We start from the raw sequence: 57,671 nt of genomic DNA on the forward strand, positions 1-57,671 counted from the left end.
CCATTAGAGGCGAATTTATCAACTTTGCCAGGCATCAAATCAATTCAATCAAATAGCCAGGAAGGATCTAATTTTATCCTGTTGGAATTTGATTGGTCCACCAATATCGATGATGTCCAAACAGATATCATGCAGCGAATCGATCAAACGCCGATTCCAGACGATTCAAACGATCCGCGTTTTTTGAAGTTCGACCCTTCTCAATTCCCGATCCTTCAATTGTCTTTGCGTTCGAGCGATCCGGATGCTGATGTGCGAGTAGTTGCGGAAGAGCTGGAAACAGAGCTTCGCCAGACGGACGGCGTAGCCAGCGTCAACATTTCAGGTTCTTTAATAGAAGAAATTCAAATCGAATTGGATCAGGCAGAGCTTGAAGAACGAGGTCTGCAGCAATCGGATGTTGTCCAGCTGATTCAGGCAAACAATATTTCGTTGCCAGGAGAACCGATTGAAACTGAAGACGGCCGTAATTTGACTACACGCATCATCAGTACGTTGACCAGTGTTGAGGAAATACGTGACCTGATTTTAACTATTGATCCAATTGACGGCAACAATGTCACCATTGCGGATGTTGCTGAAGTGAATGTCAGCGAACGTGAGAGCAATAGTGAAACGCGCGCGAATGAAGAGCCGGCTGTCCTATTGTCTGCTTTGCAGGAATCGCAGGCGAATACGGCGGAGGTATCAGATGCCTTCCAGGAAAGATTGGACGAATTGCTGAGTGAAGAGCGTTTTGAAGGCGTTCAGGCAGATGTACTGTTTGATCAGGGCGACTATGTCAAATTGGCCATTGGAAATATTGGCCAGACACTGATTCTGGGCGGAATATTTGCCATGCTGGTACTGTTCTTTTTCCTTCGTGGCATCAAGAGTCCAATTATTATTGGTGTCGCAATCCCGTACTCAGTTATCGTAACTTTTGTTTTAATGTTTTTTGCGGATTTTGCTTTGAACATTTTGACTCTGGGTGCGTTGGCTCTCGGAATTGGGATGTTAGTGGATAATGCCATTGTTGTGATCGAAAATATTGAACGGCATTTAGCGATGGGCAAGAACTCCAAAAAGGCTGCTTCTGAAGGCGCCAGAGAAGTTTCAGGTGCGATCATTGCTTCTACTCTGACGACAGTGGCAGTATTTATTCCAGTCATATTCATTTCAGGTTTGATTGGGGAAATTTTCTTTGAATTTGCTTTAACGATTTCTTTCAGTCTTTTTGCTTCTTTAGCTGTTGCGTTAACAGTCATTCCGATGATGGCTTCAAGAATGCTTGGGAAACCAGGCGATAAGCCGAAAGTACAAAAAGACACATCCAAAAGCGTCAAAGCATTCGAAGGTTCGGTTATTTGGGCTCTTCGCCATAGAATCATCGTACTGCTTACAGCGCTGGTCTTGTTGGTAGTTGGTGCTTTCGGAATTATGCAAGTTGGCACCGAATTTATTCCAGCAACGGATGAAGGTTTTGTCAGTGTCTCTGTTGAGCTGGAGAATGGTTCTTCCAGAACGGCGACCGACGAAGTCGTCAATCTGATAGAAGAAGAATTGAAAGATGAAGAGGATGTCGAAGTATACGTCAGTTTGATCGGCTCGACACAGCAAGGACAGGCCCAAGGTTCAGCAGAATCGAATACAGCTGAAATTTATGTGAAGCTGGTGGACTTGGCGGATCGTGACCGTTCTGTCTTTGAATTTGTGGATGAAGTGCAGCCGCGGGTTCTCGAGGCTGTAGGAGAACGGGCACTGGTCAACTTTAATCTGCAGACAGCTGCAGGTTCTTCACCGAATACATTGTCGTTTACAGTGACGGATACAGAACGGCCTCGCTTGGATGATGCAGTGGCTGATATTGAAGCTGCTTTACTGGATTTGCCGGAAATTACGGAGTTGACAAATGACCGTCAGGAAACCATCGATGAAATCCAGATGACCATCGACCGTGATGCCGCGACTGAATATGGATTGCCGCCGGCTCAAATCGCTCAATCCGTCAATAACATCACGCGTGGCGTTTTAGCTACACAAGTACTGACGGAAAATGATGAAGTGCTGAGTGTATATGTCGCTTTTGATGAAGAGGAAAGAAACAGCCTTGAAAAGCTGCGGACTTTATCCCTACGGACACCTTCAGGCGAATTTGTCGAGCTGCAGGAATTGGCTGATATTGAAGTTGCTCAAGGTCCGGTCAGCATTCAACGGGTGGATCAAGCAGACAGCGTAACTTTTACATTGCAACATCAATCGAGCATTACTTTAGGGGATATGTCCGATAAAGTGGATGCCGCCATTGAAGAATTGAATCTGGAAGAAAATACGATGATTTCGTTTGGTGGAGACCGGGAGCTGCTGGACAACTCCATCAATGACATGATGCTTGCTGTCGTGCTTGCCATTGTGCTGGTCTACATTGTGATGGCTGCGCAATTTGAGTCCTTTAAGTACCCGCTGGTCATCATGTTCACTGTTCCACTCATGGCAATTGGTGTGGCAATTGCGCTCTTTGTCACACAAACGCCGATCAGTATAACAGCTGTTATCGGGATACTGGTTCTGGTAGGGATCGTGGTCAACAACGGGATTGTCCTGGTTGACTACATCAATCAACGCAAAGCGGCAGGCATGCAGTCTTACGAGGCTATCGTAACTTCTGTCCATGATCGCCGCCGTCCGATTCTAATGACTGCTTTGACCACCATTCTAGGGTTATTGCCTTTAGCTATCGGAATTGGTGAAGGAACTGAAATCAATCAGCCGATGGGAATTACGGTTATCGGGGGGCTTATCAGTTCAACTTTGCTGTCGCTCTACATCGTGCCAATCGTTTATAGCTTGTTTGACAGACAAACAAGAAGAATGAATAAAAAGTAAGCCTTCGGGTTTACTTTTTCTTTTTAATGAAAATTATTGGAAAATTTAGTATGATTATTAAAAAAGGGGTATGAAGCTATGAATGAAGTGGTCTTTACAGGATTTCCAGGATTTATTGCCAGCCAGTTGATACAAAAGCATGCACAGCAAAACGAGGCGATTTCTGCCATTATTCTTCCATCCGAACGCAACAAAGCTGAAAAAGAAGCCAGCCGAATTGAAAAAGAAACACAGTGCCGGCCGATCAAACTGATTGAAGGAGATATCACCCAACCCGATTTGGGAATTGCTGACGAGGATCAGGCATATCTCAAGGCGAAAGAAGTCACTTTCTGGCATCTTGCTGCTATTTACGATTTGGCGGTGCCGAGAGACCTGGCATGGAAAGTCAATGTGGAAGGAACACGCCAAGTCAACGAGTTCGTTGCTGAATTGCCACATCTGAAGCGATATGTCTACTTTAGTACGGCCTATGTGGCAGGAAATCGGGAAGGGACAATTTATGAAAATGAATTGCTCCGTCCGGAAGCTTTCAAAAACTTCTATGAAGAAACAAAATTTGAAGCGGAACTGCTGGTCGAAAAAATGAAGGCTTTAATGCCGATTACCATTATCCGGCCAGGAATTGTGCGTGGCCATTCAGTTACAGGAGAAACCATTAAATTTGATGGCCCTTATTTTTTCCTGAATTTGATTGATCGGGTTAAGTTCCTTCCTGCTATTCCATTCGTTGGTCGTTCTAAATCCTATATTAATGTAGTACCGGTTGATTACATATTGGATGCCTCAATTTATTTAAGCAAGCTAGATGCGGCTTCGGGCCAAACTGTCCACCTGACAGATCCAAATCCACATCCGGTGGAAGAAGTTTACCGCGGAATGGTCCATTTGATGACAGGGAAAAATCCGAAAGGGCGTTTGCCGCATAAGCTTGCAGAAATATCTTTATCCATAGCACCCGTAAGAAAAGGGCTGGGCGTCGAAATTGAAACCTTGGATTACTTGACATGGACCGCTGACTTCGACACCCAAAATGCAGAACTTCTGTTAAAAGGGAGCAGCATCAGATGTGCCGATTTTTTGGAAACAATGCCGGCAATGGTGGAGTTTTACAATATGCATAAAAATGACAAAAAGTTTCAGATCCCTATTCATTAAACTTTCCCTTGGTTTGAAAAGATGCTATACTGACATTACAACTTCATACACTTTGACTTTCAGTCAAGGGGGAGTAGCTATAGGGTAACCTATTTCACAGTCGTCAATACATGGTTAGTAGCCATCGGTTGTGATAGCAGATAATTTTGCTTAGCGAGACCTTTGCCTTTATTTAGGCAAGGGTCTTTTTTGTGGGCAAAAATAGGAGGAGAAAGCAGAATGGAAGCAATTTTATTGGAGTATGCCTGGGTCCTATTGGTACTAGTTGGACTTGAAGGGCTACTAGCTGCAGATAATGCAGTGGTAATGGCGGTAATGGTAAAACATTTACCGAAAGCGCAACAGAAAAAAGCGTTATTTTACGGATTGGTAGGAGCTTTTGTTTTCCGTTTTGCAGCGTTGTTCATGATTACGCTATTGGTTAATATCTGGCAGATTCAAGCACTTGGAGCGGCTTATCTATTGTTCATTTCGATTAAGAGCATATACGATCAGCGCAAGGGAGATACAGATGAAATCCTTGAAGGTGTTGATGGAAAACCTGAGAAAAAAGGTTCTGGTTTCTGGATGACGGTATTAAAAGTCGAATTAGCAGATATTGCCTTCGCAATCGATTCGATGTTGGCAGCGGTCGCTTTAGCTGTAACCTTGCCGCATTTGAATGTTTTGGGAATGGATGACATTGGCGGCATCAACTCAGGGCAATTTATGGTCATGCTTGCTGGTGGATTGATCGGCGTTATCATCATGCGATTTGCCGCACATAAATTCGTGCAATTGCTTGAAAAATATCCACAGCTTGAAACAGCCGCATTCGTTATTGTTGGATGGGTTGGAGTAAAGTTACTGGTTATGACACTCGCTCACGAAAATGTCGGTATTCTGCCGCATGATTTCCCGCACTCCACACCTTGGACACTGATCTTCTGGACGGTATTGATTGGTATTGTAGTGGTAGGTGGAATTCTCGGAGTCAGACAAGCTAAAGAACAAGAAGTTAAATAAATTTCAAGTTTATCAGAATAGAATACAAAAAAAAGGTGTATTGAATCCAATTCAATACACCTTTTTCTATGATTTGGAAATCAGTAGACGAAAAAATGATTCACTACCGACAAAAGAAACGATTAAAAAGCGAATAATGGTAGGAACAGAAGAAACTGCCTCTTTCAAATTAGTTCCTTCAAAGCTACAATCGAGTAAGCAGTGACTTTGAAAAGAGGTGAATGAAGTGCTTTTGTCTACATTAAGCGGGATTTTTGGGCGCGACGAAAAAACTAATCTTGAAGCAATGGTGTTTCAAGCGCAGAACGGAAACGAACAGGCATTGCACGATTTACTTTTTTCTTATTCACCTTTTATGAAAAAAACGGCTTCTCAAGTGTGCAAACGGTTCATCGATGATCACGACGATGAGTACAGTGTCGCACTTTCCGCATTTAATGAAGCTGTACAAAAGTTTGATCAAACCAATAACGCTTCATTTCTGACATTCGCCCATATGGTCATCCGCAGGCGCATCATCGATTTTATACGCAAGGAGAGCCGGCGAGACGAATTCAGTCATGACTTCATGCCGGCAGCTGAACCGGAAACGCATAATAAGATAGCCGACCATGCGGCATCTCTTGCCTATGATACCAAACAGGAAAATCAGAAAAGACGTGAGGAAATTGCTTTATATGAAAACATACTCCAGCAATATGGCCTATCTTTCCAAGTTTTGGTGAAAGTGTCGCCATCTCATCAGGATGCACGCCTCACGGCTATCCAAATCGCGCAGTTGGTTGCTGAAACAGATGAATACAAACATTATTTATTGGAAAAGAAAAAATTGCCGATTAAGGAAATTGAAAAACTGGTTAAAGTGTCACGGAAAACGATTGAACGCAATCGGAAATACATAATGGCAATTGCGCTCTTACAGATGAGCGATTTATATTTCTTAAAAGATTATTTGAGGGGAAGGTTAATTTGATGCAGAGACAATCGGGAATATGTATTGAACTGAATCAAGACCGCTCAATTTTTCTGATGAAAGATGGACAGTTTGTAACCGGAACTCCTGTAGGCAAGACTTCTATCGGAGAAGAAGCCAAATTTTATCCTTTTGAAAAAAAATCGCTGATTCGTCGGCAGCCCATTATCGCCCCTGTGGCAGCGGCGATAGCTGCTTTGGCATTGTTTATGTCTGTGCTCGTGTCTCCGGCTGAGGAGGCCTTTGGTTACGTTCAAATACAAATCAATCCAGGCATCGAGCTGGGAGTCAACGAGCAGCATGAAGTCGTATCTATCCGTGAATTGAACAGCGATGGAGAAAAGCTGATTCATCAACTTGGCGACTGGAAAGACAGTTCCCTTCCTGAAATTTTAAACCGAGTGATCGGTTTGGCTGTAACAGAAAAAACCGAAGACATCACTATCACGGCAGTAGAAGAGGAAGGCAAAGAGATTGGGGATTCCATCAAGAAAGTAGCAGCGGAAGTTTCGTCCGGCACAGACAACGAAAATATGGCCATTCATTTGAAGGCAGCCACTAAGAAACAATGGCGGCAGTCGAAAGAAAAGCATGTGCCCGTTGGAAAACTGATAGAAGAGTCGGAAACCCTGAAAAAAGAAAAACAGCCAGACGTCAAAAAGAAGGAACATGAGTCTGACAAGAAACCCATTCATAAAGAGGATACAAACGGCAATAAACAAGGGAAATCGGATCAAAACAAGAAAACCGATAACAGGGAAATAGATGAAAGCAGCACTTCAAAAGATAAGAAACAGCCAAATGCAAAAAAGGCAACTCCCCCTGCAGTAGAGAAGAAAAGAGAAGTAAAGGAACATCAAAAAAATTCGAAGCAAAATAATGAGTCTGAAAAATCTTCCGCTCAACCTAAGAACATTCTTCCCGAAAAGAAACAGGAAAGAGTAAATCCACAGCCTAAAGCTGAGCCAAAACCAGAACCACAACCAGAACCAAAAGTTATGCCGAAAGAAAAACCGGAACCTAAGCCGAAAGAAAAACACGAGCCTAAGCAAAAACCGAAAGAAAAAATTGAAAAACGCGGTCCGGAAAATAAAGGGCAAGGAAATAGCAAAGCTCCAGGCCAACAAAAGAAGAATCATTCTCCTGGCAACAGCGATAAACGACAAAACAATAAAGATACTCATGCTCCGCCTGGACAAAGCGAAAAGAATAATAAGAATCCCGATAAAAAACAAAAAAACACCCATGAGGCAAATGGCAAAGAAAACTCGGCAAAAGGAAAAGGCAAAGAAAATCAAGAAAAAGAGTAGAAGATTGACTTCTGCTCTTTTCATTTTTTCGGAACCCGGAATGCTGACTCGCTAGCTGTGTATTGAGACTAAAAACCTGGACTAAGTGCTTTTTGTCGATACTTTGCCCAATCACCACTTAGTACCTAAAAGCGGGACTTTCAATTCGCAATCATTAGATTTTCGATTTCTCTTTCCTTTTGCCTATTCTTTTCATAGAATGGGGAGAGAGAAAAACGCTGAAGGGAATCAATGTCCTATGAATAAATCATTTCAAAAAGTACGGAATCTTACACCTGCACAGGCGATTGTTTCGTATTACTTTGTGGCAATTGCCATTTCCTTCTTATTATTGAGGTTACCGAATGTCCACAGACCAGGCATGACCATCCCAATGATTGATAGTCTTTTCACGGCAGTAAGTGCGGTGAGCGTAACAGGTTTAACGGCAATCAATGTAGTGGAGACCTATACAGTCTTTGGCATCATCGTATTAATGGTTATTTTGCAGTTAGGCGGTATTGGCATCATGTCCATCGGTACGTTTTTCTGGCTGCTGGTCGGTAAACGAATCGGCTTGCGGGAGCGCCAATTGATCATGGTTGACCATAACCAGTCGAGTATGGCTGGCGTAGTTAAATTGATTCGTGAAATAGTTAAAATCCTCCTTCTGATAGAAGCGGTGGGAGCACTCATTTTGACTATTTATTTTACGCAGTATTTCCCGACGTTCCAGGAAGCTTTGCTTCATGGTGTGTTTGGTGCTGTAACCGCAACGACGAACGGCGGTTTTGATATTACAGGAGAGTCATTGGTCCCTTACTTCAATGATTATTTTGTGCAGATCATCAATATGATCCTGATTATTTTGGGGGCCATCGGTTTTCCTGTACTGATTGAAATAAAAGAATTTTTGTCGAATAAAGAAAAACATTTCCGTTTCTCTCTTTTTACTAAAATTACCACAAGCATTTTTGCGATTTTACTGGCGGTTGGAGCAGCCGGCATCTTACTGCTCGAATCATTCCGGGCATTTAAAGGAATGAGTTGGCATGAAGCGGCATTTGCGGCGATGTTCCATTCGGTCTCCTCACGCTCTGGTGGAATGGTTACCGTCGACATCACCCAATTTAATGAAGCCACAAATGTCTTTATGAGTGCGCTGATGTTCATCGGAGCTTCACCGAGTTCGGCAGGAGGCGGAATACGGACTACCACTTTCGCCATCGCGTTTTTGTTCCTGATCAATTTTGCGAGAGGGAAAAACACCATCCAGATATTCAAGCGTGAAATTGAATTGATTGATGTTTTTCGTTCGTTCGCTGTTATTTTTCTGGCGGTTTTCATGGTGCTTGCTGCAACCATCACATTGCTCATCACGGAACCCCAGGCAACGCTCGTGGAAATCGTCTTTGAGATCACTTCGGCATTTGGAACCTGCGGCATGTCACTTGGCCTAACGGATGACCTGTCGGTGATCGGCAAAATCATCATCATGGCTTTGATGTTTGTGGGACGTGTCGGTTTGATATCCTTCCTCTTCACTATTGGCGGAAAAACCGATCCAACGAAATTTCATTATCCAAAAGAGCGTGTTATCATTGGCTAACTCCCAAAGGTGTTATTTTAGCGGAAAAAGACTATAATTAGTGTAATGCAGCTTAAACAGTAGAAAGAGTGAACCTAATGAATGAAGATATTAAACAATCGTTAAAATTATTTATTGTGCTGTCACGTGCGCACAAAGCCATATCGGAACAAACTAACCAGTTTTTCCAGGCGAGTGGGGTAAACCCGACAGAATTTGCTGTACTTGAACTTTTATACCATAAAGGCAAGCAGCCGCTCCAGAAAATAGGCGGGAAAATTCTATTGGCGAGCGGTTCGATTACATACGTAATCGATAAGCTTGAAAAAAGAGGTTATATTAACCGTGTCAATTGTCCGAGTGACCGGCGCGTGACATATGCGGAGATATCTGAGCAAGGAAAAGAATTTATGGCTCAGGTCTTTCCGGAACACGAAAAGAAATTGCATGAATTGACGAACGTGCTGTCAAACGAAGAAAAAGAACAAGCCATCGAATTGATGAAAAAATTAGGCTTGTCGATCAAAGACCTGTCATATTGAGCACGTTAAAAGGCCATCCGGAATTTTCCGGATGGCCTTTTTGTGGACTTGCAGAACAATGGTTTATTGCGCTTTTGCTTTAATGGTTTTTCCCATAGCGAGAAATTCTTCAGTGGCGTTGACAGTGCTATCGTCAAAAATAGTTAAACGGACCAGCAAATCATCTTTTTCATAGACAAGTCCTGTCACGCTGCCTTCTGAACTTGGAACTTTCCATGCAGTCGACTGAGTATAGCCGGATCCGTCAAAATCCGTAACTTCAACAGCTTCCTCATCTGGGCTTACAGCCTGAAGAGTTTGGATCATGGTTTCTTCTGCAGTAGCGAAATCGGTTTCTTCGGGTGTGAATGTTTCAATTCGCATAAAGACAGCTGGATGATCCTTTACATAAAGAGAATCTTTTTTCGGCTCTTCTGCTGTCAGTTCATACCCTTCAAGGACGTGCATTTCAAAATTCTGTCCGTCACTCTGAGTCAGTGTTCCTTCAGGTTCGGCCGCATCAGTTGCCGGGGTACTGTCGTCCGTTTCTTCCTGAACGACTTCTTCTGCTGCATCCTCCGGTGTCGGTTCCGTTTCTTGATCTGTTGTATTCGTCGATCCACAAGCAGCTAACAATAATCCGGTGGTGAGAATGGATGACAGGATGAATAAATTCTTCTTCATAAAAAAACCTCCCTATCGGTTCGTCTAAGTAGACGTTCGACAAGAAGGAATGTTTCGTTTAAACAGGCAATGGCAACACCAGGAATAATAGGACAATCATGACCAGGTGAGCGATAATGATGACTGGCAGGCTCTTTTTCCATTCATAGAGCAGACCGAGAACCAAGCCGGCAGCAATTCCAGCCCAAACCCCAGGCCAAAAATTACCTAAGGCAAGTGCAGAACCGAACAGAATCGAACTGACGAGAATTGACCAGGAGGTGGAGAGGTATTGTTTCAGCTTTTGCTGAACGAGGCCTCTCCAAAAAATCTCTTCTCCGGGGACGATGATGAACATCAGCAGCAAGTAATGCCAAATTGAGAAGGGGGAGAAGTCGGACAGGAAAGATTTAACTGGTCCCGCAACATCGATGGGTGTCAGGAGAAGCAATTGGAAACCAATAGCAATAAGCCCATACAGAAGTGTCCCGTACCCCAATCCGTAAATTAACGATTTCCACGTAACAAGCTCATCATGGATTTTAACGAATATGATAGCGGCGGACATTAAAGTCAACATCGCAAATGTGTACATATACCAGAAAATAGAAGTGTTTTCGAAAGCTAAGTTGTATAAAAAGAAAGCCAATGGCAGCATGAAAATCAAGGTATGCTGCTTGAAAAAATTAATCATGTAAATCCTCCTAAAAATCAAAGCCATGCTTAATTACACAAATGGTGGAATGGACAAAGATGTCCGGTTTGTATTGTTGCTGTATACTGTTTACTGGAACAGAGTTTTATAATCTGTCTGGAGATAACCCGAAAAATGCCGGATATATACGATTTATATCATCCGTCTAGTATTATAACAGAAGGGGTTACTAAAACTATGGCAAAAGGAGAACAATTCATGACTGACTATAACCAGCTGCTTGAAGACTTGAAGAACGGTGAAATTGAATCGATCACTATTCAAAAGGAAGATTTTCTTGATTTCCGGACTGTGCTGATCGCACGTGAAGATTTTAAGCATTTCAGAGGCACAGCTTACCATCTTGGACTGACTGTCTATACTTATACAGAAGAACCCTCTAAGTGAGTTTTTTCCGCAGCAATCAAGTATTTTAAAGGAACAAAGCAGCCTAGCTATTCTTGAAAGCCATAAGGTTGATTAAATAAAAATAAAAAAAGGTAAATATTTTAAATGAATATGTTTAAAGTGTTTGTGGGAAGGGGATAGTATACTTGAACACAGCAACATTCTCATTTCCCCCTTTTGTGGTCGGTCCGTTATGCGGATCGGCTTCTTTTTTTTTGCAAAAAAACAGCTGTATCCGCTTTTCTATTGTCCAGCTGCAGCGGCCAACTCCTCGGGCTGCAAGCCACTCTGGCAATGCGGCTGAAAAAACGCCGCTTCGCCAGATCGTCTTACCCCTGTCGGAGGTCCACAGGATGTGGATCAGGTAACCGTTGCGACAGGAAGTCGCGTACTTAGGTTTCCTTCCTTAAACGGCCGCTTCCACTTTTCTATTGTCCAGCTACAGCGATCAGCTCCTCGGGGTCATAAGTCCCTCCGGCTATGCGGCTGAAGAGATGCCGCACAGCCGAAGTGCCTTATGCCTGTCGGACCTACCCGATCGCTTCCACTTTTCTTTAGTTTACGGAAGATTTTTGCTAAACTGAGAACATCAACAAAAGGAGGAACTACATATGAAGCTCGGATTTATTGGAACTGGTGTTATGGGCAATAGCCTGGTCAAACATTTATTGGATCACAAACATGAGGTCTCCATTTACACTCGAACAGCTAAAAAAGCCGAGAATCTAGTAGAAGCTGGAGCTGTTTTGCTGGCATCACCGCAGGAAGTAGCTGAAAAAAGCGAAGTTATTTTCACAATGGTCGGCTATCCCTCCGATGTGGAACAAGTTTATTTTGGGGAACAAGGATTGTTGAAAAACGCGAAAGCAGGAACCGTGCTTGTAGATATGACCACTTCCCAGCCTTTGTTGGCACAACGCATTTTCGAAGCCGCTGCTGCGAATGGGCTCCACGCATTGGATGCTCCGGTATCCGGCGGGGATATCGGTGCTAAAAATGGAGTATTGTCCATTATGGTCGGTGGTGAGAAAGAGATTTTCAAACAAATATCCCCGATACTGGATCTATTTGGTGAAAATATCGTCTTCCAAGGACCGGCGGGTTCTGGCCAGCATACCAAAATGTGCAACCAAATTACAATTGCCAGCAACATGATCGGCGTCTGCGAATCGCTTATCTATGCCAAAAAAGCAGGGCTTGATCCAGAACGTGTCTTGAGATCTATTTCTACAGGTGCAGCTGGCTCCTGGTCGTTGGCAAACTTGGCACCGAAAATGATCAATGAAGATTTTCGTCCCGGGTTCTACATCAAGCATTTCATCAAAGACATGAAAATCGCTGCAGAAGAAGCGGAGAATCTGGGATTGCAACTTCCTGGCCTCCGTTTGTCATTGAGTATGTATGAAGAATTGGCGGCTCAGGGCTATCAGGATAAAGGCACCCAAGCACTCATCAAGCATTATGAAGCATAAAAAAGCCGGAAACCTTTGGAGGTTTCCGGCTGATAACCGTCATCAATCAAAATAAGATTTTTTTGGTGAATAAAATCGATCAACTTGCCGAGGCTGATAGGATTTGGTGAAATTGGAAACGGTTGTTTCTTTTTTCTGTGGTTCCAATCCTGTCAAGACGCGCAAGGTTTCCTTCGCCACTTTTAAATTCATCCGGCTTGGAGGATTGCGGTACGTATCGTCTAAATGGCCTAAATGCTCGAGTGAGGCGAAATCTTCCTTTTTCGGGAGCATATGAAAATAATAATTGCCACATTTTACGAGGACTGAAGATTGTTGTTGGCTTTTCTGGGGGTTTTTGCTGAAGTGCAAACCGATTTTTTGTGCGCGCTGCTGTTCAATCATCAAATTTAAAGCTTCTTTTTTCAAGGCATACAAGTATTGATTGTCAGGAGCAGTTTTTGCGTGCCGGTTTACAGTGAAAATGGCTTGTGCGATATCTGAATCTGATTTAGAAGAGGTCATGGACTCATTCCTTTCATCCGAAATTACGTGTGGTTCGACTTTATCATATCAAAATTTCCAAGCACTGTATACCGAAGGGCATGGTCAATAAAAGGGAAAAGCACGTCTTGCATCGAACTCTATTAATCAAGTCGAATTAAATAAATCCCGATTGAGTTTCAAAGGGCTTGTGACTATCATAAGAGGGACTCGTCAATTCGGCATATAAAGCATAATCAAAAGGGGGATGTTTGAATGTTCACGGACAAAACAATGATTGTTACAGGTGGGTCAAGCGGTATGGGATTGCACATGGCAAAAAAGTTCGCTTCGGAAGGGGCCAATGTCGTCATTACTGGACGGGATATGGAAAAACTGAACGAAGCTGTGAAAGCGATTACAGGAGAGCGGGGATCAGTCGAAGTTTTTCAAATGGATGTCCGTGAACCTGAGCACGCCAAAGCAATGGTCAAATTTGCACACGATAAGTTTGGGAGAGTGGATGGACTTGTAAACAATGCCGCCGGCAATTTTATTGTCCACGCAGAAAAGTTGTCGCCTAATGGGTGGAAATCGGTGATCGACATTGTCTTGAACGGAACTTTCTTTTGTTCCCATGCAGTCGGCAATTACTGGATTGAGAACGGCACAAAAGGAAATATCCTGAATATGCTTGCCACCTACGCCTGGAACGCTGGGGCGGGCGTAGCACATTCAGCTGCTGCAAAAGCAGGTGTCATGTCATTGACCCGCACATTGGCTGTAGAATGGGGCACGCAGTTTGGCATACGCGTCAATGGCATTGCGCCTGGACCGATCGAACGCACCGGCGGAGCCGATAAACTTTGGGAATCCGAAAAGGCGGCGAAACGGACAATAGAATCTATTCCTCTTGGCAGGCTCGGAAAACCGGAGGAAGTTGCAGAACTTGCAGCCTTTATCATGTCGGAAAAAGCGTCTTATATGAATGGAGAAATTGTTACTTTGGACGGGGGACAATGGCTGAATAAGTTTCCTTTTTAAGGGATTCTGCGCAGCAATTCAATAGTGTCCATAAACACGATGTGTTATGATAAAACCTGAATGGTCGGTATCCAATACAGGCGCAGCAAAAGGAGTAGAGCACATGATTTCATTACCAAGCAGAGATTTTCTAGATACACCAATCGAAGACTATATCATTTCTTCCGAGAAAGTTGCTCATGTACAGATGGGAAACAGTGCTGAACATGCATTGCTCGTACTCACCAAGACGGGCTATTCCGCAATTCCGGTTTTGGATTCAAAATACCGCTTTCGGGGTTTGATCAATGTACAACGGATTACTGATGCGATTCTTGGATTGGATCATATAGAATACGAACGGCTTCCAGACATCCGTGTGGAAGATATCATGGAAACAGATCTGCCCTTGATCCACGTCAATGAACGTTTTCAAAAAGCGCTTGATATGGTCATCAACCAGAACTTTCTTTGCGTAGTTGATAATGAAGGAATGTTCATGGGGATTTTGACGCGGCGTGTTGTATTGAAACAATTGAAAAAACAAATTTATCAGCTGAAGAATTGAATAAGGCAATAATGGAGAAGGTCTCGTTTTGAGGCCTTTTTTATGCTTAAAAAAGGATGGGATATTTCCCATACGAGAGATATTATGAGCGCAGGCCACCACTCAAACGTGTAGGGAACTGCACTAGATCAACCCCGGTTGGTGCTGCTAATTGGAGATAGTCGAAAAGAGGTCTGTTCAATGGAAAATTCAAAAAGGCCGCTGATTTTGGCTTCTGTCATGCTGGCCATGTTCGTCAGTGCGGTTGAAGCCACAATCGTCTCGACCGCAATGCCCAGCATTGCTTCTGAGCTGGGCGGCTTTTCAAAATACAGTTGGGTGTTCTCAGCTTATTTACTGATGAGTACCGTAACGGTTTTAATCTACGGGAAATTATCCGATATTTTTGGGCGAAAGCGGGTATTCGCTTTTGGCATGCTGCTCTTTTTAGTCGGTTCGCTTTTATGCGGATTAGCCAATTCTATCGAAGAATTGATATTTTATCGCTTTATTCAAGGCATGGGGGCAGGGGCAGTCATGCCGATTGCCACGACTATTGTCGGTGATATTTACTCCAGGGAAGAACGCGCAAAAATACAAGGGTATTTATCGAGTGTCTGGGGAATTTCAGCAGTCACTGGACCGGCAATCGGCGGGATTCTTGTGGCGACCATCGGGTGGGAATATGTCTTCTGGCTGAATCTTCCTCTTGGCATCGTCTCTCTTCTTGGTGTAGTGCTGTTTTTAAAGGAACCCGCAAATACGAAGAAACCGGCAATTGACTATAAAGGGGCATTCTTATTAACGGCCGCTTTATCAAGCTTGCTGTATTTATTGGTTGAAGGCGGCGTATCGTTTGATTGGTTGTCCAGGCAATCGCTCATTTTAGCGGCAGCTAGCTTAGTGCTTATCGCATTGTTTGTCTGGGCAGAACAGAAAGCAGCCGATCCAATGATGCCTTTTGAAATCTGGAAGAATAAGACCATTCTGTATGCCAATCTCGTATCTTTGGCGACCGGTGTCATTTTAATCAGCATATCCAGTTATTTGCCGACCTATGTGACCGGGGTGATGGAACAGCCTGCAGCTATTGCAGGCTTCACTCTGACCGCGATGTCGATTGGCTGGCCACTGGCAGCTTTCTTCTCGGGAAGGTTGCTGCTGAAGATCGGCTATTTCAAAACATCTTTAGCTGGCGGAATATTCCTGGTAGCGGGAACATTGTTGTTTGTCTTGATGCAGCCAGGGTTCGGTCCTTTATGGGCAGCCATGTCGAGTTTTTGCATCGGAATTGGAATGGGGCTGACCAGCACGGCCTTTATTGTTTCGATACAGGCTGCCGTTTCCTACGAACAGCGTGGATCGGCGACGGCCTCGAATATGTTCATGCGAAATTTAGGCAGCACGATAGGCGTGGCATTGCTCGGCAGCATACTTAATAGTTCTCTGCTGCGTTATTTTGCTGACAATGGCGAGAATTATTCGTTAAGCTCAATCAATGATTTATTGAGCGTGGACAGCCGTGCCGGAATTTCAACCCAGACACTGGATTTTCTCCAGCAGGCATTGGCTGGTGCGCTCCAGAATGTGTACGTGGTTACTGCATTTTTTGCGCTGCTCAGTTTCATCCTGATCTTTGGGCTTCGCGGACAGAAAGGAGTGAAGAGCAGTGTCAAATGAAGAATTGATCATTAAAGTGCTTGCGGAAGAAGGGAATATGAGAAAAGCGGCAGAGCGGCTGTTTTTATCCCAGCCGGCTTTATCCCAACGCCTTCAAACAATCGAGAAGGATTGGGGACAGCAATTGTTCATCCGTTCTCAAAAAGGGTTATCTCCTACACCAGCGGGAGAATTGGTGATTCAATACGCCAATGAAACCATCCAGCGCAAAGAAGAAGTTTTCGAAGTGCTGCACACGTTGACATCCAAAGTTCACGGCACTTTGAAAATTGCATGCGCGACAATCATCGGCCAGAACTGGCTGCCCAAAGTGCTGAAGGATTTCGTCACGCTTTACCCGGAAGCCAAAATTCAATTGATTACCGGCTGGAGCTCTGAAATCGTCCGTTCGCTGTACGAAGGAGAAGCACATATCGGAATTGTACGGGGCCATACAGATTGGAAAGGGCCGAAACTCCATTTATTCAAAGATACGTTGTATCTTGTAGATAAGGAAATTCGATCATTGGAAGAGTTGCTTCAGACGGACCGGCCTTTTATTCAGTTTAAAAGCGACTCGACTTATTACGAAGAGATCCAGCAATGGTGGCAAAAGCATTTTGCCTCCAATCCGAAACGGCAGATTACAGTAGACCAGATTGAGACCTGTAAGCAGATGGCCGTCAATGGCATCGGCTATGCCATCCTGCCTTCCATTACATTGACCGGCACTGAAGATGTCCATATGATGCCTTTGACAAACAATAAAGAAGAACTTGAATTGACGCGGGATACATGGCTGATTGGCTATGAATCAGCATTCCAGCTTCGCCAAGTAGAGGCATTTGTCAATATAGTCAAAAAACATGCCGCTTTATTAAGGTGAAGCGGATGAATTATTATGCAATATCAGATATAATAACAGCATCACATAATAGAAAGAGGTTATATTGATGAAACAGATGGATGCAAATGAAATTATCTCGTACATACAGAATGCCAAAAAATCTACACCCGTTAAAGTATACATAAAAGGACAGGGCGTCGCTGATTTGGATTATGGAACAGATTCCAAAGTATTCGGAGAAGGCAGTTCAGTTACTGTATTTGGTGAATGGGCAGATATTCAAAAGGCATTGGAAGCGAATGCTTCTGTCATCGAAGATTCGGTTGTAGAGAACGACCGCAGAAATTCAGCCATTCCATTATTGGATATGAAAAACATCAACAGCCGCATTGAACCGGGTGCGTTTATCCGTGAAAACGTGGAAATCGGCAATAATTGTGTCATCATGATGGGCGCTGTCATCAATATCGGCTCTGTTATCGGAGATGGAACAATGATCGATATGGGCGTTATATTAGGCGGCCGTGCAACTGTCGGCAAAAACTGCCATATCGGAGCCGGCGCTGTACTGGCCGGCGTGATCGAGCCGGCATCAGCTACCCCTGTCATCGTCGAAGATAATGTAATGATCGGAGCCAATGCAGTAGTTCTTGAAGGGGTTCGCATCGGCAAAGGCGCCGTAGTTGCTGCAGGGGCTATCGTGATTGAAGACGTTCCTGAAAACTCGGTAGTAGGTGGAACTCCAGCTCGCGTATTGAAATTGATGGATGAGAAAACACGTTCGAAAACTGAAATCAAACAAGAACTAAGACAGCTGTAATCGGTGAATCCAATGGAATTAGTGAAAATCAGAAGAGATCTGCATCAAATTCCGGAAATTGGTTTTCAGGAAGTTAAAACACAGGCTTATCTATTGGAAGCCATTTCGCGATTGCCTCAAGAGCGGCTGGAAGTGGTGGAATGGCGTACCGGCATCGCGGTTAAAGTGCGGGGCAGCCATCCCAAGAAGCGGATTGGCTGGCGTACGGACATCGATGCTCTGCCGATTACAGAAGAGACCGGATTCGATTTCAAATCGACTCATCCCGGATATATGCATGCCTGTGGACATGATGTCCATATGGCGGTAGCACTCGGGTTGCTTGAAAAGCTGATTGACAAACCCATCAAGGATGATGCCGTGATTTTGTTTCAGCCTGCAGAAGAAGGTCCAGGAGGAGCATTGCCATTTCGTGAATGGCTGAAAAATGACAAACCGGATTTTCTTCCGGACGTGATTTGTGCGCTGCATATTGCGCCTGAGCTGCCGGTCGGTACAGTCGGCACCCGGCCAGGTTTGCTGTTTGCCAATACGTCCGAGCTGTTTATCGACCTCCGGGGCAAAGGCGGCCATGCAGCCTATCCACATTTGACGGAAGATATGGCCGTTGCTGCTGCTTCGTTATTGATTCAGCTGCAGACCATCGTCAGCCGAACTGTTAATCCGATGGACTCTGCCGTTCTGACGGTCGGCAAAATGACTGCCGGAACGGTGCAAAATATTATTGCTGAGCATGCACGTTTGGAAGGGACAATCCGTACGCTGAACAGTGAATCCATGGTTCATATGAAGCGACGGATTGAAGCTATCTGCCGGGCTGTCGAAGAAGCCAATCATTGCAAGGTCACCATCGATTACGGTTCAGGGTATTTGGAAGTCAATAATAACGAGGCACTGGCGGAGAAGTTTCTCCGTTATGCCAGCGAATCTGAAGGCATTCAAGCCATTCGCAGCGAAGCGGCTATGACAGGCGAAGATTTTGGTTACTTTACCGAACAGCTGCCAGGACTGATGTTTTGGGCAGGAGTTTCTTCACCTTATGGATTGCATCACGCGAAACTGGATCCGGATGAAAAAATTCTGGACTTAATGCCAGGGTTTATCCATGGATTCATGTCAGAATTGTAGGGCGGACAGCTTAGGCTGCCGTTCTTTTTTTATGGAGAAAAATAGGAAGGGAGAGAGGATGGACGTTTAACCGCCAGCCCAGGAAAAAAGGCGTTACAACGAGATGCCTGTCTTCCTATTTTACGGGTACTGCAACAAGCACTTCTTCGTTAAAAATAACTGAAAAATTGTTATGAGAAAATGGAACTATTTAACTTAGCCAGCGTACTAATAAAGAGACAAGAAAAAGGGGGATCAACATGCACAAACGCTTGCTGGCATTTTTGGTTTTTGCATTATTTATCAGTTTGTTTATTGTGCCGCAGGTAACATTGGCAGCACCGCAAATCACGGTGGATTCCAGCGCCGGTTTTCAAAATAAGGTCAAGTACGAAAAAGGGCTGCCGCTGCAATTTACAGTGACCAATCAAGGCTCTGCATTTTCCGGAGACCTCGTGCTGAGCTATTCTGAAACCTACAATCTTGGGGCCGGTCTGGCGATGCCGATCGAGCTGGCTGAAGGCGAAAGCAAGACCTTGCAGATTGCCTCATCCGGATTGTCGGATATGTATTACACAGGAGGTCCAGGAGACCAGAACATCTTTGTATTTGAAGGTGGCTGGGAAGACGGAAAATCCATTGCCTTCAAAGGTGCAAAGATGGTCCAGCCTTCCTATTATTCGCCCATGACGTTATTTGTAGCCACCTTGACGGATAATCCGGACCGTCTGTTGCCGTTGAAGCAACTGGCGGTTCCGGCAAGCGAAGGAGTGGAAGTGTTTCATCTGAATCAATTAAAAAACTTCTCATTGCCGACCGAAGCACAGGCTTGGGACATGATCGATTACTTGGTCATTGATGAGTTTGCCTTTAGTGATTTGCCGGATCCGGCACAACAGGCAATTCTGCAATGGATGCAGCAAGGCGGCAACATGATCGTCGGTTCATCCAGCAGCGCAGAAGCTGAACTTGGCAGTTTAAGTGAATACTTGCCATTGGAACTGGGGAATTCGATTGAAGCAGCCGTTCCAGGGTTGGAGAAGCCAGTACCTGCATACGAAGCGGTTGCTAGAGAAGGAGCCGCTGTCAAGCTGCAGAAAGATGGGCAGGTTTTTGCTGCGACCCAGCCAGTGGGTACCGGAAGTTTGACGCAGCTGAGCTTTTCTCTTGGAGATGAAACGGTTTCTGCCCAAAAGGGCTATAGCAAGATGATGTCGAACTTCTTTCCGACGTCGTTGAATGCATACAATTCTATGGGCGGCCAATCGATCCTTGATTACATGAGCTATGAGGTGGGGGATGTCAACGAGCTATTCGACAGCTTTGCTGTGTCACGTCCGTTTATCCTTGCTGTCATTTTGCTTTATATCCTCTTGATTGTGCCTGTTCTTTACATTGTCTTGAAGAAAAAAGACAAACGGGAATATGCCTGGTTCATCATTCCGGGAGTCGCTTTACTGACCTCGATCGGTCTCTTCGCATATGGTGCCAAAGATCGGATCGGCAATCCGCAGATTCAGCAGACCGGTTTTTTTGAAGTGGACGTGGACAGCGGATTGAACGGTTATTATGTCAATTCCTTGTTATCAAACCGTGGCGGGAATTATCAATTCACCGCACCTTCATCGACTACCATGACTTATCGCATGGCCAGTGAATTTTCAGGCACACAGCCTTACCTTTCTGCAATGATGGAGAAAGGGGCTGCCAGCAACCAAATGACTTTGCGTGATATGCGCTATTGGTCTGTAGAGTCCATCATGGGCCAGTCGTATATTGAAAACAGTGGGGATTTCACCATCGACTTGGAAGTGGCTGAAGAAAAAATTTCAGGAACAATCCGTAATAATTTTCCATTCGCTGTCGAAGACGTCTCAATTTGGACAGGGACACGCCTTTTGGATCTGGGCGATTTGAACCCAGAACAGGAACTAGCAGTGGACGAGAAAATCCAGTCGGCTATTTTGTCGCCTGCCGCTGCTATCGGCCAATCCTATGGCTATATGCCGATAGCGGATCTGAAAGAACTGGAAAAAGCCCGACGCCAGACTTTGCTCTCGACGTCCTATGAACAGATGTCACAGAACGGCAAAACGCCTTATGTGATTGCTTATACAAAAGATGCCATCGTTCCAATTACTCTTGAAAACCAGCGTGCTTCAGTGGATTCCATTCATTTGATTGCGCAAAGCTTTAAACCGAAATTGTCCTTAAGTGGAGAAATCACGCTAAATGCTGATGCTTTTGGGATGGGAATCACCGGGACCACTACCAATGCCTATTCTGAAAACGTCTCAACCGACCCCTACCTGTATTATTTGGAAGAAGGCGAGTATGACATGATCTACACGCTGCCTGAGGATATCGAGAAGGACAAATCTGCCTGGGATGAGCTGTCCGTCATTACTTCAGGGCAAAGCTTGAGCGTTTCCATTTTGAATGCCGATACCGGGAATTATGAAGAAATTACGGATTCCAATAAAAAATTCACCGATACGGCTAAAAATTATGTGGGGCCGGAAGGGACGATTAAATTGAAGCTGAAAATGTCCATGAATTCGGGGAATCCTGAAGTAGTCGTACCGAAAGTTAAATTGAAAGGAGTGATTACCCCGTGATTGAAACCATCGGATTAACTAAAAAATATGGTTCTTTTTATGCGCTGCAGGACTTGAATCTGATAGTTGAAGACAGTACCGTATTTGGATTCGTCGGTGCGAACGGCGCTGGGAAATCAACCACCTTTTCGATTTTGGCGACTCTTTTGCAGCCGACATCGGGTGACGCATTCATCAATGGAATAAGCGTCACGAAAAATCCTCAGGAAGTCAGAAAACAGATCGGCTATATGCCGGATTTCTTCGGTGTCTACGATCAGCTGAAAACTGAAGAGTACTTGGATTTTTATGGGGCGAGCTATGGCATCAAGCCGAAAGAAAGGGCTGCATTGATTCCGAAGCTTTTGGAATTGGTAAATTTGGAGCACAAGCGGTATGACTATGTCGATTTGTTGTCGAGAGGAATGAAGCAACGGCTATGTTTGGCCCGTGCCTTGATCCATGATCCAAAAATCCTGATTCTTGATGAACCGGCTTCCGGTCTTGACCCGCGTGCCCGTGTAGAAATGCGGGATATTTTAAGAGAGCTGAAAGCGATGGGCAAAACTATCCTGATTTCTTCCCACATCCTTCCCGAGCTTGCAGAAATGTGCGACAGCATCGGCGTTATCGATAATGGCAGATTGATTGCACAAGGCTCTGTCCATGATATTCAAGCGCAACTGCAAAGCGAAAAAGTGCTGCGCGTTAAAGTAATGGGAGATACACAGCCGGTTGTTCCATTTTTTGAAATGGATCCCTTCGTTTCTCAGATTGAAGAACAGCGTGACAAAAACACGATTCAGTTTTTCTACCGGGGAGCAGAAGAAGACCAAATGCGGATGCTGCAACGGGCAATTGAACAAAAAATTCCGATCCTGTCATTTTCAGAAGAAGAAACCGATCTGGAAGATGTCTTTATGGCGATCACAAAAGGAGTGGAAATTGGATGAAAACTCTTTCTGCCAATCCAGTATTAATTAAGGAACTTAAATTGCGTTTCCGTAATTTGAAAAGTTTTACGGGCATCCTGTTCTATTTGATAGCCATGAGCGTTTTTGTTTTCGGTTTCATCTTTTTGGCCACCTCGCTGACGGGAAGCGGATTCTTCCGTCCTGATGAAAGCTTTATGCTGTTCAGCAGCATGACCTATATCCAGCTAGGGCTGATTTTATTCATCACTCCGGCACTGACGGCAGGAACCATCAGTTCGGAACGTGAAAAACAGACCTTGAATATTCTGCTGACAACATCTCAAACATCTTTCCAAATCATTTTTGGAAAGATGACATCATCCATCGCTTTTCTGCTGCTGATGATTGTATCTGGGCTGCCTATATACAGTCTGGTATTCTTGTACGGAGGGGTTTCTCCCAGCCAATTGCTTTTCATTTTCCTGTTTTATCTGCTGACACTGTTGGCATTAGCCAGCATCGGCGTCATGTTTTCCACATTAATCCGTAAAACGATTGTCGCGATCATTGCGACCTATGGGGCAATGATCTTCTTTGCCGGCGTCACTGCATTTTTCCTGCTGATTTCGGTCCAAGTATCTCAAATGGGCACTGCGGCACCGTCTATGTCGCCGATGGCTCATTTCTGGGCCACCATCAACCCGCCGGCGGTGCTGCTGACTTTGCTGCAGCCGACGATGGAAGGGCAGTTGCAGAGCTTGACGATGATTCCGGTTCCACTATGGATCGGCTATACGATTTTTTATATTCTGCTGACTGTTTTCTGCATTTTCATGGCGGTCAAAAAGCTTCGCGTTAATATGAATAAATACAAATAAGGAGGGATTCCCATGAACAATCGCGACATCCATAAGTATGTCAAAAAGACAGACAAGCTATTGAAAATGCTCCATTTTAGCCGCACTCTGCAGTCCGCTTTAGTTGCAGGCCTTGTTTTGGCAGTGGCTCTGCTGTTGGTGTCGCGCTTGTTTGTGCTTCCTTATTATGAATTTTATGCATATGCTGCGGGATTTTTTGCTGTAGGAAGTTGGCTATTACTGTCGTTCAAAAACTTGCCGAACCTTCAGCAGGCAGTTCAGGAGTTGGACCGGTTCACACCACATAATCAGCTGCTGACGGTGTGGAGGCTGACCGAAAAAAATCCTTTAGCGGAAGAGTTGACTAAAAAGACTGCACAAACCGTTCCTTTCAGCTATCAGTTGTTCCGTAAAGAACGCAAAGCCTGGCTGCGGCCCAAGTGGTTGATTGGGGCTGTCGTCAGTGCGACTTTAATGGTGCTGCTCCTGATCTTTCCGAGCAATTTGCAAAACCAGGCGAATGACGTAGAAAAAGAGCTCGAATTGGTGGAAGACATAAAAAAAGAAGTCGATGAAATGAATAAACAGACAGAAACAGAAATTGTGAAAAAAGAATTGGATACATTAAAAACAACGATTGAAGATGAAAAAGACCCTGAAGCGGTATTGAGAGAAGTGGTGAAAAAGCAAAAAGAACTGGACTTGAAGGAACGGCAACTGGCTGAAAAAAAGGATGCAAGAGCCGAAGCAATATCCAAAGACATTGGGAAAGCTGCTGATCAATTAGCTGGACAAGCCGGAAAAACCCAAACAGCTTTGAGCAATATGGGGAAACCGGTAGCATTTCCTCTGCAGCAGACCATCGCTAACCGTGAACAATCAACACAAGAAAATCCAAGTGAATCTGAAACCGGCAAATCATCTGAGGGAACAGGTGACGCCGGCAGTTCCGATGCAAACGGCCAATCATCCAATAATGAAGAAGGAAAAGAAGGCGAAGGTGAGAGTAAGGGCCAAAGCCAGGCACAAGGCCAAGGCCAAGGGCAAGGTCAGGGTCAAGGACAAGGACAAGGACAAGGTCAAGGACAAGGACAAGGACAAGGACAAGGACAAGGACAAGGACAAGGACAAGGACAAGGACAAGGACAAGGACAAGGACAAGGTCAGGGACAAGGCCAGGGTCAGGGGCAAGGTCAAGGACAAGGCCAGGGGGCCGGGAAGGGCAAAGGCAGTCGGGATTTATTGACCGTCCCATCCAGAATTGGCGGTCAAGGAGAAACGGCAGTGGACAGTGGCGAAATTGGCGAAGGCAAGGCAGCGGGAGAGCAGCAAGGAGCCGTTCCTGCCACCAAAGGCACAATCCAGCCATATGAAGAGGTCGTGGGCGATTATTCGGATGCCTATTTTTCAAGCGCGGACCGTCTACAATTGCCGCCTGATCTGCAGACCATTGTAGAGCAATACTTTACGGATATTGAAACCGACAAATAGAAAAGAGGGTTCTCATGACATACACAACGGATCAATTTACAGAAATGAGCCAATTGCTTCAGGAAGTCAAAGAAGAGATTGGACGCTTTATCGTCGGCCAGGAACGGGCTGTCGAGTTTTCTTTATACGCGATTCTAGCGGATGGCCATGCATTGCTAGAAGGGCTTCCCGGGCTTGGCAAGACGATGCTGATCCGGACCATTTCAGACGTGCTCGATTTGTCGTTTTCAAGAATTCAGTTTACTCCTGATTTGATGCCCTCGGATATTACAGGGACCAGCCTGATCGAGCGGGATGCAGAAGGGCGGCAACAATTTACGTTCCGGGAAGGGCCGATATTTCACCAAATGGTATTGGCTGATGAAATTAACCGGGCTACTCCTAAAACACAAAGTGCATTGCTTGAGGCGATGGGAGAAAAAACAGTGACGATTCTTGGCGATACGAAAAAGATGGCACGCCCATTTTTTGTATTGGCAACACAGAATCCGATTGAAATGGAAGGAACCTATCCGTTGCCGGAAGCACAAATGGACCGCTTCCTATGCAAAATACTGGTTTCTTATCCGACACGCAACGAATTGGCTGAAATCAGCCGCCGAACGACAGGAGCCCAAACGATCAGCCTCAGCAAAAAGATGAATACAGAAGGGTTGGTCGAGGCGCAACAGATGGTAAAAGAAGTGCTGATGGCAGATGATATTTTAATGGTGGCTGTGGATATTATACAAAATACCCATCCTGAGCATTCAGAGCACGAAGCAATCCAGCAATATGTCCAGTATGGAAGTGGACCACGCGGCTTGCAGAGCCTGATTCGATTGGCTAAGGCGCGTGCCTTGATGGAAGGACGCTATCATGTATCGATCGGTGATTTGAAGTATGTGGCCAAACCGGTACTTCGGCATCGCATGCTGTTGAATTACGAAGCTGAAGCGATGGGCAAAGAAGCGGACGAGTTGATTGACTTGGTGCTCAGCAATGCTGGAAAAGGCGTTGTCAAATGATGTTGTTGAATCTGCCTGCCGATTGGGGTTCACGTGTGAGCCGTTATGCCATTGGAACAAAGGCAAAAATCAGGGGCCACCATAAAGGGTCACATCGTTCTATGCGGTTTGGCAGTTCGCTGGATTTCTCCGATTTTCGGGAATACCATCCAGGAGATGATGTCCGCCACATTGACTGGAATGTATACGCACGGACTGAAAAGGTCTATATCAAACGGTTTTTGGATGAACAGGAAATGCGTATCCACATCTTGTTAGACAGCTCCAAGTCAATGGACAGCAAATGGCTGTTTGCCAAACAGCTGGCCTTTTCTTTGGGTCTGATGGCGTTGTCGAACGATGACCGCCTGACGGTTTCGGCTGGACAAAAAGAGACGATTCCTTTTCGGAAAAAAGGGAAGTCGGCCAGAAAGTTATTCGAGCATTTTATGGCTTCTATGCCGGATCCCGAAAATCTGTCATTCGCAAAACAGGCAAGTTTTCATGCAACAAAAGACTCGACGGTATTGTTCATCCTATCGGATGGATTGGAACCGCTGAAAGACTGGCAGGTATTCTTCAAACAGGCTCCTGCTTATGCGCATGATATCCGCTTTATTCATATTACGACGGAAGACGAACGGTCACCTTCGTATAAAGGAGATCTTCGTTTTATCGATGATGAAACTCAGCAGGTATTGAACGTCACGGTTACAGAAGAAGCGCTTCGTGCATACCGGAAGCAAAGTGAGCTTCACACCAAAGGGCTGGAATCGCTTTGCCGAACATATGGAATCGCTTATTTGCCGGTGCAGACAGAAGAAGGAATCGAGCAAGTGCTGTTTCAGCAGATGGTTCGGAAAAATTGGATTAAATGAGGTGAAACGGCATGGGGGCATCGAATTGGGGAATGATCTGGACAGCAGTTATGCCGTTGGCCGTGATCCTCTATTATTTCTTCAGGAAAAAATACAAGGACCAGCGCGTGTCATCAACAATGTTCTGGCAGGAGCGGATGAAAGAGCTGAAAGCTTCACCGTACCTGAAAAAATTGCAGCATCATTTATTGTTTTATTTGCAGCTGGCGGCTCTCCTGTTTTGTGTACTGGGATTATTGGGGCCGTTCAGCGAGTCGGAAACGCTGGCAGGCAATGACTTTATCTTTGTCGTCGACACATCGGCGACGATGCTTGCGGGTTCCCCCCCACATTTTGAAAAGCAGCAGGAGGAAATGAAAAAGTTGGCAGCCCAAGCTGGAGGGAAACCCGTCACTATCGTCACGACAGGAGCCAGTCCAGAAGTAGTGGTCCGCAATGAACAGGACCAAAGAGTTTTGGAGCGGGCGATTGACCAACTGGAAGTAAGGTATGAAAAGGCTGAAATGGAACAGACAATTTTGTTTGCTGATACGCTTGCAGCTAACGAATCAACGGTCATTCATATTTTTACGGATTCATTGGACCGTGCTGTACTGGCCAACAAAACCGGCCAACGTTATCAAGTCCACGGAATTGATGAATCGCTGCGCAATGTTTCCATTGAGCAGTTCGGTCTATCAGAGACTGAGACGGGTGCAAGGGGCATCGTCCAGCTGGTAAATAACAGTGAAAATCCCCTTCAGGCAACAGTCCGTCTATCGGCAGGCAACATAGAGAAGACAGCGGAAGTAGAGCTGGAGCCTTCAATGGAATTGCTTGTTCCTTTCGAAGAGCTGCCCAATGAAAAGTTGTGGCAGGCGACTGTAGAAGCGGAAGATGATTATGCGGCTGATAACACAATGGCGACTTATCTGGCGCCGCCAGGAAATGCGGTCGTGGTTGACTCATCATTGCATGAACTGATCGCCAGTGGGTTCCGTTCTACGGATTTGGAAGTTCACCTGGCAGAGCCGGTCCAGTTAGAACCGGATTCAGCATTGCCGCTGGTTACCAGTCAAAGCGAGTTATTGGATGGAACAGCGCCGGTTCTATTGATTGGCCGTAATGATGAAAAAGCTTTCGAAGTAGCCGGAGAAATTGAAGCACAAGCGCATCCGCTCTTTACTTATGCTTCTCTGGAAGATGTCTATGTATCCCAGCTGTATCCACCTTTTGAAGGGTTTGAAACAATTGCGTCGATTGATGGAAATCCTTTCATTCAAGTCTCTCCTGAAGGCGATATTGCCGTGCTGACGGATATTCAGTTGACCGACTGGCCGCTGTATCCGTCATTTCCGTTATTTCTTTGGAGCGCTATGGATAGCTTATCTGGAGATACGGCGTTTCTCGGATTTTTTCAACCCAATGAACATCGCTCGGTTTCTCTCGCTTCCGATACAGGAGAATGGGAAATCTTTAAAGATGGCACTTACCTCTATTCTTATATAGAAGGCAGCGGCCCGTTTATTTCACCGTCTGAACCAGGGGTTTATGAAGTGATTGGTGAACAAGAGACGAAGAAGATGATTGTTCAATTGGCAAATGAAGAAAAGGCGCTGGAAGCCGGTTCTTCCTATGCCATGGGGCTGGCGACAACCGCCCAGGACACAGTCCGTTTTTCTTTCGTGCCGTATATTATTGTGTTGATTTTGCTGCTGGTTGCTGTGGAATGGGAGGTGTACCGCCGTGGAATTGCAACTCGATGAACCGCTTTGGCTGATTTTGCTCCTTCCTGCCGCCCTCTACTTTGGCTGGTTTGGTTTAAAGAATTTTCCTGCCAGTTCCAAAATGGCGAAAACAGTTTTTATTCTTCGTGTATTCGTGGTGGCTTTATTGATCTTCGCCTTGGCGGGGCCATCGCTGTTCAGTCCGGTAAAAGAAGAACAAGTGATTTTCCTGTTGGACCGATCGGCGTCTCTTGAAGGAATGGAGACCGAAATGGCGGCAGCAGTGGAAAAAGCTTTAAACGCTCAAAAAGATCATCAGTCGGTTGCCGTCTATACATTCGCCGAGGATTTCCTGAGCCTTCTGCCGATGACAGCAGAACCTCAGACTTTGCCTGCGGAACTGGCGATCGGCCAGAACGGCCATACCAATATCGCCCGGGCACTGGAGCTGGCTTCAAATAGTGGAGACACAGACCTTGCGACACGGTTGGTGGTTTTGACTGATGGCAATGAAACACAATCTTCTGCCATCGAAAGCTTGAATCGCCTAGAATCGGACCGTTTGCAAGTGGATGTTTGGCCCATCGAACAATCTGCAGTGAACGATATGGCCGTCAGCCGCTTTGAAACGCCTTCACGGGCATTTTTGGGAGAGGCACAGGCATTTTCTGTCTCCATTGATTCAGATGCAGAAGCTCAGGCAAAATTGATCTTTTCGGTTAACGACCGCGATTTGGATGCAAAAGAGATCTCCTTGGCAGAAGGCCAAAATGTCTTCAATTATACCTATCCGGCCAGTTCGGAAGGCTTGCTGAAGTATGAAGTGCGTTTGGAGGCTGCTGAAGATGCTTTTCTCGAGAACAATTCATTGGCGAGCATTACGGAAGTTTCCGGCAATCCGGAAGTACTGGTGGTCAATGGCGGAGAGCCGAGTCCGATTGCCGCTTTATTGGACACAAATAATTTGCGTGTAACCGAACTCTCTGGCGCTGAACTGCCGAGCAGCTTATCCGCTATTCTTCGTTATGACTCCATTATTTTCGACAACGTATCAGGAACTTCTGTCGGTGAACAGCAGATGGCCATTATTGAACAAGCTGTCCAGCAATTCGGTGTCGGTTTTATGATGGTCGGCGGCGATCAAAGTTTTGGGTTGGGAGGTTATTTCAAGACGCCGATTGAACGCCTGTTGCCGGTGGAAATGGAAGTCCAAGGCAAACATGAATTGCCTTCACTAGGCCTCATGATTGTGATGGACCGTTCAGGAAGCATGATGGGAATGAAGTTGGAGCTCGCCAAAGAAGCGGCAGCCCGCTCTATCGAATTGCTGCGTCCGGATGATACCTTGGGCGTCATCGCATTTGATGACCAGCCATGGGAAATTTTGCCGACTGCCAAAATGGCCGATCCGCAGGCCGCGGTGGATAAGGTCTTGGGAATTACGCCAGGAGGCGGGACTGAAATCTATCGTTCTTTGCAAAAGGCTTATATGGAATTGGAAGATTTGAAACTGCAGCGGAAACACATCATTCTATTGACGGATGGCCAATCTGCTACATCAAATGACTATGACGCGTTGATTGAAAATGGCAAAGACAATAACATCACCTTGTCGACAGTGTCGATCGGACAAGATGCGGACCGCAATCTGCTGGAACAGTTGGCGGACACAGGAAGTGGGCGTTTCTATGATGTGACGGATGCTACTACGATTCCTGCCATCCTGTCGCGTGAAACGATCATGATGTCGCGGACTTACATTGTCGATCAACCGTTTTACCCGATCGTTTACAGCAGCAAATGGGATGATTTATTTGCAGAAGGTGTTCCGCAACTCAATGCCTATATTGCAACTACAGCCAAGAGTACCGCAACCGTTGCACTGGAGAGTGAAGAAGGCGATCCTGTGCTGGCGAGCTGGAATTACGGCCTTGGAAAAACGGTTGCTTTCACTTCCGGCAGTGGTGCATGGAGTGGGGACTTCCAAAGCTGGGCTCAGTGGCCGGATTTCTGGAACCGCAGCGTGGCTGAATTGCAGCCTACATTTGAAGAGATTCCTTATTCGGTCATTCGGAAAGAACAAGGAGTCTACACGGTAGAAGATCCTACACAGAGTTCTGCGATCTTGACGGTGGCGGCAGTTGACGAAGAAGGCAATGACATTCCACTGCAGACAGAGCCGGTGGCACCTGGAAAAGTTGAAGTCAAGTTGGATGCCGATCCGGGACTGGTCTTTTTCAGCGTCAGCAATGAAAACGGAGCGGCCTTTAAAACAGGGCTGACTATTCCATACGGCGATGAATACCGAACGGCATCAGCCAATATGCCTCTTTTGACAGCCTTGGCTGAACGGACAGGAGGGCAAGTATTGGGTACACTGGATGAAGCGTTCCGTGACATGCCTTATACCAGCGGTACGGTCCGCCCGATTCAATTGTGGCTGCTGTTGGCGGGGATGGTTCTGTTCTTTACAGACATCACACTCCGACGCTTTGGTCTGCCGAAACTCATACAAAAAAGAAAAACCGCTAAAGAAGAGGACTCTTCTCCTGCGGCAATTGATCAATTAATAAAAGCGAAAAAGAGGAATTGACTCTTTTTCGCTTTTTGATTTAAGGAAGTAAAATATTTTGCTCTTAATTTAATGTTTCAGCTCCGGCTGGTAGCCAAGAGTTGCTGTTTCCGCATCGACCATGTATTGGCAATGAAAAAACAAGTGATCAAGATGGCGGTCCCTAATATATACGGATAGCTCATGTTGATGTCGAAAAGGATGCCGGCGAGTGCCGGACCGATCATATTGCCGAGGCTCATGTAGGCATTGTTCATACCGGCTGCAAATCCTTGTTCATCGCCAGCCAGTTTGGAGATGAGCGTATTGATGGCCGGCCGCAACAGGGAGGCGGCAGTGAAAAAGACCGCAGCCACAAGAAGGATGGCCCAGAACGAGCTGACAAACAAAATGCCGATCATGGCTCCTGCAGAAACCAGCAAGTTGACAAGGATAACTTTCATTTCGCCAAAACGTTTGAAGAGCTTATCAATGACAAAAGTTTGGACCACTACACCGACAAATCCGCCGATTGTAATCAGAATAGCAATTTCTTTCGGTGTGAAACCAAACTTCTTATCTGCATATAATGCGATGGTCGATTGGAAATTAGCCAAACCGAAAGCGAAAATGAACATGACCAGCAGCATGACGAAGTAAGGGGTGTAAGTAGAACGCTTGAGCTGCTGGAGCAGGTTTTCGGATTTTTGATCTGCAGCCTGTACAGTAGGTGCGACATTCGGCAACACGACAAAAGAAATAAATGCAGCAATGAGTGCCACTGCCGTTGCAACGTAGAAAGGAAACTGGATGCTGACTTCGGCGAGAAACCCACCGATTCCCGGCCCGATCATAAAGCCGAGCGACATGGAAGCTCCGAGCAGCCCCATTCCTTTTCCACGTTCTTCAAACGTTGTGATATCAGCAACAAAGGCCATCATCGGGGGGATCAGGAATGCAGCACCGAGTCCGCTGAAGAAACGGGCAAGGTACAAAATCCACAGATGGGAAGCGAGCCCGAATGCCAGTTGGGATAGACCGAAAACGATCAATCCAAAGATGATCAACTTTTTTCGCCCGTATTTATCGGAAAGTTGACCGGACAAAGGCGAAAACAGGAACTGGGCTAAAGCGAATGTAGCGATTAGGGTGCCGAGAGCTTGGCCAGCCACGCCGAAAGTGTCCAGATAAGCTGGCATAATCGGAATGATCAAACCGATGCCGCTCATGGCAATGAACATATTGAACATCAGCACATAAAGTGCGAATTTATTTGATTTTACGGCCATAAAGAGACCTTCTTTCATTGTTATTTCGTATTACTAAACTTTAGTCTATAGAATCTACATACTATACCCCAATTCCCACAAAAAAAACAGGCAAAAGTTCTGCCTGTCAGTTTTCCATATCCATTTTAAATTCCAGGAATAGTTCGTTGTAGATTCCCAGCATTTCAAGTCCCAGATTTTCGTAGACTTCAAGGCGCTCCCGAAGTTCTTCCGGTGGATAGAATCGTTCATCTCCGGTAACTTCCGGGTCCATCAACGCAATCGCTTCTTCATTCGGAGTGGAGTATCCGACATAATCCGCATTTTGCGCTGCCACTTCCGCATCCAGCATAAAGTTGATGAATGCGTGGGCGCCTTCCACATTTCCGGCTGTCTTTGGAATGACCATATTGTCAAACCATAAGTTCGAGCCTTCCTCAGGGACCACGTAATCGATGTCTTCATTGATCCACATCATATCGGCAGCCTGTCCGGACCAAGTAACCGCTACTGCAGCTTCTTCCCGGCGCATCATTTCAACAATTTCATCACCGATGATGGCTTTGACGTTCGGGCCCATCGTTTTCAATTTATCCGTGGCTTCACGCAATTCACCCATGTCGGTCGAATTCAGTGAATAGCCTAAACTGTTCAGCCCCATGCCGATGACTTCACGCGCACTGTCGACAAGGATCACTTCCTGTTCGAGTGTAGGATTCCATAAATCATCCCAACTTTCGAACGTCTGTCCTTCCAACAAGGTCGGATTGAATGCAATCCCGACTGTTCCCCAGAAATAAGGAATCGAGTATTCGTTGCCTGGATCAAAAGGCAAGTCGAGGAAATACGGATCGATGTTCTCAAGATTCGGCAATAGCTCATGGTCCATTGGGTGCAGCAGGTCGTTTTCCTTCATTTTTTCGATGGCGTATTCAGAAGGCATCGCAACATCGTAAGTTGTGCCGCCCTGTTCAATTTTGGTCATCATCGATTCATTTGAATCAAATGTTTCATAAACCACCGAAATATTGGTTTCTTCTTCAAATTGGTCGATCAGTTCGGGATCGATGTATTCACCCCAGTTGTAGACGGAAATGGAGCCTCCGCCAATAGTTGCCGAACTTTTTTCCATGGCGTTGACCACATATAAGAGAATGGCCGATACCAGCAGGATGGCTATAGCGGCTCTGACGATTTCTTTCATAGTTTGGCGCCTCCTGTTCCAGGGGTTTGTCCGGCCCGTTGATTAAAGAAGTAGTAGCCGAGGACCAGTCCAAGCGTTACTACAAAAATCAACGCGGAAAGTGCATTGATGGTCAAAGTGATCCCTGCACGGGCCATTGAATAGATCTCAATGGATAAGGTCGAGAAACCGTTTCCTGTAACGAAAAACGTAACTGCAAAATCATCAAGCGAATAAGTCAAGGCGAGGAAAAATCCAGCGAAAATACCCGGCTTGATATAAGGAATGATAACGCGTGTCAAAATATCCCGTTTCGATGCGCCAAGGTCGGTCGCAGCGTCTATCAGCGACCCGCTCATTTCCTGCAGCTTCGGCAATACCATGATCACCACAATCGGAATACTGAAGGCGATGTGTGAAATCAAGACAGAAGCAAAGCCGAGTTTGACGCCGATCATCGTGAACAAAATCAGGAACGATGCCCCGATGATGACGTCCGGACTGACGATCAAAATGGTGTTCAAAGACAGAACGGCGTTGCGCGTTTTGCGGTTTCGCAAAAAGACGATGCCAATTGCGCCAAGAACGCCGATTGCTGTTGAGATAAGTGAAGACAACAAAGCGATAATGATAGTATTCATTAAAATGATCAGCAGCCGCGTATCGTTGAATACAGCGCCGTAATGCTCCAAAGTGAATCCTTCAAAGCTCGACATGGTGCCTCCGCTGTTGAAGGAGTAAAAGATCAGATAAAAGATCGGCGCATAGAGAATGGCAAAAACGACTACCAAATACAGTTTTGCGGACTTACTTAGTTTTGCCATTATATGCACCTCCTTTTTCTTTGTGGCCAGTCAGCATCATGATGATGATCATGAACAAGATCAGGAACACGGCAATGGTCGAACCCATTCCCCAGTTCTGTGTCACAAGAAATTGCTGTTCGATTGCTGTACCCAGTGTAATGACTTTGTTTCCAGCAATCAGGCGAGTGATGACAAAAAGCGACAAGGCAGGGATAAACACAGCCTGTACACCTGATTTCACTCCATTGATGGCCATGGGGAAAATAACGCGTCTGAAAGTCGTGAAAGAGGAAGCTCCCAGATCGCGTGAAGCATCGATCAATGCCGGATTGATTTTATCCAGCGAATTGAAAATCGGCAAGACCATAAACGGAATGAAAATATAAACCGATACAAAGATAAAGCTGAAATCTGTAAACAATATCTGCCACGGGCCTGCTCCGAGTGTCTGAAGCAGTTTGTTGGCAGGGCCGTACAATCCGAAAATCCCGATAAAGGCATAAGCCTTCAACAATAAGTTGATCCATGAAGGAATGATGATCAACAACAGCCACAGCTGCTTATGCTTGGTCTTAGTCAACCAATAAGCTGTTGGATAGGCAATCAGGATTGTGATAACGGTAATCAGGAAAGCGTACCAGAACGAGCTTAATGTCATCCGCAGGTAAACGGAAGAAAAGAAGTTCTGGTAGTTTTCCAATGTAAAGGCACCAGTCAAATCCAAGAACGAGAAATAGAAGATCAAGGCAATCGGTGCAATAACGAATAAGGCAATCCATATATAATAAGGGACAAGGTATAACGGGCGCGATGGGTTATCTTTCATTGACAGCCGCTCCGTAGGATTCCAACCGTGCATCGAATGCTTCTTCCGATTCGTTCAAACGCATAACGTGAATCGCTTCTGGTGAGAAATCCAGGCCGATCTGTGAACCGACCTCAACTTTTTTCGTAGAATGGACGAGCCATTCGTTGCCTACTTCGTCAATTGTGGAAATTTCGAAATGCACCCCTCTGAACAATTGGGTATCAACAGTGACGGCCATTTTGCCGGTACCTGCCGTAGTGATTTCGAGATCTTCAGGACGGATGACGATTTCCACCTGTTCATTCGGATTCAATCCCGCATCCACACATTCAAAGTCTTTATTGGCAAAACGAACTTGATAATCGGCAATCATGACGCCGCTGACGATATTCGATTCACCGATAAAGTCGGCGACAAAACGGTTGATAGGCTCATCATAGATATCCATCGGGGTTCCGCTTTGCTGGATTTGGCCAGCGTTCATGACGAAAATTTCATCAGACATGGCAAGTGCTTCTTCCTGGTCATGGGTAACAAAGACGAAGGTTTTCCCAAGGCGCTGCTGAAGTTCCCGCAATTCATACTGCATTTCTGTCCGCAGTTTCAAATCCAGGGCAGAAAGGGGCTCATCGAGCAAGATGACTTCAGGATCGTTGACAATTGCACGTGCGATGGCAACGCGCTGGCGCTGACCGCCGGACATCTCTGCGATTTCACGTTGTTCATAGCCCTGCAGATTGACGAAAGCCAAAGCCTCTCTTACGCGGCGCTCCACTTCCGGGCCTTTCACTTTCTTGATGCGCAATCCGAATGCGATGTTTTCAAATACGTTCAAATGAGGAAACAAAGCATAGTCCTGGAACACCGTATTGACTTGGCGCTGGTTTGCAGGAATCGTGTTCATTTTTTTGCCTTCTATATAGATATCGCCGCTGGTCGGTGTTGCAAAACCGGCTATCAGGCGCAAAATGGTTGTTTTCCCGCAGCCTGATGGACCAAGCAGCGTATAGAATTTTCCTTTTTCCAGTTCAAAGCTGACATTGTTCAATACATTGCCGGCACCTTCATAGGTCTGCGTGACATTTTCAAAACGTATAATTGATTTTTCGGACATAAGATCCCTCCTGAATTATAAATAAGATTGTGTGGTAACGATGATCATTTCAGAGATGCCATCAAAATCATTGATCAATTGATGGTGATTGGAAGCTTCAAAATAGATGGAATCGCCGGCAGCTGCCGAATATTGGTGATCACCGATTCTGAGCAGAACCCGTCCTTCGAGAACGTAGATGAATGTTTCTGCAGAAGAGGGTTCAAATTCTTTAAAATGCCCATTTGTCTGGAAAGTTAAATAGACAGGCTCCATTTCCTTTTCATTGGATGTGGGAATAAGCCATTCCACTTCATATCCGGCTTCTTCGTCAACGTGTGCAGTGTGGTCGGCGGTGGAGTATACAACTTTGACGTCCCGTTCATCGGAAAAAAATTCTTTGGGAGTGGTCCCCAGCACTTCAAGCAACGTGAAAAAGGTTTCTATAGAAGGGGAATTCATGTCACGTTCCAACTGAGAAATAAAGCCTTTGCTCAAGTCGGTCCGTTTTCCCAATTCTTCCTGTGTCAATCCGTTCTTTAATCGAAGACGTTTGATTTTTGTTCCGATTTCCAACAGAATTCTCCTCGATTCCTATTAAGTGAAAATTTCATAAAGTTTAGTTAAAATATACTTTTAGTTTACTAATAGCATATATTCATTATACGAGAAGAGCGATATTTTTCAAGTCAGAAATTATTTTCAATAAAGGATTGTTATCTATTGCAATTTGGCATGGGTTTTTACTATCATAGAGAAAGTGTGAAATTAAAAATAGTACATTTAACTTATAACAGGCTAATGGAAGCTTTCCGATGAATGAAACTAACATATAAAAATGATGGCTGGACGGAACAATAAGCCTCTGCGCGATTTCAGCCGATGTCCCGTTGTCACCGGCATTGGGAGTAGAGCAGCTGTCCGGATACAGCTGATGAATCCAAGTACTATAGCACGACCAAACTCTAGGAGTGATCAATGTGAACGGCAAAATGAATTTTTTTCTTGATCCTAAAAACCGGGTCATTCAAAAACCTTCGATTATGAATTACAAGCAGGACCAGCAAGGATTGTACCTTGTAGCAGACAAGCGTTTTATCAATTGGATGGATGTCCATACCTATTGCCACACTTGTTTGTCGGCACTGACGTTTGACGATGAATTTGATGCAAGCTACTGCGCCGACTGCAATGAATGGCGGGAAGAACCTTGCACAGACATCAGTTGTGAGTATTGTGAAAATCGTCCAAAACGACCTTTGGATCCCCGCCGATAAGCGGGGTTTTTTTATTTTACCGAAAGTTGTTCGGCATATTGAGATTTTTAGTTTGCTTTATGTATGCTAGAATAGAAGCAATTGAAAATGTGGAGGATGGATATGAAAAAGGAATTTGTAGTCATTGGGCTTGGCCGGTTTGGCGGAAGCATTGTGCGTGAGTTGATCGAACAGGATGCGGACGTTATGGCAATCGATAAGGATTCGGAACGGGTAGATGAATTTTCGTCCATCGCGACACAAGCGGTTGTAGCGGATACGACCGATGAAGCGGTTCTGAAATCATTGGGAATCCGAAATTTTGAACACGTCATCGTGGCAATTGGGGAAAATATCCAAGCCAGTATATTGACGACGCTGATGTTGAAGGAAATAGGCGTAAAAAAAATTACGGTAAAAGCGCAAAATGATTACCATGCTAAAGTGCTGGATAAAATTGGCGCCGATAAAGTGGTTCACCCGGAACGGGATATGGGAATCCGGATTGCCCATAACATCCTGTCCAATAACGTGCTGGATTATCTCGAACTGTCCGACGAACATTCCATTATGGAAATCAAAGCCAATCACAAATTGGCAGGCTATACATTAATTGGGCTTGATATCCGGGCAAGGTACGGCATCAACATCGTAGCCATTAAACGGAAAGACGACATTATCGTTTCTCCGCAGGCCGATATGGAGATTGAACAGGAAGATGTCCTGATCATCATTGGATCAGACGCGGACATCAATCGTTTCGAGAAAAAAATGATGAATTGATTGCTGCAAAACAAGAAAAAGACCGGAAAAGGGAGTGCATCCTTTTCCGGTCTTTGTTTCCCTGTATTATATGAAAATAAAGAAAGGTGCATCGGAATGATTATCCGGTGCACCTTTTTTTATTTGCTTAATTAAACTTCCATAATTACCGGCAAAATCATTGGACGGCGTTTTGTTTTTTCATACAAATACGGTCCGAGAACGTCAGAAATATCATTTTTCAATTCTGCCCATTCTGTGTTTTTGCTGTGTATTTTTTTATTGAGATGGCGATTCAGCATTTGCTGAGCCTCATAGATCATTGTGCCAGACTCACGCATGTAAACGAATCCGCGTGAGATGATGTCGGGACCTGAAACCATCTTGTTCTTTTTCATGTCAACGCTGACGACAACAATGACCAATCCTTCTTCGGAAAGGACACGGCGGTCACGCAAAACGATATTGCCGATATCTCCGATGCCGCTGCCGTCGATATAGACATCACCAGAAGGGATGCGTCCTGCAACAGAAGCTTCGTCTTGCCCTAAAGCAAGAACTTCGCCATTTTCCATGATGAATGTGTTTTCCAAAGGAACATCACATTCAACGGCCAATCCTGCATGCGTTTTTAACATCCGGAATTCACCATGAATCGGCATGAAGTATTTTGGTTTGATTAAACGAAGCATCAATTTGTTTTCGGGCTCTGAGCCGTGGCCTGATGTATGGATATTGTTAAGTGATCCATGAATCACGTCTGCTCCAGCGCGGAACAACAAGTTGATTGTACGGTTGACGCTGCTCGTATTGCCCGGAATCGGAGAAGACGAGAAGACAACTGTGTCGTTTGGCTGAATCTGGATTTGGCGATGTGTTCCGTTGGCGATTCTTGAAAGGGCAGCCATCGGTTCGCCCTGTGAACCGGTGCAAAGAATCAGAACTTCGTTTGCAGGTAAACGGTTTAAGGTTTGTGTATCTACAAAGGCATCCTCAGGTGCATTGATATAGCCTAGCTCACGGCCGATTGTCATGGCGTTGTCCATGCTGCGTCCGAAGACGGCAATCTTACGGCCTTGTGCGACCGCTTCATCCGTTACTTGCTGAAGACGGTAGATGTTTGACGCAAAAGTCGCAAAGATCAGGCGTCCATCAATTTTTCTCATGATGTCTTTGATGGAATCGCCGACTTTTCGTTCTGACATGGTAAAGTCAGGAACTTCAGCATTGGTACTGTCGGACAATAAGCATAAAACGCCTTCACTGCCGATTTGGGCCATTTTCAATAAGTTGGCAGGTTCGCCTACCGGTGTGAAATCGAATTTGAAATCTCCTGTGTGGACAATATTGCCGGGTGGCGTTTTTACCACGACACCAAAAGCATCAGGGATACTGTGAGTAGTACGGAAAAAGCTAACAGCCGTTTTACGGAACTTGATGACGTCATCTTCTTCGATTTCCATCATCTTCGTTTGGCGCAACAAGCCATGTTCTTCCAGCTTTTTGCGCAATAGGCCTAGAGCCAGTTTTCCGCCGTATACAGGAATGTTGATTTTCTTAAGAAGGTAAGGGATACCGCCGATGTGATCTTCATGGCCATGCGTAATGAAAAGGCCTTTAATTTTGTCGACATTCTTTACTAAGTATGTGTAATCCGGAATAACGTAATCGATTCCGAGCAAATCGTCTTCCGGGAATTTAATGCCTGCATCAATCAGAATGATTTCATCCTGGAATTGGACACCATACGTATTTTTACCGATTTCGCCTAGTCCGCCAAGTGCGAAAACAGCTGTCTGATCGTTTTTAACGAATTTCATCGTTATTCTACGCTCTCGACTTCGTAATTTTGGCTGGCTTGTTCATACTCGAGATGATTGCCTTCAAGTAATTGAACAAGTTCAATATTGTAGTTACGGTCTTTTAAGTGGTTTCGGACTTCGCGCTCGGATGCTGCTTCCACATAAAGGCTTTGGGTATTTTCACGAACTGGTACTTCAAAACGGTTTTCTTGGTAGTATACTTTAAAAATCATTGTTTGCTCTCCTTTTTCCACGCTCAAATAAATGCACTTCCTTTATATTATCATGTCGTTGTACTAAAATAAAGAATAGCCCTCCTTATTTATAAAGAAGGGCTAAATCGTTTATGCAATTTTCTTTTTGTTCATGATGCCATTGAGCTGTCTGAGAAGTTTTCGTTTCAAACGTTTCAACATGGCTTACCACTCCTTAAGGCGAGTATACTGCGTTTTCTGACAATTGTAAAGAATGCGGGCTTTATTTTAAGGGCCCAATCACATGGAATGGAGACGAGAAAATGTCTAAATTATTATTGCTCGATATTGATGGGACTTTATTGGATTCCCATAAAAAATTACCGGCTTCTGCTAAAGAAGCCTTGCAGCAAGCGCGTTTGAACGGCCATGATTTAGCCATTGCAACAGGGCGCGGCCCATTTATGATCACTAATGTCCTAAAAGAGCTGGATATCGACACTTATATTACGTTTAACGGCCAGTACATAGCCCATAAAGGCGAGGCTATCCATAAGCAGGCAATTGATGCAGATGTTCTGAACGATATCTTTGAATTTGCGGATCAGCGTGACCATCCTCTGGTATTTATGAATGAAAATAAAATGGTGTCTTCGATCGACTTCCATCCGGACATTGACGAAAGCATCAAAACCTTGAAAATGGCACATCCTGAAGTGGATAAAGAATTTTACCTGAATAATGATGTCTATCAAGCTTTGGTATTTTGTGAAGAAGAAGAAGAGCAGCAATACCATGACACATTCAAACAAGTGGATTTTGTCCGCTGGCACCGGGTATCATGCGATATTACGCCAAAAGGAGGAACCAAGGCCAGTGGTATCAAACATTTGATTAAAGCTACTGGACACTCTATAGAAGAAACCATCGCATTCGGCGATGGGTTGAATGATCTGCAGATGATGGATATTGCAGGATACAGTGTAGCAATGGAAAATGGCCATGAAGAAACAAAGAAACGTGCTTCTTATGTAACGGATCATGTAGACAATGACGGATTGGCAAAAGCGTTCAAGCATTTGAAGTTGATTTGATAAAGAAAAGCGCAAGCGCCCGTTTGAGGAACGTAAGCTAAAGGCGCGACTTCCTGTCGCAACGCTTACGTGATCCGCCTCCTGCGGACCTCTGCCGGGCATAAGACAGACCAGCAGAGTGGCGATTTTGCCGCGGCGCTGGGTTGGCTTATGACCCAAGGAGCTGGGCGCTGGAGTCTGGACAATAAGAAAAGCGCAAGCGCCCAAAGCTAAAAAGAGAATCAGACAAAAAAGAGACTCGGCTTACTCAGCCGAGTCTCTTTCAATTGCGATGGCGTTTTCAATTTCAGCGAACGGGTTTTTTGAGTCGATATGGTCAAAGAACATGACGCCGTTCAAGTGATCAAGTTCATGTTGGAATGCGATGGCAGGAAGTCCTTTTAAGCGCATTTTGAACTCTTCCCCATCCAAATTGAAGGCTTTGATGGTGACGCGGGCGTATCTTGGCACATAGCCGGGGATTGCACGATCAACAGACAGGCAACCTTCTCCAGCTGCTAAGTAAGCTTTTTCTACAGAATGGCTGACGATTTTGGGGTTAACAGCAATCATGCTGAGGTTTTCGCCAGAGCTTTCGTCAAAATGCAGGGCAAAAATTCGTTTCGCTTCATTTACTTGCGGTGCTGCGATTCCAACGCCTGGGCGCAGGTCGTATTTTTCAGCCAGCTCATCGTCTTGGCTGTTTACTACATATTCCAGAAGGTCTTCACCCAGTTTCCGGTCTTCTTCAGAAAGTGGGAATTTCACTTCTTCTGAGCGTTTTCTGAGTGTAGGATGACCTTCACGTATAATGTCTTTCATTCGTATCAAGTGATTTCATCCTTTCAATTGGCTTGCTATACATATCAGTATAACGTAAAGCGGCTGTTTTGAAAAAAGAAAAAGCTGCTGGCCGGTGTTGTATTTTACTTAATGGCATACTATAGTTAATTCATGGAAATAAGGGGTGAAAAGGATGAGGAAATTAGGGGTACTGTGTGCTTTCATCATTCTTCTTTTAGTGGCTGGCTGTTCAGGTTCGGGAACTCGTGAAGAATTGGATCAAGTCCTGAATGATACTTTCGATGCCGAAGAAGAATATCGGGATGTCCAGGATGACCTGGAAAAACGCGAGAAAAAAGAGCAGCAATTGTTTGAAGAAATTATGGCGTTAACACAGGAGCAGCAAGAAGATGTTGAAAAACAGGCTCAATCAGCAATTGATTCTGCAGATGAACGCCTTGATTTCCTTCAAACTGAAAAGGAATCGATGCAGGCAGCCAAAGAAAATTTCACAGAGATTGATGGAGTGATTGAAGATGCCGAAGAAGCAGCTGTTAAAACTGACCTCGAAGCATTGAAAGCAAAAATGCACGAGCGCTTTGCTGCTCATGATGAATTTACGCAAGCGTATGAGGGGCTGATCGGACTTCAAAAAGAATTATATGAAATGTTGAAGGATGAAGAAAATAATCTGCAGATGCTTCAAGAAAAAGCTGGAGAAGTTAATGAACAAAATGAGCAAGTGCAAAATGCTGTGACAGCGTTTAATGATTTAACCCAACAGGTAAATGAGTTGAAAGATGCCACAATGGAAAAATTAAATGAAAACGAAGAGTAAGCGGCCCCTACGGCCGCTTTTTCTGTGCTATAAAAGATAGTGAATTTGTTCTCTGTATTATAATACAGGAGAAAAAAACAACTGATACAGTTTTAAATATCTAAATTATTTCATTATTACTATTATGCAAAAATGTTAGGTTCTATATGATTGACCGAGCTATTCGAGTAACGTATACTGAAGTGGAATGTGAAATTGTATCATAAATTGTATGTAATTATTTTAATACAGATAAAAAGGAGAGTTGCTTTTATGGCTGCGAAAAAATCACAGCAGTTCGATCCAGTGGAAACGCTTAACACAATCGAAGAAAAGTTTGAAATGGTCCAGATTTTAAATGAAGAAGGCGAAATCATCAACGAAGAGGCAGACCCGAAATTATCGGATGAAGACCTTCAGGAATTGATGAGCCGGATGGTTTATACACGTATTCTCGATCAGCGTTCAATTTCGTTGAACCGCCAAGGCCGTCTAGGATTCTACGCTCCGACAGCAGGGCAGGAAGCTTCTCAATTGGCTTCGCATTTTGCTTTGTCAAAAGAAGATTTCATTTTGCCGGGCTATCGTGATGTTCCGCAATTGATCTGGCACGGTTGGCCGTTGCACCAGGCATTCCTTTTCTCTCGTGGACATTTCATGGGGAACCAAATGGCTGAAGGTTTGAATATTTTGCCTCCGCAAATCATTATCGGTGCGCAAATCATCCAGGCAGCCGGAGTGGCACTTGGCATGCAAAAACGCAAGAAAGAAGCAGTGGCGGTTACTTATACAGGAGACGGCGGTTCTTCACAAGGTGACTTCTATGAAGGAATCAACTTTGCAGGCGCATTCCGCGCACCGGCTATTTTCATTGTTCAAAATAACCAGTATGCGATTTCTACGCCTCGCGAACTTCAGACTTCAGCGAAAACCATTGCACAAAAAGCGGTTGCAGCCGGAATTCCAGGCGTCCTTGTAGACGGTATGGATCCGTTAGCGGTGTACGCGGTAACACGTGACGCTCGTGAACGTGCAGTTAAAGGCGACGGACCTACATTGATTGAGACACTTTGCTACCGTTACGGACCGCACACAATGGCTGGTGACGATCCGACCCGATACCGTACTTCAGATATCGACAGCGAATGGGAAAAGAAAGATCCACTTGTCCGTTTCCGTAAATACCTGGAAGCAAAAGGCATCTGGAATGAAGCAAAAGAAAACGAAGTAATTGAAAAAGCTAAAGAAGAAATCAAAGCAGCAATCAAAAAAGCTGACGGCGCTCCGAAACAAAAAGTATCCGATCTATTAGAGATCATGTACGAAGACGTGCCGTTTAATGTTCAGGAACAGTTGGATATTTATAAAGCAAAGGAGTCGAAGTAAGCCATGGCACAATTAACGATGATCCAAGCGATTACCGACGCTCTGAAAACAGAGATGAAGAACGATGAAAACGTTCTTGTTTTCGGTGAAGACGTAGGAAATAACGGCGGTGTTTTCCGCGCAACAGAAGGTTTGCAAAAAGAATTTGGCGAAGATCGCGTGTTCGACACGCCTTTAGCTGAGTCAGGGATTGGTGGTCTAGCAATCGGTTTAGCATTGCAAGGATACCGTCCAGTACCGGAAATCCAGTTTTTCGGATTTGTTTTTGAAGTAATGGATTCCATCAGTGGACAAATGGCGCGTATGCGTTTCCGCAGCGGCGGCAGCTTGAATTCTCCTGTAACCATCCGTTCTCCATTCGGCGGCGGTGTTCACACACCTGAAATGCACGCTGATTCGTTGGAAGGGTTAATGGCGGCTCAGCCTGGTTTGAAAGTGGTCATCCCTTCTACACCTTACGATGCAAAAGGTTTGTTGATCTCAGCAATCCGCGATAACGATCCTGTCATTTTCCTTGAGCATATGAAGCTATACCGTTCATTCCGCCAGGAAGTGCCGGAAGAAGAATACACGATTCCACTTGGCAAAGCTGAAGTGAAACGTGAAGGCAAAGATTTGACGATCATCGCTTATGGCGCAATGGTGCAGGAAAGCATCAAAGCGGCAGAAGAGCTTGAAAAAGAAAATTATTCGGTTGAAGTGGTCGATCTTCGTACCATCCAGCCGCTTGATATTGAAACAATCATTGCTTCAGTAGAAAAAACTGGACGAGCTATGGTCGTCCAAGAAGCGCAAAAACAAGCTGGAATCGCAGCGAGTGTCGTGGCTGAAATCACGGACCGCGCTATTTTAAGCCTGGAAGCACCAGTTCTTCGTGTTACTGCGCCGGACTCTGTATTCCCATTCTCACAAGCAGAACAAGTTTGGCTTCCGAACTCGAAGGATATAGTAGAGACAGCGAAGAAAGTACTTACTTTCTAATTAGACAGAACCGAAAGGGTGATATAGATGGCTTTTGAATTTCGTTTGCCGGATATCGGTGAAGGTATCCATGAAGGTGAAATCGTAAAATGGTTTGTAAAAGCAGGAGATACAATTGAAGAAGACGATATTCTTGTTGAAGTGCAAAATGACAAGGCCGTTGTCGAGATTCCCTCACCGGTTTCAGGAACAGTTGAAGAAGTATTGGTTGAAGAGGGAACGGTTGCAGTAGTTGGCGATATCTTGGTCCGTATTGACGCGCCTGACGCTGAAGAAATGAACTTTAAAGGAGACCACGGCGATAAAGAAGAAGCTGCTCCTGAAGTGAAAGAAGAAACAGAAGAACAAGTCCAGTCCGGCACTGCTGAATCAGGCCAGGAAGTCGATAAGGCTCCTGCCAAAGAAGAAGAGCCGAAAGAACAGACTGGCGCAGGAGCTCAGCCGCAAGCTGACTCTACAGAAGAAGCAGATCCGAATGCGCGTGTCATTTCCATGCCGTCTGTCCGCAAATTTGCACGCGACAACGATGTTGACATTAAACAAGTCACCGGATCCGGCAATAACGGCCGCATTCTAAGAGAAGATGTAGAAGCCTTCATGAATGGTGACCAGAAAGCAGCTGCGCCAGCAGCTTCTGAAGCGCCACAAGAAACAACGCAGGAAGCGGCAGCAGAAAGCACTGACAAAGCGGCAGCAGCACCTAAAGCAGCAGCAGCTCCTGAAGGGGAGTTCCCGGAAACGCGTGAGAAGATGTCTGGTATACGTAAGGCGATCGCCAAAGCGATGGTCCACTCGAAACATACTGCTCCTCATGTAACGTTGATGGATGAAGTGGATGTCACTGAATTGGTAGCACACCGCAAAAAATTCAAGGACATTGCAGCAGAAAAAGAAATCAAACTGACTTACTTGCCTTACGTGGTAAAAGCGTTGGTCAGCACATTGCGTGAATTCCCAGCATTGAACACATCGTTTGATGATGAAACAAGCGAAGTCATCCAAAAGCATTATTTCAATATCGGCATTGCTGCTGATACGGAAAAAGGCTTGATGGTTCCAGTCATCAAAAACGCAGACCGCAAATCCATATTTGCGATTTCTGATGAAATCAACGGGTTGGCGACAAAAGCGCGTGATGGTAAATTAACTGCTGCTGAAATGAAAGGCGCTTCATGCTCGATCACCAATATTGGCTCTGCTGGTGGGCAATGGTTCACTCCAGTCATTAACCATCCTGAAGTGGCAATTCTCGGAATTGGCCGCATTGCAGAAAAACCTGTAATTAAAAATGGTGAAATTGTAGCAGCACCTGTGTTAGCATTGTCATTGAGCTTCGATCACCGAATGATCGATGGTGCAACAGCGCAACACGCATTAAATCATATTAAACGTTTATTAAGTCAACCTGAATTATTATTAATGGAGGCGTAAAACTTATGGTAGTAGGAGATTTTCCAATTGAAACAGACACGCTCGTCATCGGCTCAGGCCCTGGCGGTTATGTGGCGGCTATTCGCGCAGCACAAACTGGCCAAAAAGTAACAATCGTTGAAAAAGAATATATTGGCGGCGTTTGTTTGAATGTCGGCTGTATCCCTTCAAAAGCAATGATCTCAGTTGGACACCGTTTTGAAGAAGCTCAACACTCAGAAGATATGGGTATTGTAGCCAAAGAAGTTTCACTCAACTTTGAAAAAGCGCAAGCGTTCAAAGATGGCGTCGTTAAGAAATTGACTGGCGGCGTTGAATCGCTTCTTAAAGGCAACAAAGTTGAAATCCTGCGCGGCGAAGCTTATTTCGTTGATGAAAATACAGTACGTGTTATGGATGAAAATTCAGCACAAACGTATAAATTCAAAAACGCGATTATTGCTACCGGATCACGTCCTGTGGAAATCCCGACTTTTAAATTTACAAAACGTGTAATTAATTCAACAGGAGCTTTGGCATTAACTGAGCTTCCTAAAAAACTCGTCGTTATCGGCGGCGGCTATATCGGTACAGAGCTTGGTACTGCATTCTCAAACATGGGTTCTGAAGTAACAATCCTTGAAGGCGCACCGGATATCCTTGCTGGATTTGAAAAGCAAATGACAGCTATCGTCAAAAAAGGATTGAAGAAAAAAGGCGTTGAAGTCATCACTAAAGCATCTGCCAAAGGTGTAGAAGAAACTGATTCAGGCGTTAAAGTAACATATGAGGCAGGCGGAGAAGAAAAAACCGTTGAAGCGGATTACGTTCTTGTAACTGTAGGCCGTCGTCCAAACACAGACGAAATGGGTCTAGAAGAGTTGAACCTGAACATGTCTGACCGCGGCTTGATCGAAGTCGACAAGCAATGCCGTACAAACATTTCCAACATCTATGCAATCGGTGATGTGGTAGCTGGTCTTCAATTGGCGCATAAAGCTTCATATGAAGGTAAAGTTGCTGCAGAAGCAATTGCAGGCGAGAAGTCTGAAGTTGATTATATGGCTATTCCGGCGGTCTGCTTTACAGATCCGGAACTTGCAAGCGTAGGTTTGTCTGAAGAACAGGCGAAAGAAGAAGGATTCGAAGCTGCGGCTGCGAAATTCCCATTCGCTGCAAACGGCCGTGCTCTTTCATTAAATGCAACTGAAGGATTTGTGAAACTTGTTTCACGTAAATCTGACGGCTTGCTGTTAGGTGCTCAAATTGTCGGAGCTGGCGCATCAGATATGATCGCTGAGCTTGGTCTTGCCATCGAAGCTGGAATGACAGTAGAAGATATTGCAATGACAATCCATGCTCATCCAACACTTGCGGAAATCACAATGGAAGCTGCGGAAGTAGCTCTTGGAACACCAATTCACATCATCAAGTAAGAAACAGGGAGCCGCTTATGCGGCTTCTTTTTTTTGGAAACAATGGATGAGGCGTGGTAAGATTTGTTTAGTAAAGGGGTGTTTAGTTTGATACATAAAAAATGGCCTGTTCTTGCAGTGTCCTTGCTCGTGTTGGCAGGTTGCGGAGAAGAACAGGGTGCTCCACCTGAAGAAAAAAATCCGTCTGCAGAAGAAGCGGAAAATGAAAAAGAAGAGACCGAGAAAGTTGAAAAAACAACTGAATCGAAAGAACAGCAAGTGAATGAAGAAGAGAAAGAAGAACAAAAAGTTGCTGATGAGCCCCAGTACCGCATCAATCCGGCGAACTGGTCTGTACAGCCCATAGCAGCAGCCGATGAAAAAGTTGTACTGGTAACCATCGATGATGCTCCGGACAAACACGCGTTGGAAATGGCAGAGCTGTTGAAAAAGCAAGGCATTCCAGCAATCTTTTTCGTCAATGGCCATTTTTTGGATACCGATGAAGAAAAACAACAGTTAAAGCAACTTCATGACATGGGCTTTGCCATCGGCAACCATACCAATAGCCACCCCAATTTAAGGGATTTGCCAGAGCAGCAACAGGAAGAAGAAATCCTCCTATTGAACAAAACGGTGGAAGACATCATTGGAGAAAAGCCAAAATTTTTCCGGGCGCCGCACGGGGCAAACACCGACTTCAGCAAACAGCTGGTCGAGCAGGAAGGAATGGTCCTCATGAATTGGACCTATGGCTATGATTGGGAGCAGCAATACCGGGATGCTCAATCTTTGACGGATATCATGGTCAACAGCGAGTTCTTAAACAATGGCGCCAACCTATTGATGCATGACCGGGAATGGACGTCTGAGGCCCTTCCAGGGATCATTCAAGGCCTGAAGGACAAAGGATACGGCTTTGTAGATCCTGAAGACATAGAAGGCATATAAAAAGATCCAAGAGCGTCCTGCTCTTGGATCTTTTTTATCTGATAGCCTGCTGCTCTTTTATTACGCGCAGCATTTGCAATGTGTCGTCTTCCGGACCTTGGACAGGCAACCCGGCTGCGACATTCATATGGATGTAGTTGATATTTTCTTCCGTAATGATTTCTCCGGGGATGAAAATAGGAATGCCCGGTGGATAAACCATGATGAATTCTGCGGAAATGCGTCCGACTGCTTCATTGATTGATATGACTTCCGTCGTAGCGTAGAAAGCATCGCGCGGCGTCATGGCAAGCCGGGGAATATCCGGAAGCAGCACAACCGGTTCAACAATGGCAGCATCGCTGTCTAAAGACTCGCTCATGCGCTGCAAAGCGTTGATCAGCAGATTCAATTCTTTCCGCGTGTCGCCGATGGTCACCAGGCATAGGATGTTATAAAGATCGGAAAGTTCAATTTCGATATTGGCGTTTTCTCTTAGCCATTCTTCAGCCTGATGCCCCGTGATGCCAAGATTTTTGACGCTGATCAATAATTTGGTCGGATCCATATCAAAAGTTGCGGAAGAATTCAGCACTTCTTTGCCTACGCAATGCAAGTGCGGAATTTTATTGATGCGCTTGCGTGCATCCTGTGCAAGTCTGATTGCCTGATCAATCAGGTCATAGCCATGAATGGCAAGCTGACGACGTGCCGTATCAAGAGACGCCAAAATCGGATAGGAAGTCGAAGTTGTCGTCAGCATGGACAGAGTGGACTGGACACGTTTGGGTGATACCAGCCCTTCTTTGACATTTAATACGGAACTTTGCGTCATGGACCCGCCAAGTTTATGGACAGACGTTGCCGCCATATCTGCGCCTGCAGCCATAGCAGAAACAGGCAATGATTTATGGAAATGGATATGGACGCCATGCGCTTCATCGACCAGGACTGGGATGTCATGGCCATGCGCGATGTCGACAATGCGTTTTAAATCAGCGGCTACACCGAAATAAGTCGGGTTGATGACCAACACGGCTTTGGCGTCCGGATATTCAAGAATCGCTTTCTCCACCGCTTCTGCAGAAATTCCGTGGGAGATTCCGAGCTCCGGATCGACTTCGGGATGAATGAAGATCGGGATGGCGCCAGCAAATACGATAGCGGACATAATGGATTTATGGACGTTCCTTGGCACAAGAATCTTGTCGTTGGGGCCGACCACACTTAAGATCATGGTCATGATGGCACCGCTTGTTCCTTGTACGGAAAAGAATGTATGGTCTGCGCCAAAGGCTTTTGCAGCTAATTCCTGCGCGTCTTTAATGGCGCCTTTTGGTGAATGTAAATCGTCCAAAGGGGCGATATTGATCAAGTCGATCGATAAAATATTGTCGCCGACAAATTCCCGGAATGCGGGATCGACGCCCTGGCCTTTTTTATGGCCTGGAATGTGAAATTGGATCGGGTGCCGGTTTCGATGCTTTAACAGCGCATCAAATAACGGAGTTTCTAATTGAGACAATGATAAGCCCACCTCACTATATATAAAATGAAAACAAGGAGAATTATAGCATGATGCAAGTTGCTATACTATAAAAATAAAAGGATTTCCTCGTGTGGCAGCGAATACAAAATAAGCAAGGGAAAAGGAGTGAGTCCATGGAATTCAAAACAAGGGTGACAGAACTATTGGGCATTCAGTACCCCATTATACAAGGAGGATTAGCTTATCTGGCTTATGCAGAACTGGCAGCCGCAGTTTCAAATGCAGGAGGCCTTGGGCAAATTACAGCAATGAGCCTTTCTACACCTGAACAATTGCGGGAAGAAATCAGGAAAGTCAGGGAATTGACGGACAAGCCATTCGGTGTTAATTTTGCAATTGGCGAACACGGCCGTGCATTTTCTCATATGCTGGATGTGGCAATCGAAGAAAACGTACCAGTCGTCTCCATGACAGGCGGCAATCCAACACCGATTTTTGAACAGCTGAAAGGGACGGATATCAAGAAGCTGGTTCTCGTCGCTGCCACAAGACAAGCTGAAAAAGCGGAAAGCCTGGGAGCTGACGCTGTAATGGTTGTCGGCCATGAAGGCGGCGGACATTTGGGACGAGACGATATCGGTACGATGGTATTGATTCCTCAAGTGGTCGATGCGGTGGATATACCGGTCATCGCCTCAGGCGGGATCGGGGACGGCCGCGGTTGGATGGCTGCTCATGCCTTAGGGGCAGAAGGCATAGAAATGGGCACGCGCTTTATTGCCACTAAAGAATGTGTCCATGCTTCAGCAGCCTATAAGGAACAATTGATTAATAGCTCCGAGAACGATACGGTCATCATTAAACGCAGCATTGGAGCTCCTGCCAGAACACTGCGCAACAGCTGGACCGACAAAATCCTTGAAATCGAACAACAGACGCCAAGCTACGAAGCCTTAAAAGAATTCATTAGCGGTGAAGCCAATAAACGCTTCATTTATAATGGGGAAAAGGACCAGGGCTTTGGCTGGGCAGGGCAAGTTACAGGCCTGATCAAAGATGTTCCGTCAGTCCGGCAATTGATTGATGGCATGGTCAAACAAGCTGGAGAAATACGAAAGAAATGGTCAATCACTGAATGAAAAGAGGGGTTAACTATGGATTATTCCTATCCATTTTCAATTGAATGGTCAACCGAAGAAATCATTGATGTCGTTAGCTTTTTTGAAGGAATCGAAATGGCTTATGAAAAAGGCATCAACAGGCAGGAGCTGCTGACGCGTTACCGCAAATTCAAGCAGGTGGTTCCTGCAATTTCGGAAGAAAAGACATACTTCCGTGAATTTGAAGAAGAAAGCGGCTATGCCAGTTTCCCTGTCATCAAGGAGATGAAAGCAGGAAGCGGCGATGGAGTCATCAAAATTAAAACGAAATAAAATGAAAAAAAGAACCTTCAGCTTTAACGGCTGACAGGTTCTTTTGATTTTTGTAGCAGGGTATTGTAAACCGGAAGCAATGCCTCGAAAGTTTCTTCGGCAAATTGGAAAAACTGCTGTTTGTTCATGGAATCCGCCTGTTTTCGAGTTAAATGTCGGCCAATCACAAATTCGCCTTTTTTGACATCGCGAAGTCGGTTCAGTAATTTCTCAATGCCTTCTTCACCTAATTCGATCAGCGCATCGGATTGGGGTTTCATATGGTCGCCAGAGGCTACAAAGTCATCCGATAGCTGTGCAAGGGCATCAGAATGCAATAGGTTTTCAGCCATGATCGCTTTATTGGGCGCTTCATAGATGACCGCCAGAATGACGAACACATGGCTTTCCCACATGCCGATTTGGAAATGCGGGACCGCTTTGTAGCCTCTTTTATAAGGAGCGAACGCAACCCAGCTGTCATTTGGCGGATTTACGGTTCTTCTCATATGCTTTGCCACGTGCGGGAAAAACTCATTTCCTGTTTTTCCAGAGAAGAAAGAAGAAAATTCAGTTCCTAGTTCCTCGAACTTCGGACGGACATATTCAGTTAATGCAGACATCCTGGCATCCAGGCCAGGAGTAGTGAAAACATCGAAATCTTGCTCATTCCAATAAGACGTCAAGTAAATATCCTCCTTAAAATTAGGTAATCAGGTTTCATTTTAACGAAGTTTGGGAAAAAAGAATATAAATACGTTTCTGCCAATGGATTTCATTAGAAGAAAGTGGTATTATAATAATTGTAACAATATTAGTCAGAATTTTCGGAGTATGATGAGAAAGGGGTGCTCATTATGAAACAGATGATTCAGATAATCCGCAAAGCGGATGTAGAGAAGGAATATGTACATGTGCTGAAACTGGAACTTGATTATGAACTTGCTTCTTTATACGATGCGATGCAGCAAAAAGACGATCAACAAATGTCGAAAAGCAAGCAGCGGCTTCAAGAGATTCACGTGGAACTGGAGGCCCTTCATGCGCTCTAATACGTCTATACATTAAAGGCATCTGCTGAAGTAAGACAGCAGATGCCTTTTTCGTTATACTGAAACAAAGAGGAAAGGGGATACACATATGGATTTGCACGCAATGGATTTGTACATAAAGTCATTGATCAAAGAGGCGGGGCATCGCATCCGCAATTCTTTCTTAACGGATATCACCATTGAATCAAAATCGAATGCCAATGATTTGGTGACGAACATCGATAAAGAAATTGAACAATTTTTCATAGCCCGCATCCGGCGAGATTTTCCGGGCCACCGAATTTTTGGGGAAGAAGGCTTTGGAGATGATATTCAAAGCTCAGAAGGGGTTATCTGGATGTTGGACCCAATTGACGGGACGATGAATTTTGTGCATCAAAAACGCAACTTTGCTATTTCGTTGGGAATCTTCAAAGATGGAGTTGGCCAATTAGGTTATATCTATGATGTTGTCAATGATGATTTATACCACGGAGTTAAAGGAAGAGGAGCCTATTATAATGATGAACAGATGCGGCCGCTTATGGAGACGGTGATTGCTGAATCGATTGTTGCTATGAATGCAACATGGGCAGTGCCGAACCGTTATCTTGACCATGAAGGAACTCTTCAATTGATCCGTGACGTACGGGGCATGCGTTCTTATGGCTCCGCGGCTCTAGAGCTTGCTTATTTGGCAAGCGGACGGGTTGATGCTTATATCTCGATGAGGCTATCGCCGTGGGACATCGCCGGTGGCATGGTCATAGCCCAGGAAGTTGGGGCGGTAACGACGAACTTTAAAGGGGAACCTGCAAATCTATTGAAGCAAGATACATTTATTGCAGCTAATCCAGCCATCCATCAGGAGCTGTTGAAAAAATACATCCGACTCAAGTAAAAAAAGATGCGGAATTCCGCATCTTTTTTTATAATTACAGTAATCCGGCTTCCCGCATCTCTTTCTTTTTCTTAAAGCCCATGCCCATAATCAGGCAAAGCACCAAAATTGCTGCGAAAATACCCAAAACGCTGCGCAGGCCTACAGCTAAGCCGATTCCTGCCATCGCCAGCAATGCTGCAATAGAATAAAAGACAAATATCCATTTTACGTTTTTCAATAAGCCAATCAAGCGATTTTCCTCCTGTAGCATATAGCCTGAAATAAAATCTTAGGGTTTTACACCTATATGTGCTATACTAGCACAGTTATAGGCATGAAAAAAGAATATTGGAGTGAAATTATGACTAAATTACGTAACGACCTAAGAAACATTGCTATTATTGCCCACGTTGACCATGGTAAAACAACTCTAGTGGATCAACTTCTACAACAATCCGGAACTTTCCGTTCAAACGAACACGTTGAAGAACGTGCGATGGATTCTGGCGATATCGAAAGAGAACGCGGAATTACGATTCTTGCGAAAAATACTGCAATCCAATACAAAGATTCTAAAATCAACATTTTGGATACTCCTGGACACGCTGATTTCGGCGGAGAAGTTGAACGTATCATGAAAATGGTTGATGGTGTTCTATTAGTAGTAGACGCGTACGAAGGCTGTATGCCACAGACACGCTTCGTTCTGAAAAAAGCATTGGAACAAAACTTGAAGCCAATCGTTGTTGTAAACAAAATTGACCGTGACTTTGCACGTCCTGAAGAAGTGGTTGACGAAGTCATCGAATTGTTCATTGAACTTGAAGCGAATGACGATCAATTGGAATTCCCGGTTATCTTTGCATCAGGCATGAACGGCACAGCAAGTCTTTCTTCAGATCCTGCTGATCAGGAAGAAAACATGCAGGTCATTTATGATGCGATCCTGGAACACGTCCCAGCGCCAATCGATAACAGAGATGAGCCACTTCAATTCCAGGTAGCTCTTCTTGATTACAGCGATTATGTTGGACGTATCGGAATCGGCCGCGTATTCCGCGGAACAATCGAAGTTGGCCAATCGGTTTCTTTAATGAAACTTGACGGGTCATTCAAAAACTTCCGTGTGACGAAAATGCACGGTTTCATGGGCCTTAAACGGGTGGAAATCGAAAAAGCGGAAGCTGGAGATTTGATTGCCATTTCTGGTATGGAAGACATCAACGTTGGGGAAACAGTTTGTCCACAGGATCATCAAGAAGCATTGCCGATCCTGCGCATCGACGAGCCTACTTTGCAAATGACTTTCCTAGTAAACAACAGCCCGTTTGCAGGTAAAGAAGGTAAGTGGATTACGTCAAGAAAAATCCAGGAACGTTTGGATGCACAATTGCAGACTGATGTATCATTGCGTGTAGAACCTACAGATTCACCGGATGCATGGATTGTATCTGGACGCGGAGAGCTGCATTTGTCGATCTTGATCGAAAACATGCGCCGTGAAGGATTTGAACTTCAAGTTTCAAAACCAGAAGTTATCGTCCGCATGGTAGACGGAGTTCGCTGCGAACCTGTTGAACGCGTTCAAGTGGATGTTCCTGAAGAATATACAGGCGCAATCATTGAATCATTAGGCGAACGTAAAGGCGAAATGCTGGATATGGTCAATAACGGAAGCGGACAAGTCCGTTTGGTGTTTAACGTACCGGCTCGTGGATTGATCGGTTACACAACTGAATTCCTTACACAGACTCGCGGATACGGAATCATCAACCATACATTCGACAGCTACCAGCCAGTTGCTTCTGGCCGTGTTGGTGGACGTCGCCAAGGTGTATTGGTATCTATGGAGCGCGGTAAAGTTTCGACTTACGGCTTGATGGGCATCGAAGACCGCGGTACTGCATTTGTTGAAGTCGGTGCTGAAATCTATGAAGGCATGATCGTTGGAGAACATAACCGTGATAGTGACTTGACAGTGAACATTGTAAAAATCAAAGCTGCAACGAACATCCGCTCAGCCAACAAAGACCAAACGACTACGATGAAAAAAGCACGTTTGATGAGTCTTGAAGAAGCACTTGAATACTTGAATGATGATGAGTTATGTGAAATTACACCACAAACGATTCGTTTGCGCAAAAAAATTCTTGATAAAGCTGAACGTGAGCGTATGGCTAAGAAGAAAAAAGTTGCCATCGAAGAATAAGTGGAATGGAAGGATGTATAATCCGTGGACGATCAAGCTTTTGTCTATGACAATATGTATCCGGTAGCCCGAATTCTATACCAAAGTATGCCAAGTTTCGAAGCTGCAGGATATGCACTTTTTGCAGTCATCTTCCTGCTTTCGGCATTTGTTTATAAATTGGGGTTTGCTAAAAAGCTATCAATTGGGAAAAACGTAGTAATCGGCCTGTTTCTTGCGGTCGGAGGATTGGGGCTAACTTTCTTAGCCTTCTTCCTGCCGATTGTGGAGGGGCTAGTCATTGCGGCGCTTATTCTGATCCTTTATAAAATCCGCCTATGGCGCGAAAAACGCGAAAACGCTGTATCTCATTGAGATACAGCGTTTTTGCGTTCAAAGGTTTTGTAAAGGATCGGCAATAATAAAGCATAAGTAAGATGTCCGAATAGCCAATAAAGAAACGCTCCCCAATCAGTGGCTGCAGGCACATCAGCTTCGACTGCCAGCCAGGATAACAAGAAATAGAGAAACGGAAAAGGCACGGACAGGAACAGGCTGATCAGCACTAGTTGGCCGAATGGATACTTGCGTCTTTTGGCCAAATAGACATAAACAACGCCAATGATAAGTGAAATGAGCAAGTGGAAAATGAATTCGGTTATCTCAGACCATTGCACATCGCCGATCAACGGGATAAAATCGACATTCAGCAACAGGGTATATACTTGTTCGCCAGTGACAGATTGAATCCATTTCAGCAGAAGCCCCAATATCAACCCGCTCCAAAAACCGATCCAGAGACCTTTTAAGAGCTTCATCAGAAGTCATCCTCAATACTGCGGGAGCTGCGGTAAAAACGGAAGGAACCGGTCGCCAGGCGTTCTTTGGTCCTTTCGGTGATACGGTCATGGCATTCATTGCACATATGAGTGTGGATGGGCCGGTTGCGCAAGCGCTTGGCCTGTAAGGTATCATCCACTAATTCTTCAATTTTATCGCAGATTACGCATTGGACACGCATGGTCTATCACTCCTATTCGAATCGGATGGCTTGGATATCGGTAATCGGATTATCCTGATTGGAGCCATCCGGAAGCAACACATGGACAGGGCCATTTTCTCTTAGAGGCTGTCCTTTTTCACTGAATTTGAAAATCAGCTGTTGGGCATGTTCAATCGGGAATTCGAACTCTCCATTCGCCGTTTCGAAAACAACGCGCTTAGTGTGTTCAAATGGTTCTGCATTTAATAGGAATGGCTTGAATGCGATACCGAACGTACCTGTCAGCATCTCTTTCTTTTCTTTGCTCTTATACGTTTTTTCTGAATTCAAGGTAGGCGGAACGGTATTGCCTTCCATGATTTCACGGGACCAATGCTCGCCCATTCCGCGTTTATACTCTTCAAGTTCGTCTTTCTCTATCCGCTCTTCCTGGAAATACGTCTCCAGATTCAATTTACGGTCATCAAAAATCCAGACAGTGGGATCTAATACTAGTTTGAACTTCACTTCACCTTTAAAAGGTACGATAAATTCCATGGGTAAACCCTCCATTAAAATATTCATTCTCTTAACAGTATACCTTTTTGTGTCAAGTTGCCAAAGGGATTCATCTCTTT

At 45.0% G+C, this 57,671-nt stretch carries 56 protein-coding genes (1 of these 56 only partly in view); 38 read left to right on the forward strand and 18 right to left on the reverse strand.

From position 1 onward, the window contains the following. The 7 genes from QMA04_RS05690 to QMA04_RS05720 form a co-directional block, all read left to right on the forward strand. Positions 1–2,865 carry the 3' portion of an efflux RND transporter permease subunit gene (locus tag QMA04_RS05690; protein WP_191713908.1) on the forward strand. 195 nt of this gene lie to the left of the window's left edge, so the window shows 2,865 of its 3,060 coding nt (coding positions 196–3,060); its start codon lies off the left edge, out of view; the stop codon is at positions 2,863–2,865. A 78-nt stretch (positions 2,866–2,943) separates the two neighbouring features. Beyond that, the gene (locus tag QMA04_RS05695; RefSeq protein WP_290184475.1) at positions 2,944–4,023 is read left to right on the forward strand and encodes an SDR family oxidoreductase; all 1,080 of its coding nucleotides are present in this window, start codon (positions 2,944–2,946) and stop codon (positions 4,021–4,023) included. Between the two features lie 219 nt (positions 4,024–4,242). After that, on the forward strand, positions 4,243–5,028 hold the full coding sequence (locus QMA04_RS05700; protein WP_191713910.1) for a TerC family protein: 786 nt from the start codon (positions 4,243–4,245) through the stop codon (positions 5,026–5,028). Between the two features lie 226 nt (positions 5,029–5,254). Continuing rightward, positions 5,255–6,001, forward strand: coding sequence for an RNA polymerase sigma-I factor (gene sigI, locus QMA04_RS05705; RefSeq protein WP_290184478.1), 747 nt, complete (start codon positions 5,255–5,257; stop codon positions 5,999–6,001). Between the two features lie 209 nt (positions 6,002–6,210). Continuing rightward, complete coding sequence (locus QMA04_RS05710) at positions 6,211–7,311, forward strand: anti-sigma-I factor RsgI family protein (RefSeq protein WP_483313712.1); 1,101 nt, start codon at positions 6,211–6,213, stop codon at positions 7,309–7,311. A gap of 238 nt (positions 7,312–7,549) precedes the next feature. After that, on the forward strand, positions 7,550–8,899 hold the full coding sequence (locus tag QMA04_RS05715) for a TrkH family potassium uptake protein (protein ID WP_290184482.1): 1,350 nt from the start codon (positions 7,550–7,552) through the stop codon (positions 8,897–8,899). 77 nt (positions 8,900–8,976) lie between these two features. Beyond that, positions 8,977–9,420, forward strand: a complete 444-nt coding sequence (locus QMA04_RS05720; RefSeq protein WP_191713914.1) for a MarR family winged helix-turn-helix transcriptional regulator — start codon at positions 8,977–8,979, stop codon at positions 9,418–9,420. Positions 9,421–9,483: 63 nt separating this feature from the next. Here QMA04_RS05720 and QMA04_RS05725 read toward each other — a convergent pair whose 3' ends face one another. Both QMA04_RS05725 and QMA04_RS05730 read right to left on the reverse strand, forming a co-directional pair. Next, positions 9,484–10,083, reverse strand: a complete 600-nt coding sequence (locus QMA04_RS05725; RefSeq protein ID WP_191713915.1) for a hypothetical protein — start codon at positions 10,081–10,083, stop codon at positions 9,484–9,486. A gap of 58 nt (positions 10,084–10,141) precedes the next feature. Continuing rightward, positions 10,142–10,756 carry a CPBP family intramembrane glutamic endopeptidase gene (locus QMA04_RS05730; RefSeq protein WP_290184485.1) on the reverse strand — a complete coding sequence of 205 codons (615 nt, stop codon included), beginning with the start codon at positions 10,754–10,756 and terminating at the stop codon, positions 10,142–10,144. A 219-nt stretch (positions 10,757–10,975) separates the two neighbouring features. Between QMA04_RS05730 and QMA04_RS05735 the strand changes: the two genes are divergently transcribed. Next, positions 10,976–11,164 carry a hypothetical protein gene (locus QMA04_RS05735; RefSeq protein WP_191714488.1) on the forward strand — a complete coding sequence of 63 codons (189 nt, stop codon included), beginning with the start codon at positions 10,976–10,978 and terminating at the stop codon, positions 11,162–11,164. Between the two features lie 611 nt (positions 11,165–11,775). Continuing rightward, complete coding sequence (locus tag QMA04_RS05740) at positions 11,776–12,636, forward strand: NAD(P)-dependent oxidoreductase (protein WP_191713917.1); 861 nt, start codon at positions 11,776–11,778, stop codon at positions 12,634–12,636. A gap of 42 nt (positions 12,637–12,678) precedes the next feature. Here the strand turns inward: QMA04_RS05740 and QMA04_RS05745 are convergent, their stop codons facing one another. Beyond that, complete coding sequence (locus QMA04_RS05745) at positions 12,679–13,140, reverse strand: YkyB family protein (RefSeq protein ID WP_191713918.1); 462 nt, start codon at positions 13,138–13,140, stop codon at positions 12,679–12,681. Between the two features lie 234 nt (positions 13,141–13,374). Here QMA04_RS05745 and fadH point away from each other — a divergent pair, with 234 nt between their 5' ends. The 14 genes from fadH (at position 13,375) to QMA04_RS05815 (ending at position 31,123) form a co-directional block, all read left to right on the forward strand. Further along, entirely contained in the window at positions 13,375–14,142 is a 768-nt protein-coding gene (gene fadH / locus QMA04_RS05750; protein WP_191713919.1) for a 2,4-dienoyl-CoA reductase, read from the forward strand. A gap of 103 nt (positions 14,143–14,245) precedes the next feature. After that, a complete protein-coding gene (cbpB, locus tag QMA04_RS05755) occupies positions 14,246–14,689 on the forward strand; it encodes a cyclic-di-AMP-binding protein CbpB (RefSeq protein WP_290184489.1) in 444 nt (147 codons plus the stop codon). 180 nt (positions 14,690–14,869) lie between these two features. Beyond that, a complete protein-coding gene (locus tag QMA04_RS05760) occupies positions 14,870–16,348 on the forward strand; it encodes an MDR family MFS transporter (protein ID WP_191713921.1) in 1,479 nt (492 codons plus the stop codon). Further along, positions 16,338–17,213 carry a transcriptional regulator CcpC gene (locus tag QMA04_RS05765; RefSeq protein WP_191713922.1) on the forward strand — a complete coding sequence of 292 codons (876 nt, stop codon included), beginning with the start codon at positions 16,338–16,340 and terminating at the stop codon, positions 17,211–17,213. Before QMA04_RS05760 ends, QMA04_RS05765 begins: the two co-directional genes overlap by 11 nt. A 67-nt stretch (positions 17,214–17,280) precedes the next feature. Further along, positions 17,281–17,994 (forward strand): 2,3,4,5-tetrahydropyridine-2,6-dicarboxylate N-acetyltransferase, encoded by a 714-nt coding sequence (dapD, locus tag QMA04_RS05770; RefSeq protein WP_191713923.1) that lies wholly within the window; start codon positions 17,281–17,283, stop codon positions 17,992–17,994. A gap of 12 nt (positions 17,995–18,006) precedes the next feature. Continuing rightward, positions 18,007–19,122: an N-acetyldiaminopimelate deacetylase gene (locus tag QMA04_RS05775; RefSeq protein WP_290184494.1), complete on the forward strand. Its 1,116-nt coding sequence runs from the start codon at positions 18,007–18,009 to the stop codon at positions 19,120–19,122. Between the two features lie 239 nt (positions 19,123–19,361). Then, positions 19,362–21,719 (forward strand): hypothetical protein, encoded by a 2,358-nt coding sequence (locus tag QMA04_RS05780; RefSeq protein ID WP_290184496.1) that lies wholly within the window; start codon positions 19,362–19,364, stop codon positions 21,717–21,719. Beyond that, a complete protein-coding gene (locus QMA04_RS05785) occupies positions 21,716–22,651 on the forward strand; it encodes an ABC transporter ATP-binding protein (RefSeq protein ID WP_290184498.1) in 936 nt (311 codons plus the stop codon). The genes QMA04_RS05780 and QMA04_RS05785 overlap by 4 nt, the downstream gene beginning before the upstream one ends. Further along, a complete protein-coding gene (locus QMA04_RS05790) occupies positions 22,648–23,490 on the forward strand; it encodes an ABC transporter permease (protein ID WP_191713927.1) in 843 nt (280 codons plus the stop codon). The genes QMA04_RS05785 and QMA04_RS05790 overlap by 4 nt, the downstream gene beginning before the upstream one ends. 12 nt (positions 23,491–23,502) lie before the next feature. After that, positions 23,503–24,960: a hypothetical protein gene (locus tag QMA04_RS05795; protein ID WP_290184500.1), complete on the forward strand. Its 1,458-nt coding sequence runs from the start codon at positions 23,503–23,505 to the stop codon at positions 24,958–24,960. A 14-nt stretch (positions 24,961–24,974) separates the two neighbouring features. Next, entirely contained in the window at positions 24,975–25,967 is a 993-nt protein-coding gene (locus tag QMA04_RS05800; protein WP_191713929.1) for an AAA family ATPase, read from the forward strand. Beyond that, positions 25,964–26,824 (forward strand): DUF58 domain-containing protein, encoded by an 861-nt coding sequence (locus QMA04_RS05805; RefSeq protein WP_290184503.1) that lies wholly within the window; start codon positions 25,964–25,966, stop codon positions 26,822–26,824. Before QMA04_RS05800 ends, QMA04_RS05805 begins: the two co-directional genes overlap by 4 nt. A gap of 11 nt (positions 26,825–26,835) precedes the next feature. Next, positions 26,836–28,569 carry a vWA domain-containing protein gene (locus QMA04_RS05810; protein WP_203339354.1) on the forward strand — a complete coding sequence of 578 codons (1,734 nt, stop codon included), beginning with the start codon at positions 26,836–26,838 and terminating at the stop codon, positions 28,567–28,569. Continuing rightward, entirely contained in the window at positions 28,550–31,123 is a 2,574-nt protein-coding gene (locus tag QMA04_RS05815) for a VWA domain-containing protein (RefSeq protein WP_290184506.1), read from the forward strand. The genes QMA04_RS05810 and QMA04_RS05815 overlap by 20 nt, the downstream gene beginning before the upstream one ends. Before the next feature lie 56 nt (positions 31,124–31,179). Here QMA04_RS05815 and QMA04_RS05820 read toward each other — a convergent pair whose 3' ends face one another. From QMA04_RS05820 to QMA04_RS05845, 6 genes are all read right to left on the reverse strand, one after another. Further along, positions 31,180–32,370, reverse strand: a complete 1,191-nt coding sequence (locus QMA04_RS05820; protein WP_191713932.1) for an MFS transporter — start codon at positions 32,368–32,370, stop codon at positions 31,180–31,182. 106 nt (positions 32,371–32,476) lie between these two features. After that, the gene (locus QMA04_RS05825; RefSeq protein ID WP_191713933.1) at positions 32,477–33,553 is read right to left on the reverse strand and encodes an ABC transporter substrate-binding protein; all 1,077 of its coding nucleotides are present in this window, start codon (positions 33,551–33,553) and stop codon (positions 32,477–32,479) included. Continuing rightward, positions 33,550–34,356 carry an ABC transporter permease gene (locus QMA04_RS05830; RefSeq protein WP_191713934.1) on the reverse strand — a complete coding sequence of 269 codons (807 nt, stop codon included), beginning with the start codon at positions 34,354–34,356 and terminating at the stop codon, positions 33,550–33,552. Before QMA04_RS05830 ends, QMA04_RS05825 begins: the two co-directional genes overlap by 4 nt. After that, positions 34,340–35,164: an ABC transporter permease gene (locus QMA04_RS05835; RefSeq protein ID WP_191713935.1), complete on the reverse strand. Its 825-nt coding sequence runs from the start codon at positions 35,162–35,164 to the stop codon at positions 34,340–34,342. Before QMA04_RS05835 ends, QMA04_RS05830 begins: the two co-directional genes overlap by 17 nt. Beyond that, complete coding sequence (locus tag QMA04_RS05840) at positions 35,154–36,260, reverse strand: ABC transporter ATP-binding protein (RefSeq protein ID WP_191713936.1); 1,107 nt, start codon at positions 36,258–36,260, stop codon at positions 35,154–35,156. Before QMA04_RS05840 ends, QMA04_RS05835 begins: the two co-directional genes overlap by 11 nt. Before the next feature lie 15 nt (positions 36,261–36,275). Further along, positions 36,276–36,815, reverse strand: a complete 540-nt coding sequence (locus QMA04_RS05845) for a helix-turn-helix domain-containing protein (RefSeq protein WP_191713937.1) — start codon at positions 36,813–36,815, stop codon at positions 36,276–36,278. Positions 36,816–37,219: 404 nt separating this feature from the next. Here QMA04_RS05845 and QMA04_RS05850 point away from each other — a divergent pair, with 404 nt between their 5' ends. Then, entirely contained in the window at positions 37,220–37,516 is a 297-nt protein-coding gene (locus QMA04_RS05850) for a hypothetical protein (RefSeq protein WP_191713938.1), read from the forward strand. Between the two features lie 102 nt (positions 37,517–37,618). Continuing rightward, a complete protein-coding gene (locus QMA04_RS05855) occupies positions 37,619–38,278 on the forward strand; it encodes a potassium channel family protein (RefSeq protein ID WP_191713939.1) in 660 nt (219 codons plus the stop codon). 131 nt (positions 38,279–38,409) lie between these two features. Here the strand turns inward: QMA04_RS05855 and rnjA are convergent, their stop codons facing one another. After that, the gene (gene rnjA / locus QMA04_RS05860; RefSeq protein WP_290184511.1) at positions 38,410–40,077 is read right to left on the reverse strand and encodes a ribonuclease J1; all 1,668 of its coding nucleotides are present in this window, start codon (positions 40,075–40,077) and stop codon (positions 38,410–38,412) included. 2 nt (positions 40,078–40,079) lie between these two features. Next, positions 40,080–40,292, reverse strand: coding sequence for a DNA-dependent RNA polymerase subunit epsilon (locus QMA04_RS05865; RefSeq protein WP_191713941.1), 213 nt, complete (start codon positions 40,290–40,292; stop codon positions 40,080–40,082). A gap of 284 nt (positions 40,293–40,576) precedes the next feature. Between QMA04_RS05865 and QMA04_RS05870 the strand changes: the two genes are divergently transcribed. Then, positions 40,577–41,347: a Cof-type HAD-IIB family hydrolase gene (locus QMA04_RS05870; RefSeq protein ID WP_191713942.1), complete on the forward strand. Its 771-nt coding sequence runs from the start codon at positions 40,577–40,579 to the stop codon at positions 41,345–41,347. Between the two features lie 243 nt (positions 41,348–41,590). Here QMA04_RS05870 and def read toward each other — a convergent pair whose 3' ends face one another. Then, positions 41,591–42,157 (reverse strand): peptide deformylase, encoded by a 567-nt coding sequence (gene def, locus QMA04_RS05875; protein ID WP_191713943.1) that lies wholly within the window; start codon positions 42,155–42,157, stop codon positions 41,591–41,593. 145 nt (positions 42,158–42,302) lie between these two features. Between def and QMA04_RS05880 the strand changes: the two genes are divergently transcribed. The 6 genes from QMA04_RS05880 (at position 42,303) to QMA04_RS05905 (ending at position 49,069) form a co-directional block, all read left to right on the forward strand. Further along, complete coding sequence (locus QMA04_RS05880) at positions 42,303–42,947, forward strand: YkyA family protein (protein WP_290184515.1); 645 nt, start codon at positions 42,303–42,305, stop codon at positions 42,945–42,947. A gap of 252 nt (positions 42,948–43,199) precedes the next feature. Then, entirely contained in the window at positions 43,200–44,312 is a 1,113-nt protein-coding gene (gene pdhA, locus QMA04_RS05885; RefSeq protein WP_191713945.1) for a pyruvate dehydrogenase (acetyl-transferring) E1 component subunit alpha, read from the forward strand. A 3-nt stretch (positions 44,313–44,315) separates the two neighbouring features. After that, on the forward strand, positions 44,316–45,293 hold the full coding sequence (locus QMA04_RS05890) for an alpha-ketoacid dehydrogenase subunit beta (RefSeq protein WP_191713946.1): 978 nt from the start codon (positions 44,316–44,318) through the stop codon (positions 45,291–45,293). A gap of 27 nt (positions 45,294–45,320) precedes the next feature. Beyond that, on the forward strand, positions 45,321–46,724 hold the full coding sequence (locus tag QMA04_RS05895; RefSeq protein WP_290184518.1) for a dihydrolipoamide acetyltransferase family protein: 1,404 nt from the start codon (positions 45,321–45,323) through the stop codon (positions 46,722–46,724). Between the two features lie 5 nt (positions 46,725–46,729). Next, complete coding sequence (gene lpdA, locus QMA04_RS05900; protein WP_203339367.1) at positions 46,730–48,139, forward strand: dihydrolipoyl dehydrogenase; 1,410 nt, start codon at positions 46,730–46,732, stop codon at positions 48,137–48,139. Between the two features lie 87 nt (positions 48,140–48,226). Beyond that, positions 48,227–49,069 (forward strand): polysaccharide deacetylase family protein, encoded by an 843-nt coding sequence (locus tag QMA04_RS05905; protein WP_290184520.1) that lies wholly within the window; start codon positions 48,227–48,229, stop codon positions 49,067–49,069. A gap of 34 nt (positions 49,070–49,103) precedes the next feature. On the opposite strand, the gene QMA04_RS05910 is transcribed toward QMA04_RS05905, so the two are convergent. After that, positions 49,104–50,573, reverse strand: coding sequence for an aminotransferase class I/II-fold pyridoxal phosphate-dependent enzyme (locus QMA04_RS05910; RefSeq protein WP_191713950.1), 1,470 nt, complete (start codon positions 50,571–50,573; stop codon positions 49,104–49,106). 137 nt (positions 50,574–50,710) lie between these two features. Between QMA04_RS05910 and QMA04_RS05915 the strand changes: the two genes are divergently transcribed. Then, a complete protein-coding gene (locus QMA04_RS05915) occupies positions 50,711–51,676 on the forward strand; it encodes an NAD(P)H-dependent flavin oxidoreductase (RefSeq protein WP_191713951.1) in 966 nt (321 codons plus the stop codon). Positions 51,677–51,691: 15 nt separating this feature from the next. Next, positions 51,692–51,970: a UPF0223 family protein gene (locus QMA04_RS05920; RefSeq protein WP_191713952.1), complete on the forward strand. Its 279-nt coding sequence runs from the start codon at positions 51,692–51,694 to the stop codon at positions 51,968–51,970. A gap of 23 nt (positions 51,971–51,993) precedes the next feature. Here QMA04_RS05920 and QMA04_RS05925 read toward each other — a convergent pair whose 3' ends face one another. Then, complete coding sequence (locus QMA04_RS05925) at positions 51,994–52,635, reverse strand: YktB family protein (protein ID WP_290184523.1); 642 nt, start codon at positions 52,633–52,635, stop codon at positions 51,994–51,996. A gap of 171 nt (positions 52,636–52,806) precedes the next feature. Here QMA04_RS05925 and QMA04_RS05930 point away from each other — a divergent pair, with 171 nt between their 5' ends. Then, positions 52,807–53,001 carry a hypothetical protein gene (locus QMA04_RS05930; RefSeq protein ID WP_191713954.1) on the forward strand — a complete coding sequence of 65 codons (195 nt, stop codon included), beginning with the start codon at positions 52,807–52,809 and terminating at the stop codon, positions 52,999–53,001. Positions 53,002–53,089: 88 nt separating this feature from the next. Beyond that, the gene (locus QMA04_RS05935; RefSeq protein WP_191713955.1) at positions 53,090–53,881 is read left to right on the forward strand and encodes an inositol monophosphatase family protein; all 792 of its coding nucleotides are present in this window, start codon (positions 53,090–53,092) and stop codon (positions 53,879–53,881) included. A gap of 34 nt (positions 53,882–53,915) precedes the next feature. Here QMA04_RS05935 and QMA04_RS05940 read toward each other — a convergent pair whose 3' ends face one another. After that, positions 53,916–54,113 carry a YlaF family protein gene (locus QMA04_RS05940; protein ID WP_301610274.1) on the reverse strand — a complete coding sequence of 66 codons (198 nt, stop codon included), beginning with the start codon at positions 54,111–54,113 and terminating at the stop codon, positions 53,916–53,918. A gap of 111 nt (positions 54,114–54,224) precedes the next feature. Between QMA04_RS05940 and typA the strand changes: the two genes are divergently transcribed. Together typA and QMA04_RS05950 are read left to right on the forward strand one after the other, a co-directional pair. Continuing rightward, positions 54,225–56,072, forward strand: a complete 1,848-nt coding sequence (gene typA / locus QMA04_RS05945; protein ID WP_290184527.1) for a translational GTPase TypA — start codon at positions 54,225–54,227, stop codon at positions 56,070–56,072. A 24-nt stretch (positions 56,073–56,096) separates the two neighbouring features. Beyond that, positions 56,097–56,426 (forward strand): YlaH-like family protein, encoded by a 330-nt coding sequence (locus QMA04_RS05950; RefSeq protein WP_191713957.1) that lies wholly within the window; start codon positions 56,097–56,099, stop codon positions 56,424–56,426. Here the strand turns inward: QMA04_RS05950 and QMA04_RS05955 are convergent. From QMA04_RS05955 to QMA04_RS05965, 3 genes are read right to left on the reverse strand one after another with little or no spacing between them, the layout of a single operon-like run. Beyond that, the gene (locus tag QMA04_RS05955; protein ID WP_191713958.1) at positions 56,420–56,869 is read right to left on the reverse strand and encodes a hypothetical protein; all 450 of its coding nucleotides are present in this window, start codon (positions 56,867–56,869) and stop codon (positions 56,420–56,422) included. The genes QMA04_RS05950 and QMA04_RS05955 overlap by 7 nt on opposite strands. Then, the gene (locus tag QMA04_RS05960; RefSeq protein WP_146556486.1) at positions 56,869–57,072 is read right to left on the reverse strand and encodes a YlaI family protein; all 204 of its coding nucleotides are present in this window, start codon (positions 57,070–57,072) and stop codon (positions 56,869–56,871) included. Before QMA04_RS05960 ends, QMA04_RS05955 begins: the two co-directional genes overlap by 1 nt. A gap of 12 nt (positions 57,073–57,084) precedes the next feature. Continuing rightward, positions 57,085–57,591, reverse strand: coding sequence for a peptidyl-prolyl cis-trans isomerase (locus QMA04_RS05965; protein ID WP_191713959.1), 507 nt, complete (start codon positions 57,589–57,591; stop codon positions 57,085–57,087). Positions 57,592–57,671 lie beyond the last annotated feature (80 nt).

It is taken from the genome of Planococcus sp. APC 3900 (assembly GCF_030407735.1).
In the GTDB taxonomy this organism is placed as follows: Bacteria; Bacillota; Bacilli; order Bacillales_A; family Planococcaceae; genus Planococcus; species Planococcus notacanthi.

Bases quoted from the DNA above. Each gene is read 5' to 3' on its own strand.
- QMA04_RS05695 (WP_290184475.1), top strand. From the start codon at position 2,944: ATGAATGAAGTGGTCTTTACAGGATTTCCAGGATTTATTGCCAGCCAG.
- QMA04_RS05700 (WP_191713910.1), top strand. From the start codon at position 4,243: ATGGAAGCAATTTTATTGGAGTATGCCTGGGTCCTATTGGTACTAGTT.
- QMA04_RS05710 (WP_483313712.1), top strand. From the start codon at position 6,211: ATGTCTGTGCTCGTGTCTCCGGCTGAGGAGGCCTTTGGTTACGTTCAA.
- QMA04_RS05715 (WP_290184482.1), top strand. From the start codon at position 7,550: ATGAATAAATCATTTCAAAAAGTACGGAATCTTACACCTGCACAGGCG.
- QMA04_RS05720 (WP_191713914.1), top strand. From the start codon at position 8,977: ATGAATGAAGATATTAAACAATCGTTAAAATTATTTATTGTGCTGTCA.
- QMA04_RS05725 (WP_191713915.1), bottom strand. From the start codon at position 10,083: ATGAAGAAGAATTTATTCATCCTGTCATCCATTCTCACCACCGGATTA.
- QMA04_RS05730 (WP_290184485.1), bottom strand. From the start codon at position 10,756: ATGATTAATTTTTTCAAGCAGCATACCTTGATTTTCATGCTGCCATTG.
- QMA04_RS05735 (WP_191714488.1), top strand. From the start codon at position 10,976: ATGACTGACTATAACCAGCTGCTTGAAGACTTGAAGAACGGTGAAATT.
- QMA04_RS05740 (WP_191713917.1), top strand. From the start codon at position 11,776: ATGAAGCTCGGATTTATTGGAACTGGTGTTATGGGCAATAGCCTGGTC.
- QMA04_RS05745 (WP_191713918.1), bottom strand. From the start codon at position 13,140: ATGACCTCTTCTAAATCAGATTCAGATATCGCACAAGCCATTTTCACT.
- fadH (WP_191713919.1), top strand. From the start codon at position 13,375: ATGTTCACGGACAAAACAATGATTGTTACAGGTGGGTCAAGCGGTATG.
- cbpB (WP_290184489.1), top strand. From the start codon at position 14,246: ATGATTTCATTACCAAGCAGAGATTTTCTAGATACACCAATCGAAGAC.
- QMA04_RS05760 (WP_191713921.1), top strand. From the start codon at position 14,870: ATGGAAAATTCAAAAAGGCCGCTGATTTTGGCTTCTGTCATGCTGGCC.
- dapD (WP_191713923.1), top strand. From the start codon at position 17,281: ATGAAACAGATGGATGCAAATGAAATTATCTCGTACATACAGAATGCC.
- QMA04_RS05775 (WP_290184494.1), top strand. From the start codon at position 18,007: ATGGAATTAGTGAAAATCAGAAGAGATCTGCATCAAATTCCGGAAATT.
- QMA04_RS05780 (WP_290184496.1), top strand. From the start codon at position 19,362: ATGCACAAACGCTTGCTGGCATTTTTGGTTTTTGCATTATTTATCAGT.
- QMA04_RS05790 (WP_191713927.1), top strand. From the start codon at position 22,648: ATGAAAACTCTTTCTGCCAATCCAGTATTAATTAAGGAACTTAAATTG.
- QMA04_RS05795 (WP_290184500.1), top strand. From the start codon at position 23,503: ATGAACAATCGCGACATCCATAAGTATGTCAAAAAGACAGACAAGCTA.
- QMA04_RS05800 (WP_191713929.1), top strand. From the start codon at position 24,975: ATGACATACACAACGGATCAATTTACAGAAATGAGCCAATTGCTTCAG.
- QMA04_RS05805 (WP_290184503.1), top strand. From the start codon at position 25,964: ATGATGTTGTTGAATCTGCCTGCCGATTGGGGTTCACGTGTGAGCCGT.
- QMA04_RS05810 (WP_203339354.1), top strand. From the start codon at position 26,836: ATGGGGGCATCGAATTGGGGAATGATCTGGACAGCAGTTATGCCGTTG.
- QMA04_RS05820 (WP_191713932.1), bottom strand. From the start codon at position 32,370: ATGGCCGTAAAATCAAATAAATTCGCACTTTATGTGCTGATGTTCAAT.
- QMA04_RS05825 (WP_191713933.1), bottom strand. From the start codon at position 33,553: ATGAAAGAAATCGTCAGAGCCGCTATAGCCATCCTGCTGGTATCGGCC.
- QMA04_RS05830 (WP_191713934.1), bottom strand. From the start codon at position 34,356: ATGGCAAAACTAAGTAAGTCCGCAAAACTGTATTTGGTAGTCGTTTTT.
- QMA04_RS05835 (WP_191713935.1), bottom strand. From the start codon at position 35,164: ATGAAAGATAACCCATCGCGCCCGTTATACCTTGTCCCTTATTATATA.
- QMA04_RS05840 (WP_191713936.1), bottom strand. From the start codon at position 36,260: ATGTCCGAAAAATCAATTATACGTTTTGAAAATGTCACGCAGACCTAT.
- QMA04_RS05855 (WP_191713939.1), top strand. From the start codon at position 37,619: ATGAAAAAGGAATTTGTAGTCATTGGGCTTGGCCGGTTTGGCGGAAGC.
- rnjA (WP_290184511.1), bottom strand. From the start codon at position 40,077: ATGAAATTCGTTAAAAACGATCAGACAGCTGTTTTCGCACTTGGCGGA.
- QMA04_RS05865 (WP_191713941.1), bottom strand. From the start codon at position 40,292: ATGATTTTTAAAGTATACTACCAAGAAAACCGTTTTGAAGTACCAGTT.
- QMA04_RS05870 (WP_191713942.1), top strand. From the start codon at position 40,577: ATGTCTAAATTATTATTGCTCGATATTGATGGGACTTTATTGGATTCC.
- QMA04_RS05880 (WP_290184515.1), top strand. From the start codon at position 42,303: ATGAGGAAATTAGGGGTACTGTGTGCTTTCATCATTCTTCTTTTAGTG.
- pdhA (WP_191713945.1), top strand. From the start codon at position 43,200: ATGGCTGCGAAAAAATCACAGCAGTTCGATCCAGTGGAAACGCTTAAC.
- QMA04_RS05890 (WP_191713946.1), top strand. From the start codon at position 44,316: ATGGCACAATTAACGATGATCCAAGCGATTACCGACGCTCTGAAAACA.
- QMA04_RS05895 (WP_290184518.1), top strand. From the start codon at position 45,321: ATGGCTTTTGAATTTCGTTTGCCGGATATCGGTGAAGGTATCCATGAA.
- lpdA (WP_203339367.1), top strand. From the start codon at position 46,730: ATGGTAGTAGGAGATTTTCCAATTGAAACAGACACGCTCGTCATCGGC.
- QMA04_RS05915 (WP_191713951.1), top strand. From the start codon at position 50,711: ATGGAATTCAAAACAAGGGTGACAGAACTATTGGGCATTCAGTACCCC.
- QMA04_RS05920 (WP_191713952.1), top strand. From the start codon at position 51,692: ATGGATTATTCCTATCCATTTTCAATTGAATGGTCAACCGAAGAAATC.
- QMA04_RS05930 (WP_191713954.1), top strand. From the start codon at position 52,807: ATGAAACAGATGATTCAGATAATCCGCAAAGCGGATGTAGAGAAGGAA.
- QMA04_RS05935 (WP_191713955.1), top strand. From the start codon at position 53,090: ATGGATTTGCACGCAATGGATTTGTACATAAAGTCATTGATCAAAGAG.
- typA (WP_290184527.1), top strand. From the start codon at position 54,225: ATGACTAAATTACGTAACGACCTAAGAAACATTGCTATTATTGCCCAC.
- QMA04_RS05955 (WP_191713958.1), bottom strand. From the start codon at position 56,869: ATGAAGCTCTTAAAAGGTCTCTGGATCGGTTTTTGGAGCGGGTTGATA.
- QMA04_RS05960 (WP_146556486.1), bottom strand. From the start codon at position 57,072: ATGCGTGTCCAATGCGTAATCTGCGATAAAATTGAAGAATTAGTGGAT.
- QMA04_RS05965 (WP_191713959.1), bottom strand. From the start codon at position 57,591: ATGGAATTTATCGTACCTTTTAAAGGTGAAGTGAAGTTCAAACTAGTA.